At 29.4% G+C, this 57,671-nt stretch carries 53 protein-coding genes and 1 rRNA gene (1 of these 54 running past the window's edge); 29 read left to right on the top strand and 25 right to left on the bottom strand.

Features of this window, described 5'->3' with window-relative positions:
• The 5 genes from GOY08_RS09280 to GOY08_RS09260 form a co-directional block, all read right to left on the bottom strand.
• Window positions 1-218, bottom strand: partial view of a hypothetical protein gene (locus GOY08_RS09280; RefSeq protein WP_158998633.1) — the beginning only. Its footprint begins 328 nt before the window's first position; the window shows 218 of its 546 coding nt (coding positions 1-218); it begins with the start codon at window positions 216-218; its stop codon lies off the left edge, out of view.
• A gap of 7 nt (window positions 219-225) precedes the next feature.
• On the bottom strand, window positions 226-780 hold the full coding sequence (locus GOY08_RS09275; RefSeq protein ID WP_158998632.1) for a hypothetical protein: 555 nt from the start codon (window positions 778-780) through the stop codon (window positions 226-228).
• On the bottom strand, window positions 737-1,537 hold the full coding sequence (locus GOY08_RS09270; RefSeq protein WP_158998631.1) for a MotA/TolQ/ExbB proton channel family protein: 801 nt from the start codon (window positions 1,535-1,537) through the stop codon (window positions 737-739). The genes GOY08_RS09275 and GOY08_RS09270 overlap by 44 nt, the downstream gene beginning before the upstream one ends.
• A gap of 9 nt (window positions 1,538-1,546) precedes the next feature.
• The gene (locus tag GOY08_RS09265; protein ID WP_158998630.1) at window positions 1,547-1,855 is read right to left on the bottom strand and encodes a hypothetical protein; all 309 of its coding nucleotides are present in this window, start codon (window positions 1,853-1,855) and stop codon (window positions 1,547-1,549) included.
• A gap of 191 nt (window positions 1,856-2,046) precedes the next feature.
• Complete coding sequence (locus tag GOY08_RS09260) at window positions 2,047-2,307, bottom strand: hypothetical protein (protein ID WP_158998629.1); 261 nt, start codon at window positions 2,305-2,307, stop codon at window positions 2,047-2,049.
• A gap of 73 nt (window positions 2,308-2,380) precedes the next feature.
• Here GOY08_RS09260 and GOY08_RS09255 point away from each other — a divergent pair, with 73 nt between their 5' ends.
• The 6 genes from GOY08_RS09255 to GOY08_RS09230 all read left to right on the top strand — a co-directional run bounded on the left by GOY08_RS09255 (window position 2,381) and on the right by GOY08_RS09230 (window position 10,093).
• Entirely contained in the window at window positions 2,381-3,001 is a 621-nt protein-coding gene (locus tag GOY08_RS09255) for a 5-formyltetrahydrofolate cyclo-ligase (protein WP_158998628.1), read from the top strand.
• A gap of 355 nt (window positions 3,002-3,356) precedes the next feature.
• Entirely contained in the window at window positions 3,357-5,336 is a 1,980-nt protein-coding gene (locus GOY08_RS09250; protein WP_158998627.1) for a S8 family serine peptidase, read from the top strand.
• 54 nt (window positions 5,337-5,390) lie between these two features.
• Window positions 5,391-6,140 (top strand): hypothetical protein, encoded by a 750-nt coding sequence (locus GOY08_RS09245; RefSeq protein WP_158998626.1) that lies wholly within the window; start codon window positions 5,391-5,393, stop codon window positions 6,138-6,140.
• 46 nt (window positions 6,141-6,186) lie between these two features.
• Window positions 6,187-8,136 carry a S8 family serine peptidase gene (locus GOY08_RS09240; protein ID WP_158998625.1) on the top strand — a complete coding sequence of 650 codons (1,950 nt, stop codon included), beginning with the start codon at window positions 6,187-6,189 and terminating at the stop codon, window positions 8,134-8,136.
• A gap of 32 nt (window positions 8,137-8,168) precedes the next feature.
• Window positions 8,169-8,780: a hypothetical protein gene (locus GOY08_RS09235; RefSeq protein WP_158998624.1), complete on the top strand. Its 612-nt coding sequence runs from the start codon at window positions 8,169-8,171 to the stop codon at window positions 8,778-8,780.
• Between the two features lie 260 nt (window positions 8,781-9,040).
• Complete coding sequence (locus tag GOY08_RS09230) at window positions 9,041-10,093, top strand: hypothetical protein (protein ID WP_158998623.1); 1,053 nt, start codon at window positions 9,041-9,043, stop codon at window positions 10,091-10,093.
• Here the strand turns inward: GOY08_RS09230 and GOY08_RS09225 are convergent, their stop codons facing one another.
• From GOY08_RS09225 to GOY08_RS09205, 5 genes are read right to left on the bottom strand one after another with little or no spacing between them, the layout of a single operon-like run.
• A complete protein-coding gene (locus GOY08_RS09225) occupies window positions 10,094-10,567 on the bottom strand; it encodes an acyl-CoA thioesterase (RefSeq protein WP_158998622.1) in 474 nt (157 codons plus the stop codon). It lies immediately after the preceding gene.
• 43 nt (window positions 10,568-10,610) lie between these two features.
• Window positions 10,611-11,600 carry a GNAT family N-acetyltransferase gene (locus GOY08_RS09220; protein WP_158998621.1) on the bottom strand — a complete coding sequence of 330 codons (990 nt, stop codon included), beginning with the start codon at window positions 11,598-11,600 and terminating at the stop codon, window positions 10,611-10,613.
• Entirely contained in the window at window positions 11,587-12,534 is a 948-nt protein-coding gene (asd, locus tag GOY08_RS09215; RefSeq protein ID WP_158998620.1) for an archaetidylserine decarboxylase, read from the bottom strand. Before asd ends, GOY08_RS09220 begins: the two co-directional genes overlap by 14 nt.
• Window positions 12,535-12,564: 30 nt before the next feature.
• Complete coding sequence (locus GOY08_RS09210) at window positions 12,565-15,369, bottom strand: excinuclease ABC subunit UvrA (RefSeq protein ID WP_158998619.1); 2,805 nt, start codon at window positions 15,367-15,369, stop codon at window positions 12,565-12,567.
• A gap of 37 nt (window positions 15,370-15,406) precedes the next feature.
• Window positions 15,407-16,168, bottom strand: coding sequence for an ABC transporter ATP-binding protein (locus tag GOY08_RS09205; protein WP_158998618.1), 762 nt, complete (start codon window positions 16,166-16,168; stop codon window positions 15,407-15,409).
• Between the two features lie 115 nt (window positions 16,169-16,283).
• On the opposite strand from GOY08_RS09205, the gene GOY08_RS09200 reads away from it, so the two are divergent.
• Complete coding sequence (locus tag GOY08_RS09200) at window positions 16,284-17,180, top strand: hypothetical protein (RefSeq protein WP_158998617.1); 897 nt, start codon at window positions 16,284-16,286, stop codon at window positions 17,178-17,180.
• Here GOY08_RS09200 and GOY08_RS09195 read toward each other — a convergent pair whose 3' ends face one another.
• Window positions 17,181-18,104, bottom strand: coding sequence for an OmpA family protein (locus GOY08_RS09195; protein ID WP_158998616.1), 924 nt, complete (start codon window positions 18,102-18,104; stop codon window positions 17,181-17,183).
• A gap of 118 nt (window positions 18,105-18,222) precedes the next feature.
• Between GOY08_RS09195 and trmB the strand changes: the two genes are divergently transcribed.
• The 12 genes from trmB (at window position 18,223) to GOY08_RS09135 (ending at window position 29,673) form a co-directional block, all read left to right on the top strand.
• Entirely contained in the window at window positions 18,223-18,924 is a 702-nt protein-coding gene (gene trmB / locus GOY08_RS09190; RefSeq protein ID WP_158998615.1) for a tRNA (guanosine(46)-N7)-methyltransferase TrmB, read from the top strand.
• Window positions 18,925-18,938: 14 nt separating this feature from the next.
• Window positions 18,939-19,865, top strand: coding sequence for a cation diffusion facilitator family transporter (locus GOY08_RS09185; RefSeq protein WP_158998614.1), 927 nt, complete (start codon window positions 18,939-18,941; stop codon window positions 19,863-19,865).
• Window positions 19,862-20,986 (top strand): tRNA epoxyqueuosine(34) reductase QueG, encoded by a 1,125-nt coding sequence (gene queG / locus GOY08_RS09180; protein WP_158998613.1) that lies wholly within the window; start codon window positions 19,862-19,864, stop codon window positions 20,984-20,986. The genes GOY08_RS09185 and queG overlap by 4 nt, the downstream gene beginning before the upstream one ends.
• 28 nt (window positions 20,987-21,014) lie before the next feature.
• The gene (locus GOY08_RS09175; protein ID WP_158998612.1) at window positions 21,015-21,797 is read left to right on the top strand and encodes a hypothetical protein; all 783 of its coding nucleotides are present in this window, start codon (window positions 21,015-21,017) and stop codon (window positions 21,795-21,797) included.
• A 20-nt stretch (window positions 21,798-21,817) separates the two neighbouring features.
• Window positions 21,818-23,434 (top strand): acyl-CoA mutase large subunit family protein, encoded by a 1,617-nt coding sequence (locus GOY08_RS09170; RefSeq protein ID WP_158998611.1) that lies wholly within the window; start codon window positions 21,818-21,820, stop codon window positions 23,432-23,434.
• Window positions 23,431-23,931 carry a deoxycytidylate deaminase gene (locus GOY08_RS09165; protein WP_158998610.1) on the top strand — a complete coding sequence of 167 codons (501 nt, stop codon included), beginning with the start codon at window positions 23,431-23,433 and terminating at the stop codon, window positions 23,929-23,931. The genes GOY08_RS09170 and GOY08_RS09165 overlap by 4 nt, the downstream gene beginning before the upstream one ends.
• A gap of 134 nt (window positions 23,932-24,065) precedes the next feature.
• On the top strand, window positions 24,066-24,542 hold the full coding sequence (locus tag GOY08_RS09160) for a hypothetical protein (protein ID WP_158998609.1): 477 nt from the start codon (window positions 24,066-24,068) through the stop codon (window positions 24,540-24,542).
• A 151-nt stretch (window positions 24,543-24,693) separates the two neighbouring features.
• Window positions 24,694-24,981, top strand: coding sequence for a co-chaperone GroES (groES, locus tag GOY08_RS09155; protein WP_158998608.1), 288 nt, complete (start codon window positions 24,694-24,696; stop codon window positions 24,979-24,981).
• Between the two features lie 34 nt (window positions 24,982-25,015).
• Window positions 25,016-26,653: a chaperonin GroEL gene (gene groL / locus GOY08_RS09150; RefSeq protein WP_158998607.1), complete on the top strand. Its 1,638-nt coding sequence runs from the start codon at window positions 25,016-25,018 to the stop codon at window positions 26,651-26,653.
• Window positions 26,654-27,150: 497 nt separating this feature from the next.
• Window positions 27,151-27,294 (top strand): hypothetical protein, encoded by a 144-nt coding sequence (locus tag GOY08_RS09145; RefSeq protein ID WP_158998606.1) that lies wholly within the window; start codon window positions 27,151-27,153, stop codon window positions 27,292-27,294.
• A gap of 127 nt (window positions 27,295-27,421) precedes the next feature.
• Window positions 27,422-28,606: a cupin domain-containing protein gene (locus GOY08_RS09140; protein ID WP_158998605.1), complete on the top strand. Its 1,185-nt coding sequence runs from the start codon at window positions 27,422-27,424 to the stop codon at window positions 28,604-28,606.
• A complete protein-coding gene (locus GOY08_RS09135; protein ID WP_158998604.1) occupies window positions 28,603-29,673 on the top strand; it encodes a hypothetical protein in 1,071 nt (356 codons plus the stop codon). The genes GOY08_RS09140 and GOY08_RS09135 overlap by 4 nt, the downstream gene beginning before the upstream one ends.
• 111 nt (window positions 29,674-29,784) lie before the next feature.
• Here the strand turns inward: GOY08_RS09135 and GOY08_RS09130 are convergent, their stop codons facing one another.
• Together GOY08_RS09130 and GOY08_RS09125 are read right to left on the bottom strand one after the other, a co-directional pair.
• A complete protein-coding gene (locus tag GOY08_RS09130) occupies window positions 29,785-30,603 on the bottom strand; it encodes a hypothetical protein (RefSeq protein WP_158998603.1) in 819 nt (272 codons plus the stop codon).
• A gap of 278 nt (window positions 30,604-30,881) precedes the next feature.
• The gene (locus GOY08_RS09125; protein ID WP_158998602.1) at window positions 30,882-32,309 is read right to left on the bottom strand and encodes a PhoPQ-activated protein PqaA family protein; all 1,428 of its coding nucleotides are present in this window, start codon (window positions 32,307-32,309) and stop codon (window positions 30,882-30,884) included.
• A 342-nt stretch (window positions 32,310-32,651) separates the two neighbouring features.
• Between GOY08_RS09125 and GOY08_RS09120 the strand changes: the two genes are divergently transcribed.
• On the top strand, window positions 32,652-33,347 hold the full coding sequence (locus tag GOY08_RS09120; protein ID WP_158998601.1) for a hypothetical protein: 696 nt from the start codon (window positions 32,652-32,654) through the stop codon (window positions 33,345-33,347).
• Window positions 33,348-33,352: 5 nt separating this feature from the next.
• Here GOY08_RS09120 and msrB read toward each other — a convergent pair whose 3' ends face one another.
• Window positions 33,353-33,850 (bottom strand): peptide-methionine (R)-S-oxide reductase MsrB, encoded by a 498-nt coding sequence (msrB, locus tag GOY08_RS09115; RefSeq protein WP_158999062.1) that lies wholly within the window; start codon window positions 33,848-33,850, stop codon window positions 33,353-33,355.
• A gap of 290 nt (window positions 33,851-34,140) precedes the next feature.
• Between msrB and GOY08_RS09110 the strand changes: the two genes are divergently transcribed.
• The 3 genes from GOY08_RS09110 to GOY08_RS09100 are packed head-to-tail and all read left to right on the top strand — an operon-like array spanning window position 34,141 to window position 38,814.
• On the top strand, window positions 34,141-36,489 hold the full coding sequence (locus GOY08_RS09110) for an aminotransferase class V-fold PLP-dependent enzyme (RefSeq protein WP_158998600.1): 2,349 nt from the start codon (window positions 34,141-34,143) through the stop codon (window positions 36,487-36,489).
• 33 nt (window positions 36,490-36,522) lie between these two features.
• The gene (hutH, locus tag GOY08_RS09105) at window positions 36,523-38,034 is read left to right on the top strand and encodes a histidine ammonia-lyase (protein WP_158998599.1); all 1,512 of its coding nucleotides are present in this window, start codon (window positions 36,523-36,525) and stop codon (window positions 38,032-38,034) included.
• Between the two features lie 3 nt (window positions 38,035-38,037).
• Complete coding sequence (locus GOY08_RS09100; protein ID WP_158998598.1) at window positions 38,038-38,814, top strand: 4'-phosphopantetheinyl transferase family protein; 777 nt, start codon at window positions 38,038-38,040, stop codon at window positions 38,812-38,814.
• Here the strand turns inward: GOY08_RS09100 and GOY08_RS09095 are convergent.
• From GOY08_RS09095 to serS, 3 genes are all read right to left on the bottom strand, one after another.
• A complete protein-coding gene (locus GOY08_RS09095) occupies window positions 38,811-39,806 on the bottom strand; it encodes an ABC transporter substrate-binding protein (RefSeq protein WP_158998597.1) in 996 nt (331 codons plus the stop codon). The two genes, GOY08_RS09100 and GOY08_RS09095, sit on opposite strands and share 4 nt — an antisense overlap.
• Before the next feature lie 100 nt (window positions 39,807-39,906).
• Window positions 39,907-40,161 (bottom strand): hypothetical protein, encoded by a 255-nt coding sequence (locus tag GOY08_RS09090; RefSeq protein WP_158998596.1) that lies wholly within the window; start codon window positions 40,159-40,161, stop codon window positions 39,907-39,909.
• Window positions 40,162-40,179: 18 nt separating this feature from the next.
• Window positions 40,180-41,448, bottom strand: coding sequence for a serine--tRNA ligase (serS, locus tag GOY08_RS09085; RefSeq protein ID WP_158998595.1), 1,269 nt, complete (start codon window positions 41,446-41,448; stop codon window positions 40,180-40,182).
• A gap of 179 nt (window positions 41,449-41,627) precedes the next feature.
• On the opposite strand from serS, the gene GOY08_RS09080 reads away from it, so the two are divergent.
• Together GOY08_RS09080 and GOY08_RS09075 are read left to right on the top strand one after the other, a co-directional pair.
• On the top strand, window positions 41,628-42,269 hold the full coding sequence (locus GOY08_RS09080; protein ID WP_158998594.1) for a nucleotide exchange factor GrpE: 642 nt from the start codon (window positions 41,628-41,630) through the stop codon (window positions 42,267-42,269).
• Window positions 42,193-43,614: a hypothetical protein gene (locus GOY08_RS09075; protein WP_158998593.1), complete on the top strand. Its 1,422-nt coding sequence runs from the start codon at window positions 42,193-42,195 to the stop codon at window positions 43,612-43,614. The genes GOY08_RS09080 and GOY08_RS09075 overlap by 77 nt, the downstream gene beginning before the upstream one ends.
• A 4-nt stretch (window positions 43,615-43,618) precedes the next feature.
• Here the strand turns inward: GOY08_RS09075 and GOY08_RS09070 are convergent, their stop codons facing one another.
• Entirely contained in the window at window positions 43,619-45,688 is a 2,070-nt protein-coding gene (locus tag GOY08_RS09070; protein ID WP_158998592.1) for a leucine-rich repeat protein, read from the bottom strand.
• Between the two features lie 136 nt (window positions 45,689-45,824).
• Window positions 45,825-46,826: a UDP-glucose 4-epimerase GalE gene (gene galE / locus GOY08_RS09065; protein WP_158998591.1), complete on the bottom strand. Its 1,002-nt coding sequence runs from the start codon at window positions 46,824-46,826 to the stop codon at window positions 45,825-45,827.
• A gap of 183 nt (window positions 46,827-47,009) precedes the next feature.
• Between galE and GOY08_RS09060 the strand changes: the two genes are divergently transcribed.
• Genes GOY08_RS09060 through GOY08_RS09050 form a run of 3 tightly spaced genes read left to right on the top strand, consistent with a single transcriptional unit; the run spans window position 47,010 to window position 49,602 of the window.
• Window positions 47,010-47,912, top strand: a complete 903-nt coding sequence (locus GOY08_RS09060) for an Hsp33 family molecular chaperone HslO (protein WP_158998590.1) — start codon at window positions 47,010-47,012, stop codon at window positions 47,910-47,912.
• A gap of 1 nt (window position 47,913) precedes the next feature.
• Window positions 47,914-48,687 carry a DNA/RNA nuclease SfsA gene (gene sfsA / locus GOY08_RS09055; protein WP_158998589.1) on the top strand — a complete coding sequence of 258 codons (774 nt, stop codon included), beginning with the start codon at window positions 47,914-47,916 and terminating at the stop codon, window positions 48,685-48,687.
• A gap of 9 nt (window positions 48,688-48,696) precedes the next feature.
• A complete protein-coding gene (locus tag GOY08_RS09050) occupies window positions 48,697-49,602 on the top strand; it encodes a DMT family transporter (RefSeq protein ID WP_158998588.1) in 906 nt (301 codons plus the stop codon).
• Here GOY08_RS09050 and GOY08_RS09045 read toward each other — a convergent pair.
• From GOY08_RS09045 to guaB, 6 genes are all read right to left on the bottom strand, one after another.
• Window positions 49,599-50,357: a substrate-binding periplasmic protein gene (locus tag GOY08_RS09045; RefSeq protein WP_158998587.1), complete on the bottom strand. Its 759-nt coding sequence runs from the start codon at window positions 50,355-50,357 to the stop codon at window positions 49,599-49,601. The two genes, GOY08_RS09050 and GOY08_RS09045, sit on opposite strands and share 4 nt — an antisense overlap.
• Window positions 50,358-50,513: 156 nt before the next feature.
• A complete protein-coding gene (gene ahcY / locus GOY08_RS09040; protein WP_158998586.1) occupies window positions 50,514-51,806 on the bottom strand; it encodes an adenosylhomocysteinase in 1,293 nt (430 codons plus the stop codon).
• Between the two features lie 111 nt (window positions 51,807-51,917).
• Window positions 51,918-52,961 carry a glycosyltransferase family 9 protein gene (locus GOY08_RS09035; protein WP_158998585.1) on the bottom strand — a complete coding sequence of 348 codons (1,044 nt, stop codon included), beginning with the start codon at window positions 52,959-52,961 and terminating at the stop codon, window positions 51,918-51,920.
• 8 nt (window positions 52,962-52,969) lie between these two features.
• A complete protein-coding gene (locus GOY08_RS09030; RefSeq protein WP_158998584.1) occupies window positions 52,970-53,803 on the bottom strand; it encodes a glycosyltransferase family 2 protein in 834 nt (277 codons plus the stop codon).
• 19 nt (window positions 53,804-53,822) lie between these two features.
• Window positions 53,823-55,388: a glutamine-hydrolyzing GMP synthase gene (gene guaA, locus GOY08_RS09025; RefSeq protein WP_158998583.1), complete on the bottom strand. Its 1,566-nt coding sequence runs from the start codon at window positions 55,386-55,388 to the stop codon at window positions 53,823-53,825.
• A gap of 38 nt (window positions 55,389-55,426) precedes the next feature.
• Window positions 55,427-56,962, bottom strand: coding sequence for an IMP dehydrogenase (gene guaB, locus GOY08_RS09020; RefSeq protein WP_158998582.1), 1,536 nt, complete (start codon window positions 56,960-56,962; stop codon window positions 55,427-55,429).
• Between the two features lie 612 nt (window positions 56,963-57,574).
• On the opposite strand from guaB, the gene GOY08_RS09015 reads away from it, so the two are divergent.
• A 16S ribosomal RNA gene (locus tag GOY08_RS09015) occupies window positions 57,575-57,671 on the top strand; the annotation flags it as partial.

The following is a 57,671-nucleotide window of genomic DNA, read 5'->3' as shown; positions in this document are numbered from 1 at the left end:
TTTTTGATTTTATCAAGATTACTATAAGCTTTAGAAGCAGATTCAAAAAGAAAAAATTCTTCTCTTATTTTTAGAGCTATAATAAAAATTGTCCAGCTTATAAAAGCAGCTATAGCTAAAGAAAACAAAAATTGTCTTGACATTAATTTATAACTTATAACTGTTACAGCTCTTTCTTCTTTCCAAACACCAAATTTTTTTGTTGCTAAAGTAAACATTAATTCCTCAATTATCTTTAAACATATCTAATAAAACTATAGATGGTGAATTTTTCTTATTCGAATAGTTAGAGTTTAAATTTTGTTGTTCTATTACTTCGTAAATTGTTTGTAATAATTCAACCGTTTTATTATTTGAGAATTCAGAATCAAACATTACACCTACAACAGAACTTGGAAAAATTTTACTTTTGTATTTATATGATCCTATTTTAGTTAGAAAATCATATTTCCAGTCTTTTCCTAAAATTAATAAATCATTGTTAGGTTGAGGGGCTATGACACTTTTTAAAGTACCAAAAAGAACATTATCACGGATAAAAACAAAAATAGGTGAATCATTAGATAAATATGTTTCATTTGCAATTGCTTTTATACGATTATTTTCAGTATTTAAAGTGCGAAGATTATAAAAAACAATTTTTCTATCATGTGTTTTAATCAGTTCTACAATAGTAAATAAAAACCCAATACCAATCGTTGTAATGAGTGCGAACCCCCAATATGTCCAAGAAAAACTAGATAATTTCTTCTTCGTCAGGAACCTCTTGTAGACCCGCATCGGCACTATCATCTTTTTTCCCTTTCGAATCCATTCTTTCGTGTCCGCCATCACCATCTAAATTATTTCGAGAAAAATTTTCTGTTTCTTCTTGATTAGTTGCGACTGCAGCTCCGCCCGTAAACATTGGTTGCATTTCTGGAGATAAAATATTTAGAACAACACATAAGCTGTGTTCCATTTCTGCTTCCAGTCTCCAAGCAATGGCATCTAAAATTCCAAATGGAACCATGAGTAAAACTGCCGAAACTAATGATATAGCTAGAGGAAGTAGAGCATGTGAAAGCCCATTTGAAAAAGCAAAACTTTTTAATCCAAGTTCTAGCCCTTCAACCATTCTAAAAGAGCTCCAAATACCTTGAACTGCAGCAATAGCTCCAAGCAATACACTTGCTGCTGCTAAATTTGGGAGTTGACTGATTCTTCTTCTCACTCTGGGAAAAAAACGCAGACTTTCTTCTGATACAGTAGCTCTAACTCGCATTGGATCATTTTCGTAAGCATCAATAGCTTTAAGAGTCAGCATAGGTACAGCTGTTTTTGAGGTTGCCTTAGTAAAATTTCTTGCTCTTTCCATGTCATTTGCTGCAAGCATTTTTTTTATCGTTGTATTAAATTTTTCAAAGTTAATACGATAGACGAATTGAAGAATAATAAATTTTTCAAAAATAATAATGTAGCCAACTGAGACAAAAGCTAAAATGATAAAAGGAATAATTTCACCATTTCGGTACATTAAAAAAATATCATTTAACATATACCTTCCTTATTTATCAAATGGAAACTCCAGCATAAAATCATTTTCATTCATACCTGTTAACTCATTTGGTCTATCTAAAAGCTGAATAAGTTCTTTTTGTGGATTAAATCCTGAGTCAAATGAATCCGTGTCATAATTAAATTTTGGCAAAGGAATATCAGCTAAGCTCGCTGGTTCTGCTTCTCCATCAATGGTGATTGAATTTTTCTCTTGATTTACTTGTGAAATTGCTGGTGAGTTTAAATAAAGTAACAAAACGAATAGATTTAATGTCATTAACAATTTACATGTTTTTATTTGCACATTTAATTTCATAGTTTTTATCTTCAAAAAAATGTATTTAATTATTGAATTGTGGTGTAATTAATCAAGAATATCAATAATAAAGTAAACATTATTTTGACTAATAAAAAGAGAAAATTTTGCCTGTCGGAAATTTTTTTGGGGGATGTGATTAATTAAAAGGTAAGTAAAAGAAAGAGATATATTTAGATATGATGCAGAATTTATTCTTCTTCATCATATATGATAATATCTTCCCAAGAGAATCCATTGGCTACCATAACAATTTCATATTCTTTCCCATCTTTTTCAATAAAATTTTCAGTGAAAAGGCACTCTTTTCCATCAATAGTAATAAAGTTTGGGACTTCATCTTCATCACTATGTCCAGCATTACGATATAAGTCGTCAATTTTTTCTCTTTCAACAAGATAATACTCACCTTTAACTGGTGACATTTTTACAAGAGTTTCTGATAAAGCCATGGCTTATCTCCTTAGGGCAGGTTAACAAACGAAATATAGGTTATTCTAATTAAAAGGAGGCGACAAGACGAAAATGAGAAAATTAAAAGATATTCTAAATCATAAAGACAATAATTTGCCTATTCCAGAACAAAAAAAGTTATTAAGAAAAATATTGCTTTTAGAAAGAGAACAATTATTTCATGAAACAAACGATGTAAATTGGGGAGCTAAGCAATTTTTTAGGGCATTAGAATTACTTAAAATTCCTGAAAAACAATTAAAAGAGCAATTGATTGCAAAAAAACTCTTTTTAGCATGTTATTTTCCAATTCGATTTGAACTGGATATTGCTAGATTTTCTGAAGAATATTGGCTATTTCCAGCTGTTCAAGAAGGAAAAGGACTTCTTTGGTTTCAATATGGAGATGGGAAAGAAAACTATATCAAAAATAAATATGGAATTTTAGAAAAAAAGAAAGAACATTGTTTTGAATACAATAGCTCTATGCCGCCAATGCTTTGTTTTGTTCCTGGATTAGCTGCCTCAAAAGAAGGATATCGTTTAGGATATGGCGGGGGATACTACGATAGATTTTTAAAAACGAATCGAGACCAAATTACAGCAATATTTTGTCTTCCCTCGGAAAGATTTTTAATAGATGATCTTCCAAAAGAAAGTTCTGATGAAAAAGTAGACTTAATTGTATGGTAATATTTTTTAAAAAACTAAAAATTTAAAATTTTTATGAGAATTAAACTCTAAATTAAACATTTCTAAAATTGAATATCTAATTTTAAAAAAGAGCAAAAAAATAAATTTAACTTTTCTAAAAATGTTTTTCTTTTTTTTAAAATTAAATATCTAAAATATTCTTCTAAAATATAATATATTTAATCCACATTAATCTTTATTAAATAGCTTACCAAAAATTAAAAATAAAAATATGTAAAAAATTTAAATAAAAATAAGAAAAAGTTTGACAATTAAAAAACTTTTTTGTAGTTTGGCTATTCAGTCAATACAAATAATATTATTATAATAGATACTCAATAATGAGGTAATTTTTATGAGTTTAAATGGCAAATATCTTGCAATTTTTTCTGTTTCTGCTTTTGCCGTTTCTTTTCTTTCTTCATGCGGAAAATCCAATAATTCAGCAAGTAATGCTGATGATAAATATTTATCTACTGAAAATTCTAACATTTTAAATGCAGGTGACACAGAAAGACATTGTACAGATTTATCAGATACAGCTAAAAATCCATTAGGAAAATATCAATGGCACTTGAAGAATACTGGACAAAAAGCTTTTGCCAGTTCACCAGGAACACCTGGTGAAGATATAAATGTTGATTCTGTTTTGAAAGATGATTGTATCAGTGGCCAAGGAGTTAGTGTTGCGGTTGTAGATTCTGGATTACAAATTGCCCATCCATCTTTAAAGAAAAATGTTGAAAATAATACTAAAGCAAGATCAATTAACTTTAGAGATAACCGCTTACTTGCTAATGATCCTTCACCTGTAGCTGATGATGATGATGATCATGGAACAATGGTAAGTGGAATTATAGCTATGCGTAGTAACTTGGGTTTTGGTGGGTCAGGAGTAGCTCCAAGAGCAAAACTTGCGGGTTACAATATTATTCAGGCTGAAGCTGGAGTGCAACAATTTCAAAATTTTGTTGATTCATTAGGTGGCTCAGATGACTCAAAAGGGAATGATATTTTCAATATGAGTTATGGTGACAACAATATTGAACAAATATCTGCAGATGATCCTATCACTTTAGGAGCACTAACAGCTTATAAATATGGAACGAGACATTTAAGAGATGGCAAAGGTGCTTTATATGTCAAAGCAGCTGGAAATGGATTTACAAAATTAGGAAGAGATCCTGCAAGTGTTGCTTCATGTTCAATGGCTGTTAAGTTAAAAGTATCATGTCAAGATTCAAATATGAACACAGACAATTCCATACCAGAAGTTATTACAGTTGGTGCGTTAAACGCGAATGGTAAGAAAACAAGTTATTCAACAACTGGTTCGTCTCTATGGATAAGTGCGCCTGGAGGTGAATTTGGATTTGATAAAGAGTGGGTTGATGAAAATTACCATAGATTTGGAAAAAATGTTGATTGGAAAGCTTTAAGACCAACTCTAGGTGAACCAGCTATAGTAACAACTGATGTGATGGGATCTAGATATGGAATGAGCAAAATTGTTAATTCCGATAGTGAATTTAGCCTTGATGATGTTTTCAATATAAGAAATTCATTTAATGCAGGTACTGCTACTGATGAAGCAGGAAATCTTTTAAATCCAAATTTTGATTATACAAATACAATGAATGGTACTTCTTCTGCAACTCCTGTTACTTCTGGAAGTTTAGCTTTAATTCTTGAAGCAAATCCAAATTTAACCTGGCGAGATGTGAAATATATAATTGCTAAAACAGCGACAAAAGTTGATAAAGATTTTGCAGGAGTAAAAATTAAATTAGGTAATCAAGATGAATATCAAGTGGAAGATGGTTGGACAACAAATGCAGCTGGATTTCATTTTTCCAACTGGTACGGATTTGGAAGAATTAATGTAGCAGAAGCTGTGAAGTTGGCTAAATATTATAATGTTAACTTAGGTAATTATGTTGAATTACCATGGCATCCTGCTAGAGGTTTTGCAACTTCAATTAGTGTTCCTGTAGGAGTAAAAGGAATTGTATATAATATTCCAACCGTAAATAAACCAAATAACATTAAAATTGAATCAGTAAGAGCAGAAGTATCTATTGATAGTGATTACGTTGGTGATGTTGGCATTGAATTAACTTCACCAAGTGGAACAAAAAGTATTATCTGGCATGTTGGAAATGCGTTTGCTGGAAATGGAAATTTAGTAAAAATGCCTATTCAAAGTAATGCATTTTATGGAGAAAATAGTTCAGGTAATTGGACTGTAAAAATTATAAATGCTGGATTAAATGCTAAAAATGTTACTTTTAAAGGAATTCGTTTACAATTTTCAGGTTCAAAACAACCTTTGTAAAAGAATTAATATGATAATAGTTTGATTTAAAAATATAAATTTAAGGAAAATGTTATGAAATCTAAGTCATTCTTATTCTTTGCTGGTTTGGTGTTAGTTTATTCTGGTAATTCATATTCAATTGATAATTCTCAAAACTCTTTTTCAAGCGAAATATCAATAACAGATGCTGAAAAATCAAAAGAAATTGATGAGAAGAAATTTATTGAAAGTGTCAAGAAAAATTTAACGGTTGAAGAAAACTTTGTTCAAGGTGGTATGAATTATACAATATTTAAAGGCTTAAAAGCTTCAACGGGTAAAGAAGATCTCAGAGATTTTTCAAATGATGATAATGCTGGGAAAAATTCTTTAGACATAAATGTGAGTGCTCCAAAGACAGTTTTACTTGATAAAGGCGAGTTTAGGATATATTTTGAAGGAAATGATTCTAAAAAATCGAAACAAAAAGTTTCAGCTGACAGAAAAATATCATCTAAAAATGACAGTATTGATTCAAAAAGTAATGACAATTTTAAAGTTGCTTTTAATAACAAAACTAAAAAATTTGCAGTTATTACTGGAAATATAATTATTAAAATAGATCCTGAAGTGAGTAAAATAAAAGTTCCAAATGGAAATTATAAAATTATAAAATCATATAAAAATATGGGGCTATATGTAATTAAATATCCGGAAAATATTCAGATTAAAGAGGCGACAGATAAGTTAAAAGCCTTAAATCCAGCAAGTATTACTGTTGATGGTGAAAAGAAATCTTCTATTAATGTAGAAGTTTTAGAAAACTTTAAAAAGCCAATGTAGTTAATTTATAGATTATTTCTCTCATAATTAATTTTTTGGAGTAAAAATGCAAATTAGATTTAAAAATATCGCATTGTTTTCTGCTTTAGTTATATCTACATTGTCATCATGTAAAAAAAATACTGATTCCAAAAATATTAATAATGAAGGAGAAAATGCAAAATCAGATGAAGAATCTAATTCAGATGATGAATCTTTTGCTAATGAATCGAAGGATAAATTTTGTACTGATCTTTTAGATGATGCTAATAATCCTTTAGGAAAATATCAATGGCACTTATATAATACAGGAAAGACTGCTTTTACAACCGATTATCCAAAAGCAGGTGAAGATATAAATGTCTATTCTGTTTTGAAAGATCAATGTCTTAGTGGAAAAGGTATATATGTTGGTGTTGTGGATTCTGGGTTAGAAATTAAACATCCATCATTGTCTCCAAATATAGATAATATCATTAATAAATCAAAAACATGGTCGATTAATTTTAGAAATAATGGTTTTGCAAAAAATGATCCTTCACCAACACATGATGATGATAGAGATCATGGAACAATGGTTTCTGGAATTATTGCCATGCGAAGTAATTTAGGATTTGGAGGCTCTGGAGTTGCGCCAAGAGCTCAATTATCTGGCTACAATACTATTACTCGAGAAGGACAAACATTTCAAAATTTTATGGATTCTTTAGGGGCATCTGATGCATCTAAGGGAAATGATATATTTAGTATGAGTTTTGGTTCGAATAATTTAAGACAGCTAAAGGAAGATGAGCCTTCTATAAAAGCTTCAATAGAATCATTTAAATTTGGTACAAAATCGTTAAGAAATGGTAAAGGTGCGATATACGTTAAAGCTGCAGGAAATGGTTACAATAGTCTTGGATTGGGTTCTGAATTAAGTTGTGAATCTGCAAATAAATTTAAACTATCTTGCCAAAATTCTAATATGAATTTTGAATCAACAATGGCTGAAGTTATTACTGTAGCTGCATTAAATGCGCAAGGAAAAAAATCATCTTATTCAACAACAGGTTCTTCTTTATGGATTAGTGCTCCAGGTGGGGAATTTGGTAAAAATAAAGCTTGGATAGAAGAAAAATTAAAAAATATTAACGAAACAATAGATTGGTCAAAATATAAGCCAACACTTGGAGAACCAGCAATATTCACTACAGATGTGTCTGGAAAAGAATATGGTGCGAGTAAGGTAATTGATTATAAAAAGAAGGATCCTATCTTACAAATAGGAAATTCTTTTAATGCTTGTGATATTATTGAAAATAAAGATGGTAATTATACTAACTCGATGAATGGTACTTCATCTGCAACTCCTGTTACTTCTGGTAGTATAGCTTTAATTTTAGAAGCAAATCCAGACTTGACGTGGCGTGATGTTAAGTACATTTTAGCTAAAACTGCAACTCAAGTTGATAAAGAATTTAATGGCGTAAATATTCAATTAGAAAACGGGAATAATTATCAAGCGGAATTAGGTTGGATTACCAATAAAGCAGGCTTTCATTTTTCTAATTGGTATGGATTTGGTAGAATTAATGTTGCAGAAGCTGTGAATTTAGCAAAAAATTATAATAATTCTTTAGGAAAGTACGTTGAAAATGATTGGGTAAAGCCAATAGGATCTAATTTTAATGAATTAATAAATCCAGGTGATTTAAAAGGATTTACATCTGAAATTGAAGTTAATAAAGAAGATTCGTTAAAAATAGAGAGTTTACAAGTAAGAGTTTCTGTCAGTAGCAAATATATCGGTGATATTAGTATAGAACTAGTAAGCCCTAGTGGAACAAAAAATATTATTTGGAATGCTGCTAATGCATTTTCAAAAAATGGAAATATGACTGACATGCAACTTCAATCAAATGCTTTTTATGGTGAGGAAAGCGTTGGTAAATGGAAATTAAGAATAATTAATACTGGAATTCACAAATTAGATGCAATTTTTAAAGGATGGAAATTAAAAGTTTCTGGACATTGAAGTAATTTAGCTTGAAATATTATGGAGATTATATGAAACTCAAAACAATTTTAACCACTATAAGTTTTTTCTTACCTTTAACTGCGCAGATTTGTGGTTATGCAAGTGATAAGATTTTAGAAAATAAAAGTATTGAAAAAGATATGAATAATGAAAAGAATTTAGATAACGAGAAAGAAGTGTTAAAAAAATTTAATAAAGGCGAAAGCTTTGTTCAAGGCGGAATAAAATATACAGTCTATCCTGATTTAGTAGCCAATTATGGCAAAAATAAAATCAAGGATACAAATGGTAGTATTGATGAAAAAAGTAATTTAGTATTCGCAACAAAAAATTTCACAATCCATAAAATTAAACAAACTAATTCTGCTGAAAATTATAGCTATACAAATAGCATAGTTTATAATGACTCAAATGAAAATTTTGGGATCCTTAGCGGAGTTATTATTGTCAAAACAAAAAATAAATCAGAATTTTTAGATAAATCCTTTGAAGTTGTGAAAAGATACCCAAATATTGGGTATTATTTAATAAAAATTCCAAAAAAGCTAACAATCAGTAAAACTTTAAGCATACTTCAAAAACTAAATTATGTTTCTGAAGCTAGTGTTGAAGTAATAGAGAATTTTAAAGAAACTCTTTAGTTTTCAGAAATTAGTAATTTCTTAAATTTTTATGGTAATCTTTTTTTATTGCTTTTAATTTGAAAATTAATAATTTAATTTTTTTAATTATTTAAATTATATAAAATATAAAAAATTAAAAGTAAATATAAAATAATTTTAATAATAAATGACCTTGATCATAAATTTTTTTTGTTCTATGAAAACACCCAGCTGTAAAAGCTTGATTTTGCGCAAATGAAATAAAATCAATTTAAAAATTAAATAATAGAGGTTTTGTTATGAAAAAATATATTTATTTGTCTTTATTTTCTGTGCTGTCTATACCATTGGTTATGAGTTGTAAACGTGGTGGATCTGGAGATCAAAATAGCTATACAGAGACTTATGATCCTGTTTCAGTTGGCCAAGTTCATGCAGCTTTAAGTGTAGAAAATAAAATCAAAATTGCAGAGACTTATGATAAAATAAAGGCAAATAAGTTTGTATTAAAAGGTACTTATCATGGCTGTTTCGGTAAGGAGGAAAATGAAGAGTGGAACCTAGAAGATTCTAGTAATGAAAGATTATTAATAAAAAAAGCAGATGAAAATTGTAAACTAAAAATAAAAGGTTTTTCTGTTAAAGAGAATAATTCTGTAATTGCAGAGTATAGCGCTTCTAGTGAAACTTCAAAGTTAACACAAAAATATTCTGATAATCCTATTATTTTCAATTTAAAATCAGGTTACACAGGATTTACATCGACAATTTACTCTGTTGCTAATATTACACCTGAAAATTTTTCTACTAATCCAAAAATTTCAATTGTTATAAGTGAAATATTTACAGAAATAAGTAATTATGAAAAAGCATTTAATGACGTTGAGATTTTTGTGCCTTCATTTGATCACAGTAAAAATATTTTAATTAATTTAGGGTCAATATATTCTGTTAACAATAATGCTTTTGAAGTCCATCATGATAAATCTAATAATTATACTCTATATCGTGGTAGCTATGTTTTTGAAAATAAGGCTAATCCAGCACAAGAGTATTTAGTTGTTGATTCTTCTGTCTCATTAAAAACTTATGAAGAAGTTGATGCATATTTTAAAAGCATAAAATTAAACTCAGATCAAAATATAAATAAAAAGATAAAAACAATTAGTAATTCAAGTGTAAATGTTACTATTAGTGCGGATGAGATTAGAAGAAATGGCAAAATTCCACAATTATTCCCTGCAAGTAGAAGTGTCAGTTTCAAAGTTATTTTTGCTAAATCGCTAGAAGTAGCTCCAAATTTTTATAGCTATTCTATTTATACAAATTTTATAAAAAAAGTAGGTAACTAATTACTTCTTCCAAAGTTGTTCTCTTAATTTTTTCCTTTGCAGAGCGGAATCATACCGCTCTTTTTGTTTTTCAGCAGTAATTTTAAGTTGAGGTATTTCTACAGATTTTCCATTTTCATCGACTGCAACCATTGTGATATAACTTGAAAGTACGTGGTTAACGACTCTTGTTTTTGTGTCTTCAGAAACAACTTTAATCCCAACTTCCATTGATGATCTGCCAGTAAAATTTATAGAAGCTAAAAATGAAACAAGTTCACCCACATGAATAGGGTGCCGAAAAAAAACTTGATCAACTGAAAGAGTAACAACATAGTGGCCTGAATATCTAGATGCACATACATACGCAACTTGATCTAACAATTTTAATATAGCCCCACCATGTACTTTTCCGGAAAAGTTTACCATATCTGGAGTCATTAAAACAGTCATTTGAATAGAAGTTTCATTTTCTAAAGCATTAGATTCAAGCATATATTTCTCCATGAGAGCTTTATACGTTAATTTTAGTATGCTTTTAAGTTCCTTGTAAACTAGTAACAAAAAAACAATCATTACTGCATAAATTATTTAATAATTTTATGGGAAATTTTTTCTCATTTAATGATTTAATTGACATTAAAGGAAGGTTTATATAATTAAACATATCTTTAAAATCATTGTGAAAAGCACCAGGAAAAAATATAAGATCATTTTCATTATTTATTTTTAATATATATTGTATCAATTTTAAAATATTATTTCTATTATTATAATAATTAGCATGGACTACATTTCTAAAATCATCTCCTTTATTTAGAAAGCTCGTTGCAACAATTTTTTCGTTTATTTCAGCTGTAAATAAAAGCATATTTTTAATTTTTAAAATTTCTTTAAATTCCAGATATGAAAGAATGGATTCAGAATGTTTAGAATTTAAAATTATGAAATTCCAAATTTTAGCTTTTAAATTTTCTGAAAGTTGTTCTAAATTCGAGTAATTTTTATAAATAATATTATTTAAACTATTTAGAGATTTAATATGACTATTTAAATTTAAATAATTTTCATAGTAGTTTTTATTTTCAATTGATTTACTAATGGGAGCTAAGTAAGTTTTACCAATTGAGACAAAACCAATTTTTGCATATAGTTGATTATTATCAGCAAAAAGCAAGAGGAAGTCAGCATGATTTTCTCTTGCTTTATTTTCAGCAAGTTGAATAGTTTGAAGAGCTAAACCTTGGTTTCTAAAATTAGGGTGTGTGCAAACACTTCCAATACAATATGCACTTATTCTTTGTTCACTATTAAAAGTAAAAGAAAGAGGAAATAAAGAGCAAAAAGAAACATTATCTTTATTTTTTTTTAAAAGGAATAAAAAATCTTTATAAACTTCTTTAAAAACTTGAGGAAAATTATTTAAATAATTTTTTGATTGAAAGCAGGCATTAGTCAGTTCTAGTAGGTCTTGGAAGTTGATGTTAAATTCTCGCTGTGCTTGTACACTAACATCAACTTGCGACATTTCCTTTTCCTTCGGATAAGGTACCTATTTTTTCGCCCATTTGAACTAAAGTTTCATATCCTTCTTTTGATGAATGGATAAGGTCACTATCGAAATTCATTATTCCATGTTCAAAGAAGAAAATACAAGTACTACCGCCAAATTTAAAGAAACCTTTTTCATCGCCTTTTTCAACTTGCATTCCTGGTCGATATGTTTGGACGATTGTACCAACGAATAATGCCCCAACTTCAAGAAGGAGAACTTTTCCAAATTGATCTGAATCTAATTCACAAATTGTTCTTTTATTTAAGCAATAGACAGGAATTTTTTGTTCTAAGGCATAAGGATTTACAGAGTGTAACAGACCAGGAATTGTTTTAGTAACACCAGCTTTACCAGAAACAGGAAAGTGAAATCTGTGGTAATCAGCAGGACAGAGTCTTAATACTCCGCATGATCCATTTTTGTATCTCTCAGCTAGGCTTTCATTTCCATTGAATAAATCTAGTAGTTTTATTGGTGCCCATTTTAAATATGAAATTGTGGTTTCGTCTATTTTTGGAAAGACTAGCAATCTCCCATCACCAGGAGAATTTATTCCATTAGGAGTTCTATTTATTGGTCTAGCTCTTGGATGAAGTTTTCGTGCAAAAAAATCATTAAAAGAATTATATTCCGAGATATCTTTATCTGATTCACTTACATTAATTTCCATTGAATTAACAAATTCTTCGATTTTATGTTTACTTGCTCCTGAGTCATTATAAGCACCATAAATGTTACTTAACCATTTATTTGTGAGAAATTTTTCAGTAAAAACTGCACCAGCAGAACTGCCATAAAAAACCTTCATAGCGTCTTCCCCATAAATTTTTTCTATGAACTTTTCACCATTTCCACGTTTAACAACTTCAATTTGTTTCGTAGTATTTCCCAAAATTGATTTTAACATTTCTGTCATCCCTGAATAGATTCTAATAAATTAATTGAATACCAACTCTTTACTATTAGTTTTCAACAAGTATCTTTCTACAATTTTACCGCCTTCAACTCCACTACCTGGTCCTAATTTTATAAGATGGCGAGCCTGTGTTTGAAATAGTTCATGATGTTCAACAACAACAAATGTATGCCCCTCACTACAAAGTTGCAATATTGATTGTAAAAGATTTCCGACATCTTTTTCCGATAAACCTCGAGTGGGTTCATCAAGTATACAAAATATTTTTTTTGATGATTTAGTTAATGCTGCGCAAAGACGTAATCTTTGAGCCTCACCTCCCGACATAGATGTAGTTGGAAGTCCTAAAGGAATATGTCCTAGACCGAGTTGGCAACATAAAGTTAAACTTTTTCCAAAACCTGGATATTTTCCAAGTAAATTTTTACATTCATGTAAAGTTGTTGTTAGCCATTCATTTATATTTTTTCCTTGCCATTTTATTTTTAGAACATCGGTTCTATATCTTGTGCCATCACAATCGGGACAAATTTTTTCTACTTCTCCAAGAAAAAATAAATCTTCTTGTATAACTCCTTTACCAGTGCAGTTTTCGCAAGCGCCAGCGCCATTAAAAGAAAAATCAGATAAAGTAAAATTATTTAATTTTGCATCTTTTGATTGGGCAAAGTTTTTTCTGATTAAATCCATTAAACCTAAAATTGTTGCAGGTACACTGGTAGAAGTTCGATGTAAAGCTTTTTGTTCAACACTTACAATTTCATAATTATCAATAAAATTTTTTGGTACTTTAATTTGATCCCATAAACCAATTTTTGTGTCTAAATCAATTGTAGAATTAAAGGATACATTAAAATTATATAATTTTTCTAATGCAGCATCTATACCATATTGTAACAAAGTGGTTTTTCCAGCTCCACTTGGTCCAGTAATTACGTTTAACTTCTGGAGAAAGATTTCAATATTTAAATTTAAACAATTTAGTGCTGAAAAATTCTTTAAATAAACAGAATTATTTTGTGAATAAATTTTTTCATTGTCTAATATTTCACGTTCAAAATTGTTTTCTAGATTGGTAAAAAATGAGTGCGGGATACCTTTATTTAGTTTCAATAAATATCCCCCATCCTCACCTCCATTTGGACCTAATTCATAAATAATATCTGCGGCGCATATTAATTCTTTATCATGTTCTACCATGATAATTGTATTTCCTAAGTCTCTTAATTCTTGTAAACAACTTATTAAATTAGGCATTTCTGCTTTTCCTAGGCCTATGCTAGGTTCATCTAAAACATATAGAGCGTCCGTCAGTCCGTTACCTATTACGCGAGTTAAAAGTACTCTTTGATATTCTCCTCCAGAAAGAGTTTTACATCTTCTAAAGAGTTGAGTAGAGCTTAATCCTAATCGATTTAATAAATTTACCTTTTTAAATACTTCATCATAAATATAAGATATTTGTTGTAAAATTTGAGTATATTTTTGTTCTGATTTAATTTGTATAAGCCAATTTAAAACTTGTTTTACTTCTAATTGAAATATTTCATGAAAGGCTTTTCCAAAACAAATAGCGTTTCTTCCTGCGAAGCCAATCCTAGCTCCTTCGCAGTCTGGACATAATATGTATTTTCTATATTTTGCGAGAAGGATTCTTGAAGTACTTTTATATTTTTCTTCTTCAAGTATTTCAAAAAAATCAGAAATTGAGATAAATTTATTATTAACTTTTTTATTGCTGTTTGAATTAGATTTTTGCCAAATTAATTTTTTTTGACTATCAGTTAAATTATTGTAAGAAGTATTAATATTGATATCGGTTTTTTTACAAAATTTTAATAACTCATCTTGAAGCCAGGAAAATGTATCAGAAGTCCAAGGTTTAATAGCACCTTCTGATAAAGATAATTCTTTGTTTGGTATAATTTTATTTTCATCTAAAACGGGAATATTGCCAAGACCTTGGCATTTTTTACATGCTCCTAAAACAGATTGCCAATCTAAATCACTTTGTTGAATTATTGAAGTTTGCTTATCACATTTTTTACAAAAAGGTTGGACATGAAATTTTTTACGATTATTTAATGTTAAATCATCTTCTAGAAGAAGAAGATTTATATAGTAAAATTTTGGTGAAAATTTTACTTGGGACCAAATTGTTTCAATTCTATTTTCTAACTCATTTAAGCTAGTATCTTTATATATTCTGTCCAATATAATATCTATTTGATTAGGATAAGTTTTGTTTATATTTGCAAATTCTTCAAGATCAACCATTTTATTATTTACTATAATTCTTGAATACCCTTCTATTATTAAATCTTCAATTGATTTTTTACTTAGAATTTCATATGGAACAGTTAGTAAAAATGAAGATTTTTTATTTTTAATAGAGTTTATGTATTGTAATAAATCTTTTGCCTGTTCTATAGAAACAGGAGAACCGCACTCAATGCAAGAAGGATCCATTAGTGAAATAAAGAGGGCACGAAAAGGTTCAGACAAGTCACATGCAGATGCTACCACACTTCTTGGGTCACTTGATTTATTGCTTTGCTTTAAAGCTATTGCTGCTGGAATATTATTAATTTCTTGGAATTCCCCTTGAGGTAATCCTTGCAGAAATTGTCTTTCATACGTACCTAATGTTTCTAAAAAACGTCTTTGTGATTCTGAATAAATAGTATCAAAAGCAAGACTGCTTTTACCACTGCCAGATACACCAGTTATCGCAATCCATTTTTTCAACGGAATATCTATGTCAATATTCTTTAAATTGTGAGTTTTTATTCCTCTACATTTTAATATACTATTATCAATATCCATATCAGTGCATCTTTTCATATGAAGACAATTATAACCTTTAAGAGATATTATAATCGTGTTTTCTAATACTTAAAAAATTGGTTATCCAAGGATCATTTAACGCAAGCAATTCTTCTTTTGTTCCTTTACCAACAATTCTACCATCTTTTAAAATAGCGACATTGCTAGCAAAACGAAAAGCAACATCAATATTGGATGTCACACTCACCATTGTTGTTCCAATACTGTTCCCAATATTGTGAATCATGTCTATGACGATTGTTGTTGTAACGGGGTCTAATCCTGCAGTTGGCTCATCAAGTAATGCGAGTTCGGGGTTTGTTATAAGTGCTCGAATAAATCCTACTCTTCTGCGCATACCGCCAGATAACTCGCTCGGCAATTTATCAGCTGCATGTGCAAGAAGAACTTGAGATAAGAAAAGTTTTGCCTTTTCTTCCTGCTCGGATTTAGAGAAATGAGTCATATTTTCCATGGCAAATAAAATGTTTTCTTTAACAGTCATAAAATCAAACAAGGCACCTTGTTGAAAAGCCATTCCCATTTTTTTAAATAGTTCAGATTTTTCCTCATCTTTTAAGTTATTTATAGTTTTACCTAATACTTGCACACTTCCAGATTGCGGTTTAATGATACCTAAGATAACCTTAAGAAGAGTGCTTTTCCCCGAACCACCAGGACCTAGGATGGTTAATGAGTCACCTTTTTGGATATTGAGGTTTAACTCTTGAAGAATAGGTTTATTAGGTAAAAAAGCATGATGTACGTTATGCAAAGAAACTATGTCAGAAGCCTGCACTCATCCTCCTATTATCAAAGTGAACTTGAGTTTAGGTTGAATTTTATTTCTTTGCAATATTAATATTGTGAAACATTTATATATATGTAAGTGTTTTTAATAAAGAGAACATTGAATGAAAAGTTTTATTTCAGTATTTTTAAAAATATCAAAATTTTTTTCTATTTTTTTTATCCTGGTATTTCTCAATTGTTTTGCTAATGAAGATGATGAAAAAATTAATGAGAAAAAGTCTTTAGTTAATTTAGGTAATAGTGAGAGTTTTTTTTCTCAGAAAAAAAATAAGTCTGAAATTTGTAGTTTTCTTAACAATAAATTAGTTACTTATGTTGATTTAATATATATCGTTAAAGATTGTAAATTATCATTATTAAAAGACGCTGAAGTATCAAATCAATTAATTCAAGATCAAAGAAAAAAAATTATCGCTCTTCCTGTGCATGTATATGCAATGCTTGAAATTGGTAAAGATTATAATTCTGATGATTATTACAGAGATTATTTAGCAAAAAATGCAGATTCTTTTCATATATTGTGCAATAAGTATGAAAAAGAAATTTTAACTTCTAATAATGAACAATTTTTTTACATTGAAGAATGTAAAAAAAGAGAATTTAATAAATTTAGTGATATAGAATTGTTTTTATCAAAAAGTAAACCAATTTATTCTGTAGATCAAAAAGTTTTAAACAGATTTAAACAAGGTAGTCCTATACAAGTTAATAAAAAAATAGATAATACTATTATTAAAGTTCCAGAAGAAGAGCAAATAGCTGATTTACCATCGGCCAAAGTTTTATGTGCTAAACTAGAAAGAAAGGTTGTAGCATTTCATGAGGGCTTTTTCTTTGTGCAAGATTGTAAGTTATTAACAATTTCTGATTTTAATATTGAAATTCAAAGAAAGGCTGATGAACTAGGAGGAATTAAAGAACTCACTGTAAAACAAGCTATTGGTTTGCCACAAATAGGGATAATAAAAAGTTCTGAGGTATTAAAAAAAATGCGTTAATCAGAAATTTGCAGGGAGCATTCTTATTATTATGCCACTTGTGATATTGTTATTTGGCCAACCTTTGATTGGTTGTAATCCACTTTGAAGCCAGTCATTTCCATATCCTATTGTGACTATTTGATTGCTTTCAATATTGTATAAATTTGCTAAATATTTTGAAACTGATTGAGCTCTTATTAAACTTTCAATTCTTAATTGCTCTCTATTTCCACTTGTGAGAATAAATGATTCAATCAAAATTCTGCCATTTAATTTTTTGAATTGGCTAAATTTTTCTTTTAAAATATCTTCTCCTTGTTTTGAAATTTCATATGAATATTGGTTTAAATCGCTACTAATAAAAAGATCTTGAAAAGGAATTTCCACTCTTGGGCTAATTGCAATTTTTCTATTGATATGCTTTTCTACTGGAAAGATAGCATCTCCTACCATAGGTTTCCAATATATATTACCTGAAGATATAAATTCAGCCGGAATTTTACCAAATTGTGTTTCGACGTCAGAAAAGCCTGAAATAAGAGCTTCGACAATGTTACCGTTTATTCCTGTTACATTTCCTTTTCCTACAAATACCCATTTTCCTGGTGGTAAACAACGCATTACTTGAACTTCTCCACCAACCGTAGGGCGTAAATATGCTGGGATTTCTTGTTCAGTATAAAAGTTCCAACCAATTTTATATTCACTATTTCCGATTAACTTTTCGACTATAGACAATTTTATTTGTTGTGGGTCAATTTCTTTTGGAGTGCATTCTTCGTTTGCGTAGGATTTATGTGTATAATATTCTCTTCTTGATAAAGGAGAATAAGGAAAAGCTTCAGGAAACTTGTAAGCAAAACTCATCGCATGTAGCATTAATGAATATAAGGCTACTAAGATTCTTAAGTATTGCAATTTTTTTTCATGCACGAATTGCATATATTTCCTTTCAAACCAAATTTTGGCTTGATTCCTTTCAAGCTTTTCGGCAACCTGCGGGTGCCGGAATGGGTAAGTTTTTTATGAGTCAAAAAGTTGAAATTAAAAAGGCATGAAAATGAGAAAAGTTGGCACTATTATTGACAATTTGCGGAGCGGTGAAAAGGCTCCGAATAGGCACGAAAACCCTTATCTAACAGAGGCTTTACAGCTATCAGAGTATTTACTTACTCAAGCAGAATTACAAAAAGTATTTCCAAACATATTTAAAGATATGCAAAAGCCTATAGTTGTCGAAGTAGGCTGTTACATGGGGAAAAATGTAATAGAACTAGCGCAAGGAAATAATAATATGAATTTTCTTGGGATAGATATTACATATAAGCGAGTAGTAAAATCTGCACGTAAGCTCAAACGGTTTGATATAAATAACGGAAAAATAGCAATTTGTGATGCAAGATACTTAATGAATGATCTCTTACCTGATCAATTTCTAGATGGAATTTGCGTTTTTTTTCCTGATCCTTGGCCAAAAGATCGGCATGAAAAAAATAGATTACTTAATCAACAGTTTATTCAGGTAGTGTATCAAAAGCTGAAACCTAATGGATTTTTTTGGTTTAAATCTGATCATCTAGTATATTTTACTCAAACTAATGATTTGTTACTAAAATCCGGGTTTGTCGCAGATGATTTTGATAACAATCAGCCTAGACCTCAGCCTGACAATATAATTGGGGGGCCTTATGAGACTGCTTTTCAAAAATTATTTATCAATAAAGGAATTCCATTTTATCAGCGTGTTTACTTAAAAATATAATAAGGACTCACAAAATGTTGAAGAATAACATTCTAGATAAAGGAGATTTAAAATCAAAGTTAGCACAAAGAACAGCTTTAATTGCGGCTCTTTGTGCAGCGGGTTTAGCTCTCGGTAAATTTTCTTTGTTTCTTTTATCAGGTTCTCTAGTAGTTGCTTTATCAGCTTGGGATAGTGCTATAGATATGCTTGTAAGTTTAATCAATAGAAAAATTGTTGCTTACTCAAGACTAGATGCTGATGATAATCATCCATATGGTCATGGGAGAGTAGAAAGTATAGCTGCACTTGGTCAAGGTTGCTTAATAACTGGGGGTGCTATAGGTATTATGGCTTCCAGTGGCAGACAAATTTATGATTATTTTTTTGAAAATATTAAAATACATTTTCATGCAAGTTGGAACCAAGTTATCTTTTTTGGTTTTGCAGCAGCGGTAAGTCTTTTTGTAACAAAATTATTAAAAAATAATGGAAAAAAATTAAATAGTCCTGCACTATTAGCTGATTCTGAACATTACAAAGTTGATTTAGTTACAAATCTAGCGAGTGGTTTAGCTATTATTTTTGTTATCTTAATAGGTAATTCTATATTAGATCCAATAATAGCATTTGTTTTTTCAATTTATATAATTTTTGGAGCTTTCGGTTTAATAAAAACCAGTATAAATGAATTAATGGATCATGATATTCTTGATGAAGTTAAGTTAAAAGCAAAAGAAATAATTAAAAAAACAGACAATAGAATTGAAGATATTCATAGATTCAGAGGAAGAAAAAGTGGTCACAAGTACTTCTTTGATTTTCATGTTACTCTTCCTGATGACTTATCATTTCATGAAGTCCATTTAATAATCGAAAAAATCGAAAAATCTCTCGAAGAATCTTTTGAAAGCGATGTTATTGTTCACGCTGATCCTAGTAGTGTTAGAATAAAAATATGAAAATAAAAAAAAATATTCAAGAATATTTTATTGAAAAAAAAATTGTTGCTTCAGCTTTATTTTCATTTGAAGACTTAAATAATAATCTTGATAAAGACAAAAAATTCTTTGAGTTTTGGTTAAATTCAGGCGCTCATGCAGATATGCATTTTCTGCAAAAGAATATACAGGTTAGAAAAGATCCTAATTTTGTTCTTGATAATTGTAAAACAGCATTAATATTTTTATTTCCTTATGCATATGGGCACAGAATTAGAGGAAAAATTGAAGATGAAAAATTAGATATTTTTAAATTTAATGATGATTCTATCTATAATAAGAAGTTAATTTCACGTTATGTATATGGAAAAGATTATCATAAAATATTAAAGAAGAAATTAAATGAAATTGCAAAAAATTTACAACTTTTTCTTGACTTAAAATTTAACTTTAGACCTGTTATTGATTCTATTCCTTTTTTTGATAGAGCACACGCAAGAGAGGCTGGCTTGGGTTTTATAGGTAAAAACACAATGTTAATCAGACCAGGGATGGGAAGTTTCTTTTTTATTGCAACATTACTAACAGACATACCAACACATGTATTGGCTGAAAGTGAAGATAAAAAATTGAATCCTATTATGAACTTAACTTGCGGAGAATGTACAAAGTGTTTAGATTCATGTCCAACTCAGGCACTTTTGCCTGATTTCTTTTTGGATGCAAAACGTTGTTTATCATATTTGTCGATAGAACACAGAGATACAGTGCCCCAAGAATATCTTCCTTACTTTAAGGATACAATTTATGGGTGTGATATTTGTCAAGAAGTCTGTCCATATAATTTTGTTACATCTGGGTTTCCTATCCTCAAAGAATTTTCTCAAGTGCATAGTCCTTTTTTAATGATTACTGCAAAAGAGGTTGCCTTGATGGATGAAAATCAATATGAAAAATGGTTTGGTGGAACAGCTGCAACACGCGCTAAATATTCTGGGTTAGTTAGAAATGCTTTATATCATCTTTATGCTACTTCTGATTCTGATTTAAGGAATATTTTATCTATGTTGGCAAAATCTGAAAATGAATTAATCCTTAAAACAGTTAGACAAATAGAAGGATTAATAATAAGTAGTAAATAGATAATTTGTTTATTTAGAAGGAACAAAAATGTATTTAAAAAATCTTATTTTAAGATTATTTGTGTTAAAAATATTTGTTACGTTTTTTTATGGCTGCCAATCATCAAAACTATTAAATGAAGGTATTCAAGAGGGATATGAAGCTATAAATCCAGCATCCATTATTGCTGTTCCAACATTTGTCTTACCCGATCCTTCAAAAATGGCTGTAATTGATCCTGCAATCATAAATACACACCAATTTATTCCTAAACTTGAAGCTAAAGTAATGGAAGCTTTTAAAGATCAACCAAATATAAATGGTTATTCTTTTACTGTTGTTAATAATGTTATTGTTAAAGAAAATTTAGATATATTGAAGAATATGAATCAAAGATTGATTGTTATTTCAAGTCGTTTTTCTTCAAGAGAATCAGTTGTTAGATCCATAATAACATCTTCATGTTTGAGTAGGAAAAATTTTGTAGAATTTTATTCCTATTGTGTTGCACCTGACAATGCATGGATATCTGAGCTAAATAAGTTAGCTTTAAAAGTATTAAATGCAGATACAGCTTTGCTTGTAATTTTGAAACATTTAGATTCTAATTCAGATAATGATATTTACACTCTAAATGGTGGAATTTCTCTTTTATTAGTTGATACGAATAATGGGAAATTAATTTGGGGTAAAGATAAATTTGTTACCTTAAAAAATCCGCCCGAGAAAAAATATTTTCCTTCGGTGGATGAATTATTAAATTCAATATTTAATGAAGATTTTTGGGATGGATTTCCTGGAAGAATACAAAAAACTAAGCCTAAGGTTTAAAATATTATTGGAGGATGTTGATGTCCAAGGAGAAAAAAAATTTATTACGAAAGTCAGATTTTTTAACAGCCTCTAGTGCTAATATTGAAGAAATATATTATCCATTACCTAATAATACAAAAGAGGAATATAAAGAAAAATTAGGTTCTCCTGGAGAGTTTCCTTTCACTAGAGGAATTCACAGCAAGATGTATAGAAGCAATTTGTGGACTATGCGTCAATATGCTGGGTTTGCTACTGCTGAAGAAAGCAATAAACGGTATAAGTATTTATTAGCACAGGGGCAGACTGGCTTAAGTGTTGCTTTTGATCTGCCAACACAAATTGGTTATGACTCCGATTGTCCAGAAGCGGCAGGAGAAGTTGGAAAAGTTGGTGTGGCGATAGATACCTTAGCGGATATGGAAATATTATTTGCTGATATTCCATTAGATCAAATTTCAACTTCTATGACAATAAATGCCTCTGCTGCTGTTTTGTTAGCACTTTATATTGCTGTTGCAGAAAAACAAGGTATTAAAAGTGATAAATTAAGAGGAACTATTCAAAATGATATATTAAAAGAATATATATCAAGAGGAACTTATATATACCCCCCAACTCAATCAATGCGAATAATTACTGATATCTTTTCTTACTGTAAGGAATCAGTTCCTTTATGGAATACTATCTCCATTAGCGGATATCACATACGTGAAGCTGGAAGTACTGCATCTGAAGAAGTTGGATTTACATTAGCTGATGGCATTGCATATGTTGAGGCAGCAATAAACTCTGGTTTAGATGTAGATGAATTTGCTCCAAGATTATCTTTCTTTTTCAATAGTTTTACTGATTTATTTGAAGAAGTGGGAAAATTTAGAGCTGCTAGAAGAATTTGGGCAAAAATTATGCGGGAAAGATTTCAAGCAAAGAACCCTAAAAGTTGGATGTTACGTTTTCATACTCAGACAGCAGGATCTACTCTAACAGCACAACAACCAGATAATAATATCGTAAGGGTAACAATACAAGCGTTAGCAGCTGTATTAGGTGGGACACAAAGTTTACATACAAATTCAAAAGATGAAGCATTAGCTTTACCAACAGAAGAATCAGCTAGAATTGCCTTAAGAACACAGCAAATTATTGCTTATGAAAGTGGTGTGGCGGAAACAGTGGATCCTTTGGCTGGTAGTTATTATGTTGAAGCAACAACTGATAGAATTGAAAAAGAAGCTCTTGATATCATCAAAAGAATTGATGAAATTGGTGGTATGGTAAAAGCAATTGAACAGGGTTTTGTCCAAGCTTCAATTCAAAAATCAGCATATAAATATCAACAAGACATTGAAAACCAAAGTAGAGTTATTGTTGGAGTCAATAAGTTTATTATTGAAGAAAAACCAGTGGAAAATCTCTTAAAAATAGATGATAGCGTGGAAAGAAATCAAGTTTCAAGACTAAAAAAAATAAAAAACTCTCGCGATCAGGTTGCCGTAAAAGAAGCATTAATTAAGTTAAAAAGAGCTGCACAGGGTACAGAAAATCTAATGCCATTTATTCTAAATGCTGTAAAAGTTTATGCAAGTATTGGTGAAATTTGTAATATTCTTCGCGAAGTATTTGGTGAATATAAGGAAAATATTATATTATGAGTAGTAAAGTTATTTTCTCTAAAGAAGAAAAAAAACATTATCCAGTTTTGAAAATAGATTATTCAAATAGAAAGAATATTCTTCGTCCATCATGGGACAATTATTTTATTGGTATTGCCGAAGCTGTTTCAAGAAGAAGTCATGATGGTGAAACTCAAGTAGGAGTAGTCATTGTAGATGAAAATAAAAGGATTTTAGCTACTGGTTATAATGGGTTCCCCCCAGGAAGTGATGATAAGAATCTCCCAAATCTTCGCCCAGATAAATATCCATTTATTGTACATGCAGAAATGAATGCCATTGCAGCCTCTCGGCAGGACTTACGAAATTCTTCTTTGTATTGTACTTTTAGTCCTTGTAGAGATTGCGCAAAGGCTATTATCACTGCCGGAATAAAAAGTGTTGTATTTCGGACTGCTTATAAAAATGAAGATTATGATTTTGTTATGAATTTTCTACGTTCCTGTGGTTTATCTGTGCGCCAGGCAGAGGAATAGTGTCCAAATTTTAGATCATTGCCTTCAGCAAAATTCTAGGGTAATGAGAAGCGTGCGGTGCACTTTTGTTAATATTTGTGGTGTAATAATTCATGATAAAACCTCTGCTCTGTTTGCTCTTGATAAGTGTTTTAATGAAAAATTGTTTCACTTATGCTTTAGAGAATCCAAGTTTTGTTCTTATAAATACTAGATCGAATGGAAACGATAACTCAGATTATAGATTACCAAGAGAAGAATTGCCGAAAAATTTTGAAAACTTTGATAAAATTTTAAAGGAATACAAAGGCAGTTATCAACCTTTGCAGTTGTTATTTATAGAAGAGCAACATATTTTTATCCCCAAAATGCTTATCAAATGTGAAGATAAGCTCTATTTCTTAACTGCAAATAAAAAGCTACAAAAATTAGGAAATGCAATTGACTTGCTTGCACCCATACTCGAACAATTTAAAAACTCGGTTGTAAAAGGTAATCTTATTGCTGCTTACTGGAAGAGTAAAGATTCACCTGTTGCTTTGATAAAAGATGAAAAAGGAATTCTTTATTCAGTAAATAAGGAATCTCGCCATGATATTTCTATTGCAACTCTAGGTTTAAGCTCCAGATAGTTCATTCCTTTTTTTAGATAAAAATAAAGTCTTGACACTTTCAAAGTGCTGTTTACTTTCCAGGTAAGGTTTTCGGGGGCAAACAGACCCTCAATATTCTAGTTCTTATTTATATGTGGTTTTCATCCACTCTTCTTTTTGGAGGTTCAATATGAAGATTCGTCCACTTTCAGATCGTATCTTGGTTAAGCGCGTTGCGGAAGAGACTAAAACTGCTGGCGGAATTCTTATTCCAGACAATGCAAAAGAAAAGCCAGTGGAAGCAACTGTTGTCGCAGTTGGTAATGGAAAAGTCCTAGCTGATGGGCAAGTGCGCCAAATAGACATCAAAGTTGGTGACAGAGTTTTATTTAGTAAGTACAGCGGTACTGAAATTAAAGTTGATGGTGAAGAACACCTTATTTTGCGTGAAGATGATGTTCTTGGCGTCATTGGTTAATTTTTAAATTAATTTGTAATATTAGGAGTTTAATATGTCAGTAAAAATGATCAATTTCGGTGAAGATGCACGTAAAAAAATTCTTGTTGGTGTAAATACTCTAGCTGATGCAGTGAAAGTTACAATGGGACCTAGAGGTCGTAATGTTGCTATTGATAAGTCTTTCGGCTCACCAAATGTAACGAAAGACGGCGTTACTGTAGCAAAAGAAATTGAATTAGAAGATAAATTTGAAAACATGGGCGCGCAAATGGTGAAAGAAGTTGCTTCTAAAACCTCAGATGTCGCTGGTGATGGTACAACAACTGCTACTGTATTGGCTCAAGCAATTTACCGTGAAGGTGTAAAATTAGTAGCAGCTGGTCACAATCCTATGGATTTAAAACGTGGTATTGATAAAGCTGTACTTGAAGTAACAGCTGAATTGAAAAAAATTAGTAAACCTATTTCTAGTCATAATGAAATTGCGCAAGTAGGTACAATTTCTGCAAACTCTGACACTACTATTGGCAACATTATTGCTGAAGCTATGCAAGAAGTTGGTAAGCAAGGTGTTATCCAGATTGAAGAAGCTAAAGGCATGGAAACAACTCTTGATGTTGTTAAGGGAATGCAATTTGATCGTGGGTACCTTTCAAATTATTTTGTAAATGATGCAGAAAGAATGGAAGTAAACTACGAAGATGCCTACGTTCTTATTTTTGATAAAAAACTTTCTTCTTTAAAAGATTTAGTTCCAATTCTAGAGAAAGTTGTACGTACTGGTAAACCGCTTTTAATTATTGCTGAAGATGTTGAAGGCGAAGCTCTAGCGGCTTTAGTTTTAAATCGTTTACGCGCAAATCTTAAAATTGTAGCTGTTAAAGCTCCAGGATTTGGTGACCGTCGTAAAGCAATGCTTGAAGACATTGCTATTTTAACTGGTGGCGTTGTCATTTCAGAAGAACTTGGAATGAAGTTAGAAACAACTACAATTGAACAACTTGGTGTTGCTAAACGTATCCGTTGCGACAAAGATAATACTACAATTATTGATGGCCAAGGCGATAAAACTCAAGTTGAAGCCAGAGTAAAACAAATTCAAAAGCAAATGGCTGATACAACATCAGATTATGATCGCGAAAAACTTCAAGAGCGTCTAGCAAAATTATCTGGTGGCGTTGCGGTAATCCGTGTTGGAGCTGCTACAGAAGCAGAAATGAAAGAAAAGAAAGCTCGTGTTGAAGATGCTTTACATGCAACTCGCGCAGCGGTTGAAGAAGGTATTGTTCCAGGGGGCGGTGTTGCTCTTATTCGCGCACAAAAGGTATTAGAAGCTCTACGTTCTAAAGTAATTAACGATGAACGTTTTGGTATTGATATTATTTCTCGTGCTACAGAAGAGCCACTTCGTCAAATTGTTGCTAATGGTGGTTATGAACCGTCAGTAGTTTTAAATAAAGTACGTGAAAACACTACTGTTAACTTTGGCTTTAATGCAAAAGAAGAACGTTATGAAGATATGGTTGCGGTTGGTATCATTGATCCAACTAAAGTAACACGTTCTGCTTTACAAAATGCTGCTTCAGTTGCTTCTTTATTATTAACTACTGAATGCATGATTGCTGAAAAACCAAAAGAAGAAAAAGCTCCTGCAATGCCTGCAGGCGGTGGCTACCCAGGAATGATGTAATAAAAGATAACAAATAATATCTTTAAAACCTATTTTTAGTAATAAAAATAGGTTTTTTTTAATAAAAGAACAATTTTTCACTTAAGCATTTTGCCTTAGATAATCTTATTTTTTCGAGTGTGAAAGAATTTAAATTAGAATACTTTATTCAATATTTTTGCTTAGAGTGTTGAAGATAAAAAATCTTTCAGTTCTTTTTTGAAAATTAAATCAAGTAATATTAATAGAGGTAGATATTAGTCGATAAAATAATCTATTTTATATTTTGTAATTAATTTTAAAATTGCTATCTTAAAATTTCCATTTTTTTGCAGTAATTAAGCTTTAAGTAGAGAGCCAAAATTAAAAATATTTCAGAATTTAATATAATTTTATTCTTACTAAATTTTTTATCATTAGGTTTGCTGATTTTAATTTTTTATTGTACAATTTTCTTATTGCAAAAATATTTTCATTTTCTGTCGTTAGTTCTCAACTTTTTTATAAGGAAGTAAACAATGGATAATTCTACTTTATTACAACACGTACTTGCTGCTGCAACTAAACCAGAACCTAAAACAATCAAAATTACAGTAGAGACAATAAAAACTCTTGAATCTACTATGTTACCTAACCAAGAAGTTGATCAAAAAGATGTTTAAGAAATACTTCCTAGCTTAAATCTAACTTGCCCTTTTCTGATTGGGTTTTTCCCCCTATTAAGTTACTGGGCATGATTCTCTCTTTTCTAATTTAATAATAACCTTTCTTATATTCAGGATGAACTGCATGTTCGATCTAGAAACGCTTCTTTCACCAATTACACTTGAAAATTTTTTTAAAGAGTTTTGGACTACTAAAGGTTTGGTACTTCGTGCACAAAACCCAGACCGTTTTCGTTCACTATTTTCATGGGATGATCTTAATTATCTTCTCAATTTTCATAAACTCCGCTTTCGCGATGATATTCGATTCGCAGCTCAAGGAAAAAAAAGACTTCTTGATGTTCCAGACACTCCGAGTGATTGGATCAAACACTGTCAGGAAGGCTATACGATGATCATCAGTCAATTACACGCAAGATTGCCAATAATTGCTTCACTAGCATCTAAAATAGAACAAGAAATAGGACATCGGACACAAGTAAATATGTATTGTTCTTGGCCTAATCAACAGGGTTTTGATTCTCATCATGATGATCATGAAGTCTTTATTTTGCAAATTGAAGGAACAAAAAAATGGTATGTTTCTAAAGGAACATATCCATATCCGTTGGATAAATATGGCAGACATTCAGTCGATACAGGGGAGCCTGAAGGAGCTCCCTATATAGAGACAGTACTGAACCGTGGAGATATTCTTTATATTCCGCGTGGTCATTGGCATCATGCTGTTGCTTGTCATGAACCCTCGTTGCACTTAACTGTTGGAATAACCTGTCGTACTGGTTTGTTCTGGTTAAAGTGGTTGGCTGATGAACTCATAAATGATCCACAGTGGAGAAAAAATTTACCTCCAGTTATTCATGGAGATAAAAAAGAACTTGCGAGTTATATTCGAAATCTTTTTAAGCAACTTGCTACTTTATCCACCGATGAACAACTTGTGCAAGCTTATCTTACAAATCATCAAGTTTCTCAGAGTTCTCGTAATCGAGAAGTTAGCTTGCCAAGCCAGTCAGGTTTTTATTCATCAATTGAAAAACAGAATACGAAACTAAGAAGGCCTAAATATCAAGCAGTCCAAATTGAATATGATTCACAACTAGGACAACATCGAATAACGGACGGAAGCAAAAAAATTTCCTTAGAAGGTGTTCCTGCAAAATTAATTGAAAATTTATTTAGTTCTGAATTTTTTACTCTTGCTGAAGCCGCAAGTTGGGCGCCTCATCTTGATATTGATAATGAAATAGCACCACTTCTGCGTCGGCTAGTAGAAGAAGGAATTTTTGTTGAGTGTTCAAATTTATGAAAATAGGATTAATTGAATTACAAATGCATTGCGAGGTTCTTGATAGCTTAATTCGACAATTAATTGATCTCAATCAAGAATTGATCGTATATACTAATTCATTTTGTCGTGAATCTGCTTCACTCGAAATATCTGATAAAGTGCAGTGGGTGTTGCAACCACTCAATTTCTCACAAATAGATTTTATTGAAAAATCTAAAGCATCTATTCATTCAAATGAACATGTTTTTATTATAACTCCGATTGATGCTTTGTGTGCGCTTTTATCTGAAGATAAACAGGGAGGCCCTATTTATCATTGCTTAGTGCACAATTTAAACACTTTTAGTTTTCCTGATGATAGTCGTCCCAGTGCAAATATTGCACGTTTAGTAAATCGTGGGGCTGCTAATATCATACTTCTTGATCGCTCGGACTATCAGTTGGATTCAAATAACTATAACCGTTCTCTTTATTTAGCCTACCCTCAATACAGATCAAAAATGTTTTTGCGGGAAGAAGTGCATTGTTGTATTCCAGGAAGAGTTTATGAGGGAAGGAACTATGAAGAAGTCTTAGTTGCTTTAACTCTAGCTTCAAAAAATTTAATTCGGCCTCTGCGGGTTGAATTTCTTGGAGAGAATACTTCAGAAAAACTCCAATCATACTTAAAAAATATAGGTTGGAAAATTCCACCTATGGTAGAAATTATTGAGCATAAGGCTTATATTCCCCAAGATAAATTTGATAAAACTCTATTTGAAACAGATTTTCTTTTATTACCAATTGCTGAATCCATTGTGCGTAATGGAGTAGTTGAAGTGCGTGGAAAAAGTTGCATAACAGGTAATGTTAATGATTTAGTGCGTTTTAGCCTGCCTGCGATTTTTCCTAACTATTATCCATTAAGTAACAATTTAAAAAATCTTGTAGAATTATATGACTCAACAGAATCAATGGCAGAACTTATCGTTGAATGGGTAAATTCAAGAGAATTTAATCATAAGAAACAAAATGCCGCACCAAATTTAGAAGCATTTCGTGAAGAATGTCAAATGGTTTTAAAATCAATTTTGCAAATAAATTAAAATTGAAATTTTTTAATCTTATTATTCATTTTTAAAAATTATTTAAATTTAGTTTATTTTAATAAAATGTAATAATATTTAATAAATTCTATCAGGTAAATAATTATTTAATTACCTGATAGAATTAAATGCCATATCTGCTTCATCGTCTAATTTTCTAGCGAGATCTTCTGCCTCATAGTATCTTTTTCTTAATTCAAAAAATTCACTTTTATTTTTTTTATCAGCATTTGCATATAATTTATAAGCTTTATCAACTAATTTATAAGCCGCATCAGCTTTTTTTCTTAGTTCTCTGGCATAATCAGCTTTGGAATTATTACTATAAATTGCAGCTGCAGATTTTGCATTTTCGGCAAATTTATAGGGAGGTGCGGCATTATATGTTGCATAATAAGCATTTTTCATAAGGATAAGTAAATTATAATTGATATAATATTTAACATATAGATCAACTCTAGTTGGATTTTCAGTGATCTCTTTTTTAATTTCGTTTATCTTACTTGTCATCAAGTTAATTTCTTCACCAATTCCTAAGTTTAAATTTTTAATTTCATTAAGTTGAAATATATCAAATCTTCCATTTTTAATATCACTTCTTATGTAGTGCTTAATAATTTCTTCATAATATTTAACTTTGTTTAAATTTTCGGTTTCTAAAAATGCTTTATTGTAAGATATTGCAATTTTTTTTCGAAATTCTTTAGATTTTTCCATTTCAAAATAATATATTTGATTATTATCACTAGAATATTCCTCTTTTAAAGTATCCTGAGTTTCATTTTTAGCTAAATTGTTAATTTTTGAATCTCTTAAATGTTCAGTATTGTTGTTTAAAATTATATTTCTATTGTATAATTTAGATTCTGTTGCAAATATTGGTGTAAAAGCTAAAGAACTAAAAATTATAAATAAATTTTTACTAATCATAAATTCTCCTAATAAAATTTCGTTTGTTTTTAAAAACAATAAAAACAATTTTTCTTTAATTTTTATATTTAAAAAAAGCAATATTATCTAGAATTTTAAAAATATTATTAGTAATTTAATATGAATATAAAAAGTATATAAATTTTTTAGCAAATATTCACAAGTTATACTTATTTTGTAATAATAATATTAGTGAAAAATGTTTAAAAATAATTTAACTAATATGAATATTTATTCTTTTTAAATATCTTTAAGTTATCTATCCAAAAAATTTTATTCTATTGTAATGGAAGCGAACTGCAATATTTGCTTTTATCATTTATAATATTAGAAGGATACTCTTTTTTGGGTAAAACAATATTTGGAGTTGTTTGAATAAAGTTATTGTTATGAATGATTTCAATGAAAGAAGCCTTCCAGCCTAATTTAGGTTTTTTTAAATATATAGAAATATATCTAGCATTGTTTTTTATGTGCAAGCTTTTTTCTTTATATTCAATTCCACAGGAGAATCGAAAATCTCTCTCTTGAGTATTTGTAGCTTCCCAAAGAGTAATTTTTTTAATATTTTTATTGAGTTTAATAACAATTCTGACATTTTCTCCGAATTTATCCTCATAAAATTTAAAATTTAATTTATTTATAGAAATATCTGAATTGATTAATTTGGCATATTGAGTAATTGCATCTTCAATAATACTCTTTTTTATGAAATGACTTGAATTAGGAATATAGCGAAAAATGTTTTCTCCAGGAATATCTTTATAACTATCATATATTGAATCTGGTAGGAAAAAATCATCTCCACTTGAGCTAATAATATATTTTGGAATTTCTAATCTTTTTTGTTTTACTGAATTTTTGTATGCAAGAGGGTCTTCAATTTGAATTAATGAATTAAAATTATCATTTTCTAAAAACTTATATAAGTTAATTTTATAGTAGGGATACAATGCAATAGGCCAGTGATTAGCATAAACTTTATTTAATTTCATAAATTGACTTTTCATATTGTAAATATCAATCACTATAGGTACTATAGCTTTTATTCTCTCATCAGAAATAGTTGCAAGCCAAGCAGCCCAGCCTCTTTTTGAAGCACCTGATAATATGAAACCACTGACATTATAATCTTTTGGTTGTAACTCAGTTTGAATCAAATCTAATGCGCGAACAATACTTACTGCCATAGGCAAATGGAGAGGCAATGTTTTATTCTCTATTGGATCATCAAGAAACATTTTCCAAGTATGTGCAACTAAATCATCTTCAAATAAATTAGCAATATTAGGAAAATTAATTGGTTGATTAGGAACCATAGTGAGTCTTGCAACAATTGAAGATGTATTTTTAGAAATATTTTCGAAAAATTCTTCATCTTTTTTATTCTTTATATCTGAATCTACGTAGACAATAGGTGTGGTATTTTTTAAATAAGATTTTGGAATAAAAATTTTTAAATTGTGCTTCCATTCTGAGTTTGGATAGCTTTCATTGATTGGATACTTTTGTGAGGTAAATTCATATTCAATAATTTCAATATCATCATTTAAATTTTCTGTACTAATTTTAGAGTAATTTAGTGAATATTTTGATGTTAACTGTTTTATACAATCAAAAGAATCAAGTTCTTTTGGGCAATAATCTTTTGCAATAGATTCTTTAGATAGCAACGTATGGAAAAGAATTATAAGTAAATATTTCATCCCTATCTTCATAATAGAATTAGCTCCTTATGATATTTTTCATTTAATATGTGGGAGGCATAACGAATTGTTACGAACTTTGAAAACTTACTTTGTAATAACAAAAATATCAATATAATTTTTAAAAATATTGAATTATAAAAGAAACGAAATTGTGAAACTAGTTTTAATAAATTAAATTTATATAGAATATTAAAATAATAATTATAGTAAAATTTTGAATCAATTTAAAAATGATCAATATCTTATCAATATCAATTAAATTCTTGACCTAGTACTAATTTAGTGAGACATGTCACTTTAAATTAAATATAAAATTTATTTCAATAATAAGGAATTATCATGCTTAATAATATAGTAAAAATTTCATTATCTTTTTTACTTTCAGGAAATATTTATGCTAGTATAAAGCATATTAATGGAAGCTTCTTTGATGATAATGGGGTAAAAATATTTTATCCATGTACGGGTGGAGGAGAGCCTTTAATAATCTATGGAAGTGCAAGTTCAACAATTGACTTAATAAGTTCCAAAAATAAAATTAAACCTATTTATATTAAAGAAGGTTTTAAATCAGAAAATCTTGAAGTCTCATTTTCAGCACAAAGCGATGAAACATCAAGCCAATTTTTAGTAATAAAAAGTGAAAATCCAGCGACATCAGGCCAATATGTAAGGTTTAACTTAGCAAAGATCAATGGAGATAAATTTTATGTGAATACTACTAATATAGCTTCAGTAGCAACAGAAAATGATAGTAAAATTGTAACGAACTATAATATTAATGTAGATAATTCGCTTACTATTTCAAGAATTTTGCCAATTAAAATGTATTCATTTCAACAAGATATTGGTGTGAATGTATTTAGAAATTTGAGTAACTTAGAAGTTCAGCAATTTGTTTGGGATCAAACTTTGCCTTGGACAGATTATTCTCATCCTAACTTATCTTCTATAATAAAGTTAAATTTTAAAGCAAAAGCAACAAGTGAAATTTCAACTTTCAATGGCTATGGGTACTGGGTTTGTGGAAATTGAAAATTTTATTTATTTTCTTTTTTGTGTTTCTTAAATAAGGAAAGATATTGTCCATATCCTTCCTTTTCAAGATTTGCTACAGGAATAAATTTTAATGCTGCTGAATTAATACAGTATCTTTTTTTCGTTGGCCCCGGGCCGTCATCAAAAACATGACCTAAATGTGAATTTCCAATTTTTGATTTGACTTCAGTTCTTGTTTCATGAACTAAAGATTTATCTTCTTTAAATTGCAAAAATTTATTATCTATTGGTTTAGTAAAGCTAGGCCATCCCGTGCCTGAATCATATTTATCTAGAGAGCTAAATAAAGGCTCTCCTGTGACAACATCTACATAAATTCCATCTTCCTTGTTGTTCCAAAATTCATTTTTAAATGGAGCCTCTGTCCCATTATTTTGAGTTACTTCTTTTTGAATAGGTGAAAGTTCTTTTATTTTTTTGCTTTTATCGACATTTTCATATTTTGAATCTGTTTTATCCGCCATAGCATACCCAACCATTAAAAAGAAAGCTAAAAAAGAAAAAATTATTCTTCGATAATCTATCATTTTTTTAATTCCTATAGTTCATAATAATTTTTTATTATAGCATTATTATGTAAGAATTTAATATCAAAAAAATGACTTTTATGTATTTTTTATTAAAAGGAAAAAAATAAAATTTTTGGGCTATAAAAATTTTTTTAAAAAGATAAATAAAAATTATTTTTTAAATAACAATTTTAAATAGTAATATTCTTTTATATGTGATAATTAGAAAAGACAAGATTAAAAATTGAAATGGAGGCATAATGAACAAAGAAAAAAATAATGGCAATTCAAAAGTATATTTTGATTGTAATGCTACAGCTCCAATTTTAAAAGAAGCTTGTCAAGCTGCTCTTTGGTCAATGGAAAGAGTATATGCAAATCCCAGTAGCTCACATATAGCTGGCGCAGAAGCAAAATTAATTTTGGAAGAATCGCGAATTCAAGCAAGCAAATTGTTGAATGTTAAACCTACAGAAATTTATTTTACTAGTGGAGCAACAGAAGCAATTCAAATATCAGTACTTTCTGTTTTGAATTGGATAAAAGATCAAATAAAAGATGAACCTTCTTTTCTAAATAAAAAAATATTAATTTCAAAAACAGAACATAAAGCTGTATATAATTCAATAATACATTGGAAGAAAATATTAGGTGTAAATCTTGAGGTTGTTCAAATCGGTGTGAATAGTAAGGGGCATATAAGTCTAGATGAAATACAAGAGCATATAAATGATACTGTTTTTTTATGTACTATGGCAGTAAATAATGAAACTGGATTAATAACAAATTTAAAAGAGATTGAAAAAGTAATAAGAAGTTCTGCTAGTAAAGTATTTTGGTTAGTAGATTGTGTTCAAGCGCTTGGAAAAATTTCATTAAATTTTAATGACTTAAGTGTTGATTATGCCACTTTTAGTGGCCATAAGGTGCATGCTCCAAAAGGAATTGGATTTTTATATTTGAGAGAAAAAGCTCCACAATGTTCATTAATTGTTGGTGGTGGACAGGAAAGAGGGATTCGAGCAGGGACAGAAAACCATCCAGGTATTGCTGCTATTGGTGTTATTTTAGAGAAATTAAATAAAATAAAAGATGGATGTTTAGACGCAAATTTTAAAACTAATCAAGAATTATTTCACTTTAGAAGTTTACTATTAAATTCTTTAGTAGAAGCTTTTCCCGCAATAGAAATAAATACTGATTTAGAAAATTCTGTGGCCACAACTTTGAACTTTTCTGTATATGGATTTACTTCAAAAGAATTAATGCGAGTATTCGATGCTGCTGGAGTAAGTTTAAGCGGAGGTTCTGCTTGTAATTCGAAATCCCTTGACTACAGTCATGTTTTAGAAGCAATGAATTTACCTGAGTGGAGAAAAGCCTCAGCTATAAGACTTTCTTTTGGATTAACTACATCGCAAGAAGAAATTTTTCTTGGAATAAAAAATATTCAAGCTGCTGGAAAGGCATTAAAAAACTCATGTCTTAATTTAGCATGCAAAATAATTGATGATTCCATTGATAATAATTCCGAAGATTCTCTAATTCATGGCATAACTCAACTAGAATATGATTCTTCAAATACTTGGTTAATTTCTGATATAAATACAAGATTTTGTGTTATTATTGATCCAACATTTGAAAGTATTGACAGATTAATAAGTCTTATAAAATGTAAAAATTTAAATATTCAAGCAGTTTTAGATACCCATTCACATGCTGATCACGTTTCTGCAAGATCGTGTTTATTAGAAAAGCTTTTATTAAAAAATGATGCATGTGATGAATTAGGGTGGAACTCTGAATCGAATATTTTAAATTTTAATTCAAGTACTTGGGAAATTGAACGACTTGAAACACCTGGACATACTTTGGATAGTGTAAGTTATTTTTTAAAAAATAAATCTTCATTGGATGAAAAAATTGAATGTGTTTTTATAGGTGATACTGTTTTGATAGGAGGTTTAGGTAGAACTGATTTTAGTATTAGTGATAGTAAATTATTTTATGATACAATTAAAAATCTTGATAAAAAATTGCATGATAATACTATTCTTTGTCCTGCGCATGATTATAGCCAATCTATTGTAACAACATGGGGAACAGAAAAAAGAAATAATATTTTATTAAAGAAATTATTTGATCCATTGAATTGTATGAGTGAAAAAGAATTTTTTGCAGAAAAAAAACTGATAGATTCTCAATTACTTGAAACAAACTTGCAAGGAAAATTAGTTTGTGGAACAATTAGTAATTCTGTATTAACAGATAAAAGTTTACCAACAATATCAATTGAAGATTTAGATGCAAGTGTTTTTGAAATTATAGATATTAGAGAAAATGCAGAGTCAATTCTTTTTAAAAACTGGAATGTTTTAAATTTTATAAATCCGCCCAAAAATATTCCTCTCACTAAAATAGTAAATTTCTTTAATTACTTAATTAATGAAGAAAATAAAAATAAACCTATTGCTTTACTATGTTCTACAGGAAATCGTTCATTAGCAATTGCAAAAAGCTTGAGAAGAATTGGGATAAAAAATGTTTGGAGTATTAGTGGCGGATTAGCTTTATCGCAACTAAAATATGACAATTTATATAATTTTTAATAATACAGCGGATAAAGAAGTAATGAGGCATCTATGAATAATTTAGAAAATTTTTTAATAGAACCAGGTAAATTATGTATCTCAAATTTAAAGAATATTTATTTTGGGAAATATGAAAGTTATGTTCTTTGTAACGAAACAAAAAGAACTATGCAGCAATCAGTTGATAATGTAAAAAAATTGCTAAGTAATGAAAATGTTAAAAGCGTGTATGGTGTCAACACTGGATTTGGTAAATTAGCATCTACCAGAATAGAGTTACAAGATCTAACAACATTACAGCACAACTTAATAAAATCGCATTGTACTGGAGTTGGAGAATTTTTTGATGATTCATTTGTGAGATTAATTGCGATCCTAAAAGTTGCTAGTCTTGCGCGAGGATATTCTGGTATTCGATTCGAAGTTTTGAACTCACTTCTAACATTAATCAATAAAGAATACTATCCATGTATTCCAATTAAAGGTTCTGTTGGAGCTTCTGGCGATTTAGCTCCTTTAGCCCATTTGGTAGCACCGTTAATTGGAATAGGGACTGTTAGAAAAAATGGGAAAATAATTTCTGCAATTCAAGCATTAGATGAATGCAAACTTGATAAGCTAGAAATGCAACCATTAGAAGGACTATCATTACTAAATGGAACTCAAGTCTCAACTGCGATTGCATTAGTTTCTTTATTTAAATTACAAACAGTTATGTCAGCGTGTTTAGAAGCTAGTGCTTTTTCACTCATAGCCATTGAAGGCAACACTCAACCTTTTGATAAGAGGATTCACGAATTAAGAGGTCATCATGGGCAAATGCATGTTGCTGAAAAAATGCGAAATCTGCTTTTAGAAGGAATTGGAAATGATTATTTAAATAAATCGGGAAGAATACAGGACCCTTATTCATTTAGATGTCTTCCACAAGTATTAGGGGCTTGTTTTGAGCAAATTAGCTCGATTGAGAAAACCTTAGAAATAGAAGCAAATGCAGTTACAAATAATCCAATTTCACTTTTTGAGACAAATGAGTTTCTTTCTGGTGGAAATTTTCATGCAGAACCAGTTGCAATTGCAGCTGATATTTTAGCAATTATATCTACAGAAATTGCCTCACTATCTGAAAGAAGGATTTCTATTTTGTTGGATTCAAATTTAAGTGGACTCCCTCCTTTTTTAGTTAATAATAGTGGATTAAATTCAGGATTTATGATAGCTCAAGTAACTGCTGCGGCATTGGTTAGTGAAAATAAATCAAAATCATTTCCATGTTCAGTAGATAGTATTCCAACTTCTGCTAATCAGGAAGATCATGTAAGTATGGCAACTCATGCTGCATACAGACTTTTAGAAATGACTGAAAATACTGCTTATGTCGTAGCAATTGAGTTTTTAGCTGCATTACAAGCATGTGATTTAAGAAAAATTAAAGGTTTTTCTGGTAAACTTTTGCATGTTTATAAAGAGTTAAGAGCAAAGATTGAATTTTATGAAAATGATAGATTTTTTTCTGATGATATTAAAATTGCTAAAGAATACATTTTTGAAAATTACAGGTAAAATGTGAGTTTCTCTTCTCCTGCTAGAATATATACTATAAAAATCCCTTTTTTAAAAGATAATCCTTTTCGTAAAAATTGTGATATTGAATTTAATAAATTTATGTATAATATTATATATAAAAATAATTTTAATGAATATATTACTGATGATAATGTTATAAAATCTGAAAAATTTTTATTTTTTAATGATTCAATTAGATATTTAATGACAAGAGTTTTTATTAAAAAAATACTATCTAAGGAATTAAATTTAAGTCATGATTTAATTCAATTTTCTTATGGTAAATATAAAAAACCATTTTTAAATTTAAATAATTTTAAAAAAAATATCTATTTTAATGTATCTCATTCTAGAGAATATATAGCAATAGCAACGTCTTTTATTGGTGAAATTGGGATAGATATTGAATATAAAGATTTTTCAATTAATTTTGATTTAATGAAATCACAATTTTTTTCTGATTTTGAGGAAAAATATTTTAACCAGTTAGAAAAAGAAAATGACAAAGTAAACTACTTTTATCGAATTTGGTCATTGAAAGAAGCTATTTTAAAAGGAATTGGAGTTGGGCTTTTTTATTCACCAAATTTATTAAGCGTTTTGAGTAGTAATTCCTTGCAAACAAAAATAATAAATTTATCTGCTTGTGATCAAGAAGAGAATTTTTCTAGCTGGATTAACTACATAATAGATTTTAATGATTCATATGCCTTGGCCTTTTCTCACAAAGGTGAGCTGCAAAAATATGAAACAATTTATTTGGATTATTCAAATTAATCAACAAATTTACTATCTTTTTTAATATCATTAGGAATATTTATATTAAATTTTTTAACTTCCTGTTTACTAAAAAGATATACCCCTTCTTGCAAATAAATAGGGAAAAGTGAGCTTGGCAGAAGATTTGGACTAGCTAGAAGTTTTTCTGCTACTTCAGCTGCTGCTTTTCCTTGAGTATATCCAGTCAAAACTAGGCCTCCTAGTGCTTTATTTTTGCCCACTGCAAAATCCCAAAATGCAAACAATGGTAGTTTTGAGTTTTGAGAGGTCCAAGTAATAGTTTTTTCAGCATCCACATTTTTGCCTTTTTCATCAGTGATACTTTGATAAAGACCTGTGATAATTGCATCATATTTTTTTGGTGCATCGATAACATGTTTTTGCCATTCATTAAAAGTTTTATTTAAAAATATATCATAATTTATTCCACTAAAAACAACAGAAGGTTTACTTGAGAAAAAATCTTCATGAACTATTTCAGATGTTCTATCGCTATCAAACATAATGAGAACATTTTTTGCATTTGGAATAATTTCTTTTATGAATAGGGCAGATCTTCGCATTAAAGGTCTTTCTAAAATTCCAGTAAAATATTTAGGGTCATTTTCAAAATATACTCTGGGATTATTGTTGATTCCTAAATATACGGAACGAATTTTATTACTTTCTAGATGTGGTCCGACAAATTTTAGTGCAGCATCATCGCCAAGTATAACTAAAACTGGTTTTATTTGTTGAATTAATTCCCAAGCTTTTAGTCCCATTTTTTCATGGTCTGATTTTGGAATTCTTTTAGTATCCATTTCAAAAAAAGTGAGCTTATATTTTTTCCCAAGCCTTTCTGATAAAGCTTTGGAGTAATCAGCATCCCACTTGAAACTTTTACTGTAGCTTTCGATAATAACAATATCTTTGGAAGACGAAAAAGCATTTATAAAAGTAATAATACCAAACAAAGCTATACAGAATTTAATAAAGATATTTTTCATGTAAAACTCCAATTTAAATTAATATAATTTTATGTTTTTAAATTGATCTTTTACAAGAAAATTAGACTTGCCAAAATTTTGGCTTATATACATTCTGAAATTATTTTATATGGATCTCAAAATTTTTGAAATCTTTTTCTTCTACGAAATATTTGGGTTTCAAATTTGAAATAACGAGTTCTAAATCATTTTTTAAACCAACACACCAAACAAACGCTTGTGTATCTTTACTTACCACTCCAGTTTGCTTTATTATAACTTTTTTTACAGAAATAAATTCATGCAAATGTTTTTCAAAGTGTTTAGCTGTTCCTAATGCAGAAGCACCATAATAATCCCAAATACAAGCAAGCATAATACTTTCTCCCAAATATTATCCTATATATTCTGCGCCATTCATATATTTTTGCAGAGCTTTGGGAATTTTTATTCTACCATCAGGGGTTTGATGATTTTCAATTAGAGGGATAAGAACTCTTGGAGTTGCCACAGCTGTATTATTTAAAGTAAAACAAAACTGAGTTTTGCCATTAGAGTCTTTTGTTCTAATTTTCAAACGCCTTGCTTGAAAATCATAAAAACTTGAGCAACTATGTGTTTCGCCATAATTATTGCGACTTGGCATCCAGGTTTCTACATCATTTTTTTTCACCTGGCCTTGTCCTAAATCTCCAGTACAAACTTGCACAACTCTATAAGGTAGCTCAAGTAACTGAAGAAGGTCTTCAGCATTTTTTAACAATTCGGCATGCAATTTATCACTTTTTTCTATATTTGGTTCACAAATGATCACCTGTTCGATTTTTTGAAACTGATGAACTCGATAAAGACCTTTTGTGTCTTTCCCTGCCGCTCCGGCTTCCCTTCTAAAACAGGTAGACCAAGCGCAATATTTTACTGGTAGACTTGGTTCATCCAAAATTTCATTCTGATGATAACTTGCTAAGGGGACTTCAGAAGTACCAACAAGCCACATATCATCTTTTTCTACAAAATAAGCTTGATCAGCACCTCCAGGAAGATAACCCGTTCCTTCCATAGCAGAGGTTCTTACAAGTACTGGGACTGATAATTGTTTGTATCCTCTAGATTTTAATAAATCTAATGCTAATGAATGAACCGCTCTTTCAAGCTCAGCTCCTGCACCAAGTAAAAAATAACTTCTACTTCCAGCTATATTTGCCCCCCGTTCAAAATCAATAATTCCTAGAGATTTTCCAAGTTCGATATGGTCTTTTATTTGAAATGAAAACTGAGGAATGCTACCTACTTTTCTAATTTCAACGTTATCAACATCTGAAGCGCCTAGTGGGGTATCTGAAGAAGGAATACTTGGAATAGTTAGCAAAAGCTTTTCAAAATCAGCTTCTATTTCTCTTAAATTCTTCTCAGCTTCTTCCAGCAAAGGACTCATTTTTCTCATTTCAGCTACTAGAGCTTCTCTTTCTTCTTTGCTTTTTGCCTTTTTAACAGCATCTGATCCGGTATTTCTTTTACTTCTTAATTCTTCAGTTTCTTTAATTAATTGAAGCCTTTTCTCATATAACTCTTTGAAATAGTTTGGATTAAAATCAAAGCGTTTATTTTTTGCTGCAATAGCGATCTCTTCTAAATTGTCTCTAATAAATTTTGGATCAAGCATAATAAGCCTTTCTTGTAGTAAAGCCTTTACGCTGCTCATTCTTATAAAGAGGTAAAGACTTTTCAAGTGCCAAATGCTTATATTCAAAATTTTTATTGTTGACCACTGCTTTTCGGTGTTTAAACTCTTAACGATCACAGTTTAGATCGTGAAAGATAATCTAGATGAGGGAATAAAATATGTTAAAACACAATAAAATAAGTTACACGGCTGAAGAAGTTCAATCTGGAGAAACAACTTCTGATTCTCATAAAAATGACCAAAATGACCAAAATGACCAAAATGAAGAAAATGCTTCAGAAGTATTAGGTGAAGAAGCAGAAAAAATCGCAGCTTTGGAAGCTGAATGTGCATCTACTCAGGCTAAACTAGCTGAAACTCATGATAGAATGCTTCGCATTGCAGCTGATTTCGAAAATACAAGAAAACGTATGGAGAAAGAAAAGCAAGATACTAGGCTTTATGCAATCCAAGAATTTGCAAAAGATCTCCTTCCTGTCATTGACGCCTTTGATAAGGCAATGTCTGCCATTGAAAATTCTCAAATAAACTTTGAAACTGAAGAAGGGAAAAAGGTAGCAGGAATAGTAGAGGGCGTTCAGCTTGTTTCAAAAGTATTTCAAGATACAGTTAAAAAGCATGGAATTGAAAAATTGCCAGGTAAAAATGCTCCGTTTAACCCTGCATATCATAACGCAATCGCAAAAGTGGTAGACTCAACATATGCTCAGGAAACTGTGATTGATGAATTTATGGCTGGCTATAAAATTGGTGATAGAATCTTACGTACGGCAATGGTCAGAGTTGGTGCTCCTGACTAGTAATGCATTTTTTGTTTCTTTTTTGCTTTTCCCAATTTTTGTTTTTGCTCAAGTCTCATCTTTTGAAAAAGCTGAGACTTTTTTTTATAATAAAGATTTTCAACAAGCTACTTTGTTTTATAAAAATGTTATTTCAAATGATTATTCGCCTAGAAAAGAAATAGCACTTTCAAAATGTAGAATGGCATTAATAAATAATAATAATTCTAATATAGATTTAAATTTAAAATATTTGGAAGAAGCATTATCTGAAGATCTTCTTCCTTCTGCTATGAATTCAGTTTGTTCATATGCTCTACTGCAATTATATTATATTAAAAGTGATTTTAAAAATGCTTTAGTCTTGATAAAAAAAATTGGTATACCAAGTTTACAACCACAATATTTAGCAAAATATTTAGCAATATCTTCAGAAATATCAAGAATTTCATTAAATAAAGAACAGGAAAAAAAATTCTTGAACCAATTACAAGTATTAATGAAAAAAAATAATTTTCAAGAAATAAATATTTTAAATAATTCAAATAGAAGTATTAAAATAGAAGATATTGAATCTAGACTATCTGTTTTAAATTTTGATAGTAATATTGAAGATGAATTTCAAAGTAGTTTTATTGAAAATGTTTTGCTTGCTAAAATAAAAGATGGAGATTTACCTGTTGCTCTTGAATTATTAGAGAAAAATATTATAGCAAATAAAGATAGTTTATTAGTAAATTTTGGATTAAATATATCAAATGATAAAATTAGAACTAGGATAATAAAATTAATTAGCGATGATCCATTAGAAATGAGAGTAGGGATAATTTTACCATTAAGTAAAAATAGGCAAGAAAGTAATCAAAATATTTTACGCTCTGTTTCAAGTTTCTTAGCATCTCCAGCTGTAATTGGGGTAAAATATAATATCTTTATAACTGAAGCAAATCTTGATGAAGGAAGTCTATCTGAAGCGGCTGAAAAATTAATTTTTAATGATTTAGTTCATTCAATAATAGTTCCAGATGGTTTTAAAAATAAAAATGATTTAAATTATTTAGCAAATATTTTTTCAATACCAGTTATATATACTGAAAAAAACTTATCATTTTCATCTAGTAATAGTAATTTTAATAGTATAAAATTTATTTCACAAACTGGTAAGTTTAGGGACTATTTTGAAGATATAATAAAACCAAAAGATAGTGATTTTAATTTAGAAGAAAAAATCTTTGATGCTTTAATAATTTTAAGAAATATTCATTATCTTGCTAATACCTCGCAGAATTTTGAACTAGATAAAATAATTCATTCTGGGCATTGGAAAGTGGAAGGTATTTCAACATATGAAGGAAAGGTAAATTGATAAGTTAATCAGTACAAGAAAAATAATATTTTTCGAAGTTAACATTATTTCTGCAGTTTCCGCCAAATGCATTTTTTAAATTATACTTTAGCAAGAAAGCTTTATTTTTTAGATTAAGAATAACCAATTTGGGTAAATAATTTTCATTAAATACATTAAATTCAAGATTTTTTAAATTTGTATTATGCATTAGTAACTCAGTTAAGTTTTTTAAATTATAAAATGCTAAATGATCTAATTTTACTATTGGGTTATTATTAAGATTTAGATGTACAATAGTATCGGAATAGTAAAATGCATAGCTTGGTAAATAGTTTATCTTATTAAATGAAAGGTCTATTTTATTTAGGTTTGGATTACGATAAAAAAAATTACTATTTACTTCATTTATTTCATTATGAGAAAGATCTAACTTAACTAGCGAATTTAAGTCATGTAAATTTTTTACTTTAATTATTTTATTTCTTGATAGATTAAGATACTTTAGATTTAGCATAGAAGGATTTATAAAAGATAGATCATTAATTTTATTATTACTTAAATTTATCTCAACAATATTTATTAAATCATCAAAAGTTTTTTCATTTATTGTTTCAATATTCGAATTTAAAATACTTAACTTTTTTAAATTATTTAAATTTTTTAAAGAAAGATTAGATAAAACTAGATTTTTATTATTTTTTATTTCAATCTCTTCAATATTATTTAAGTTATTAAAAGAATTTTTTTCAATATACTGTATACCATTATTATCAAAAGATAATTTTTTTAGCTTAAGATTTTTGAAGCTATCTTCTTTTAATGAGTGTATATATGTATCAATAAATGAAATACTTTCTAAATTAATAAGAGTATATAAGAGGTTTAAATCATCATTTTTAAAATTTCTAAAATCTAAAGATCCTCTAAAAATAGTTAATTTTTTAATATCTGATTTTTGAGTGAAGTTTTCAAGAAATTTAAAATTTACTTTAGAAAACTGTTGGTTATTTATAAATAACTCTTTAGAAAATTTGTTGTAGCTATATAATGGATTGTGTTCAGATTTTATATCACAATTTTTTTTATAAAGAATTTCATAATTTTTTAAAGAGTAAAGATTACATAAAAATTGAAATTTTCTATCCTTACTATACTCCTTGTAAAATAATTCAGGATTGTATTCAAGTCTAATGTCTTTAATGTTTTTTAGTCCATGGAAAGCAAAATCTTCAATAACAGATATTTTATTTCCAACTAAGTTAATAGTTTCTATATTTTCTAGTTTGCTAAAATACTCATTTTTTATAATTGGAAGAATATTGCTTGAATAAACTATCTCTTTTATATATTTTCCATCAGGAAATAAAAAAGCATTTTTATTTAATTGATCAATTCTAAAACCCTCTATAATTATTTTTTCAGCATTTGGGAAAATACTTGTGTTATATATAGAACTTAAATCTAAGAATTCAGTATAAACTATAGAATTAGGGGAAGGTTTTAAATGTATAATTTTTGCACTTTTATTCTCTATTTCTGAAATTAAAATAGCAGTCCTATGTGAAGATAATTGATAGGTAGAATTTTTTGCAATTTCTATCCAACGATTAAAAGGATAATTAAACTGAATTTTAAAAAAATATTGATTATTTTCATTGCTTACTGAAAATTTACAAGTTAATACGCCAGATAATTTTTTAGGGTAATTTATTAATTTAAAATTTCTATCATTCTCTATAAATTTAATTTTTTTACAAGATTCTTCTTCTATATATGAATTATTATCGTTTTTGATGTTTTTAATATTAAATTCTTTAAGATTGCTATTAGTTGAATTTAAAATTGAAGGGGTGATTAAAAATTCTGAATAATCTGCAATATTATCTGATATACCAGCGTTATTTTCAGATTTATTTGGAATAAAAAGTGTTTCCTCATTGTTTAAATTTAATAAGTATACTAGTCCATTGTTTGGAAGAAATAATTCTTTATAATCGCTATTTATTTTTAATCTCTCCGTTGCTTGTAATTGATTAGTAATTAAAAACAAAAGAAAAATTGCTAATATTTTTTTATAACTAATTTTATTCATGAAAAATCCTTTTTTCGATTGTAGTTAAGTAATATTTAATAAATATCATAAAAAACTACAGTTAATTAGGATATTTTTTTATCAGTAATTAAATTTTTATTCTATATTATTTTAAAGAATTTTGATTTTTTATATTTTAGGAAAATAATTTAAGGTATTTTTCGTTCCATCTTAAAGAATCTTTAATTGCATCTTCAATACTTAATGAAGTTTTCCAATTTAATAATTCATTAGCTTTATCACAACTAGCAAATGCGCCTGCAACATCTCCAGGTCTTGGCAATGTTTCTATTGTGTTTATCTTTGCTTGATAAACATTTTCAAATGCTTTTAATAACTCTTTAACTGTTACACCTTTTCCAGAGCCAATATTAATTACCTGAAAGTTATTCTTTGATTGAGAAAATATTTTAGAGAAATTTTCTACCGCTCTAACATGTGCTAGTGCTAAATCCCATACATGAATGTAATCTCTTATTCCACTCCCATCGCGTGTTGGCCAATTCGTTCCTGTTATTTGAAAAACCTGATTTCTACCTGTGGCTGTTTCTATTAGCTTGGCTAAAACATGGCTAGGATTTTTAATGTGCATTCCGGATCTTAAATTTGGGTCTGCTCCAATTGGATTAAAATATCTTAAAGAAATTGCTTTAAAATCTGGATAGGCATGGCTAAAATCATTTAAAATTATCTCCATCATATATTTAGTTTTTGCATATGGACTTAAAGGATTTAGTGGGGAATTTTCTTCTGCTTTAAATCCACTCACTGTGTCATAGATAGAAGCAGAACTACTAAAAACAATATTATTGCATTTTAAGTCGCTTAATATTTTAAATAATTCATTCGATTTTCCTACATTTTCTTTATAATATTCATAAGGATTTTTTACACTTTCAGGTACAATAATTAATGCCGCACAGTGAATAGTATGGCTTATTTCTGGATGTTCAGAAAATATTTTTTTGAGAGTTGATTTATCAGTAATATCAGCGTGATAAAAGACTCTATTTGTGACAAACTCTTTTTTACCAGTGACTAGTGAATCCAAGATAATTGGAGTGTGTCCATGATCTTCAAGAGCTGAGCAAATGGTGCTCCCAATGTACCCAGCTCCACCAGTAACAAGTACCTTCATAAGGGGCTCGCTTTCAAATGGTTAAAATATTTATAACTAATTGAAAATATAGAAAATATTTACTGATAAAGAAAACATCTTCATATTCAATAATTTGTCGCAATCTTTCAGATTCTGTTATATGTGAAAATATCTGAAAAAAGAGTAACTTTACTCTTTTTAGCATATATAGGGGTTCTTTTTATGTTTCAAGACTATCTTTTTTTTGGAGTTGATACAAAAGTTCATTACAGTTACAGAATGCTGCACTTGAGCCACTTAGTTGAAGAAGCCAAACAATTACATAATCTCAATACAAATAGAGCTCTTCTATTATCAGATGCCCTGTTAGGAAGTGTTCTTTTATCCTCTATTTTGGATTATGAAGAACGAGTTAATTTACGTTTTCATTGCAATAGTGATTTTACTATTGGTACGGAAACATCTTATCAGGCAGAAACAAGAGGGTATATAGAATGTAATGAAAATTCTGAGGTTGTTAAGCAATTAGACCTTGGAAATAATATCATTCCAGAATACCAAGTGCGATCTATGCGTTCTCAAAGAAAAAAACCAAATTTATTTGAAGGTCTAACCGTTTCAAAATCAGATTCTATCGAAAAAGCTTTAAATGAACATTTGGCAACAAGTTATCAAATGAATACTTATCTTAAAATAAGTAGTTGGATTTCTCCTGAAAATGGGAAAATAAATGCTTTTGGGGTTATCTACCAAGAATTGCCTGATATTCCTGAAGAAGTATCAATCAAATTAAAAAATCATATTGATTCTTTACCATCTATGAAAGAATTATTTTTGATAGATAGTGATGCTGATATTCTATCTAAAAAACTAATACCCGATGCAACAAAAGCAGTAAAAAGTATTAATCCAAAGTTTGTATGTTCATGCTCTCAAGAAAGAGTAGAAAATGTAATAGTTACTTTACCACTGAATGAACTTTCTGATATTTTAAATAAAGCAGAAGATTTAGAAATGAAATGTCATTATTGCAATAAAAATTACATTGTTTCTATGCAAACTATATCACAAATATATGCAAGTCGTAATCAGGTAAATTCTACTAATTCTAATGAAATGAATTAATATGGAAATATTAAGTTACCAAAATTCGTTAGAGGAAGTGAGCTTTTTATCTAGATATAAGCGTTTTTTTGTTGATGTAAAAGATTCTGATGGTAATTTAAAGACCGTTCATTGTGCTAATAGTGGGAGTATGAAGAGTTGCTTAATAGAAAACTCTAAAGCCTATATCTTAGACTCAAAAAATTCAGAAAGAAAACTTCAATATTCTTTAGAGCTCCTATACTTAGAAGACGGATTTGCATGTTTGAATACATCTAGAGCTAATCATTTTATCAATGAATTATTTTCTAAAATAATAGCAAATGAAAAAAACGAAGATATTGTGAAAGCAGGATTTCCATATGATTTATTTTGCCAATGGGATAATTTTAAAAAAGAAGTAAAATTTAATTCTAAAACAAGATTTGATTTTTGTTTATCGGCAATGGAACAAAAAAGAAAATGTTGGATAGAAGTTAAAAGTGTAAGTCTTAAATTATCTGAAGATACTTGGGCCTTTCCAGACGCTGTAACCGAAAGAGGACAAAAACATTTGCAAGAATTAATGTTGGCAAAAAGTAATGGTGACGATTCTTGGTTATTTTTTGTTTTAATGCGCGGATCTTTAATAGAACCTGTCATATTGAAAAATGGTTTTCGGATTGCACATGAAATCGATCCTAAATATTCTAAATTATTAACTCATGCAAAAAAAATTGGTGTAAAAATAGCTTTAATTATTCCAGGTATATCGCCTTCAGGATTTTCATTAAGAAAGTTCTATCTTTTAGATTAAAGGATATTAATGATTTCTTCTTTGAATAAAAATTCTTTATATGCAATATTGTTATTATTTTGTTTGGGTTTTACGTGGGGTACTAGTTTCTCCATAGCAAAATTTGCTATGGAAAGTGGGATTACCCCCTTGGGTTATTCATTCTGGCAAAGTTTGGGTCCTGCTATCATTGTTTTGATTTTTGCATTGATACAAAATAGAAAACTTCCTCCTTTAAATTCAAAACATATCGTATTTTATTTTATTTGTGGTTTACTTGGAATTGCATTACCAAATTTAACTATGTATTTCTCTGCTTCACACGTTCCTTCTGGTATCCTTGGATTAATAGTAAATACTTCACCTATAATTACTTATATTTTGTCTTTGCTTTTTTTAATTGAAAAATTTTCTTGGCAAAGATCCAGTGGTATTTTACTTGGTTTTTTAGGAATTTTCATTCTTTTTTTTCCTAAACTATCAAATTATTCTGAATATAAGTGGATGCTATTTTCTTTATTTACTCCTTTTTTTCTAGCTTCTTGTACTATATATATGGTTAAATATCGTCCTAGTAAAACATCATCTATAGAATTATCATCAGGGATGTTATTTGCTTCAACCTTACTTATATTGCCTCTAGTTATATTTTCTAATGCATTTCATCCAATAAGTTTTCCTTTGAACACACCTGATCTTTTTATCATTATAGAAATAATTTTATCTAGTATTGGATATATATTATTCTTTGAATTATTGCGAATAGCAGGGCCAGTCTTTTATAGCCTGGTTGGTTGTATAGTTGCATTAGCTGGACTATTTTGGGGATATATTATATTTAATGAAAATATAAAACCTATTGAGTGGCTCTCTGTTTTATTAATATTATCAGCAATCATTCTAGTTACAAAAAAGAAGATAAATGATCAAAGCTAATCAGTTTTTATATTGTAGTTATTGTAAATTTTTTTAATTGTACAATCTGTTCTCATTTTATTTAAAATAAAATTCAATTTGTCTTTATATTCTAATTTAGCAGATTTTTTCGACATAGCATAAAATATTTCTTCAATTTCTTCATGTTTGTAATTTGCTATTTCATATTCATTAAAATTAATTTTTTTAAAATACTTTTTTAGAGAAAGTAAATCTCTTATAGCCATTACTTTAAATCTTTTATTAGCAAACATTAAACTCATATTTTCATCATCTTTATAATATAATTTTTCAATTTTTTCATTATTATTAAAATTTTCGAAGTAAAAAGTTCCCCTTTTTACAGCAATTTGATATTTTAACAAATCTTCATACTTTGAAATTAGATTTTTATTTCCTTTTGGGACAATGAAATTTACAATCTTTTTATATGATAAAATTGGCCCTAAAAAATAAACGAAATTTTTTCTTTCCGTAGTTAAAGACAGTCTAGGGCAAAGATCTACTTTCCCATTTTCTAGATCAATTAAAGTTCTTGTAAAAGGAGCTTCTATTAGTTCAATTTTTACATCAATAGATTTTCCTGCTTCCTTAATAATATCAATTAATGGACCAGTTATAGTATTATTCTCAATAGATATTTCAGGATAACGATCTCTAACATGCATTGTAAGTGTAGCACTAGAAGCAAATACTGAATTATTATATATTATGGTGAAAAATATAAATAAATAAATAGAAAAGATAAATTTCATATTTCAATCTTTATCAAATAATTATTCTTCTAAAATATAATCTTGATTATATAGCAAATATATTTTTATAAAGTCATACTTTTGTCGTCTATTAATTTTTATTTATGCAAATTTTAAATATTAATTTAAATAAGAATAAACTATCGCTAAAAAAACTTAATAGCGATAGTTTTCTGGTTTATATGGACCATCAATAGAGATATTTAGATATTCAGCTTGCTTATTTGATAATCGAGTAAGATTTGCCCCTAATTTTTCTAAATGTAAACGAGCGACTTCCTCATCAAGTTTTTTTGGAAGAGTATAGACACCTACTTTATAATTGCTAGTATTTTGCCACAATTCTAATTGAGCTAATACCTGGTTAGTAAAACTATTACTCATTACAAAAGCTGGATGACCTGTTGCGCAACCTAAATTTGCTAATCGTCCTTCGGCTAAAAGTATGATTTCATGTCCATCTGGAAATCGATATTTATCAACTTGAGGCTTAATATTTATATGTTGAATTCCTTTGTATGCTTTAAGTCCAGCTACATCAATTTCAATATCAAAATGTCCAATATTGAGAACTAAAGCTTGATCACGCATTTGAGCCATATGATTTGCTGTAATAATGTCACAACAGCCTGTTGCAGTTACAAAAATATGAACATCTTTTATAACATCTTCTATTCGAACTACTTGATAACCTTCCATAGCTGCTTGAAGAGCATTTATAGGATCAACTTCAGTAATCAATACGCGGGCACCGTGTGAGCGCATCGAATGTGCACTGCCTTTTCCAACATCACCATATCCTGCAACTAAAACGGTTTTACCAGCTATCATAATATCTGTTGCACGTTTTATACCGTCTGGAAGAGATTCTCTACAACCATATAAGTTGTCAAATTTACTTTTCGTGACGCTATCATTTACATTAATAGCTGGAATTTTTAGTTCACCTTTTTGAGCCATTAGATAAAGATGATGAACTCCAGTTGTTGTTTCTTCTGAAACACCCTTAATGTCTTTTAATAAATGTGGAAATCTTTTATGGACAAGGCTTGTTAAATCGCCACCATCATCTAATAAAAGATTTGGACCTTGGTTATTTGCAAATTTTAAAGTTTGTTCTATACACCAAATATATTCTTCTTCAGTTTCACCCTTCCAAGCAAATACAGGAATACCTTTTGCTGCTATTGCGGCAGCAGCCGCATCAACAGTTGAAAATATATTGCAACTAGACCAACGAACTTCAGCTCCTAATAGTGTTAAAGTTTCTATTAAAACTGCTGTTTCAACAGTCATATGCAAACTTCCGGCAATTCTAGCGCCTTTTAAAGGCTTAGATTGTGAATATCTTTCTCTGAGTGTCATTAAACCAGGCATTTCTTTTTCTGCTAGTTCTATTTGTTTTCTACCTAAATCTGCAAGAGAAATATCTTTAATTTTATAATCCATTTTTTAACTCCAGATAATGAGAAAGTCTAAGAATTTTTAATTTAAGTATAAAAATTAAGAACAATTTATACTCAATAATATTATACTACGGAAAGGTTTTGCTTAAGGCAACTATTCTAGATTTTTTCTCCAAGTTGAAATAATATCTATTACATTATTTGGTAATATAGTATTCATGCAATCACAGCTTTGAGTTACTAAACAAGGATTTTGACAATATTCATTATTGTTACTATTTTTACCAACAATAAAATTTGCATTAATACCAACTGGTGCCCATCGTTTTGGTGCCATAGACTTTATTGGTGGATATAAGCCAATTGTTTTTTTACCAAGAGCTGAAGCAATGTGCAATGGACCTGTACTATTTGCAATAAGACCATCACATAAGTTAACAAAAGAAATAAATTCTGTTAAATCAAATTTTCCAGCAATACTTTTACTAGCATTACAATATGGCATGATTTCGTTTTCAATAAATGCTTGCTCTTCTTTACTACCAGAAAAAAATATTTGATATTCTTTACCAGACAATGAGTTTGCTAAATCTATAAAATTTTTTTTTGCCCACTCTCTGGCACTTCCTTTTGATTTAGGATGTAAAATTAGATTAAATTTAGACGAATCAATTAAATTTACAGCACTGCTTTTTAGTACTTTAAATTTAGATAAACCATAGTATTTAGGCAGATCAGTAAGGGTAAATTTTTTATAAATATTTATTGAAGATAACAAAACTGTGTTTAGTTGGGATTCATGAAGTTCAGAGTTTTTTCTTGTTAAGTTAACTTTTTTATTACAATAAATCCAATGAAAAATTCTTCTATTAGTGCCAATTCTATTTCTAACTTTAGCAGTATAAGCCGCTTTAGCGATCTCTCTATTTGGAAATACATGTAAAATTGTATCAATATTATTTTCTTTGAATTCAGATACTAAATTCTTTGTATCATTAAATAAGTCCCAGTTTAAAAATTGATCAATATGTTTACAGGCTGAAATAATTGGTTCAGTATATTTTTTTCCAAGAAAAAAAATTTTTACATCTGGGAAATATTCTTTTATTATTCCTGCCAAAGGCAATGTAAGAACAACATCGCCTATATTGTCTGTTCTACTGATTACAACATTTTTAATAAGCTTAGTTTCATCCATGAACCATCCTAATTCAGATTTTTTTTATCATATAAATCAACATATTTATATTTTCTCATAAAAAAATAGTTAGAGTATTTAATAAAATTTGAAAATGCAGCGCCAATGCAAATTATTAATCCAATTCTTCCATCTAAAAATCCTTTTTTTAAAAAATAAAATCTAAAAAAAGTCCATATTGGTTGCAATATTATTTGAGGTAAAAATGCAATTTTTTTCTTCCGCATAATTTCTTTTGCGCCAGCTAAACCATATCTGTTCATTTTATCAAAATATTGGTAAAGAGATGTATATGAATAATGCAAAAGATCTGTCTTAAAATGCTCTACCGTATATCCAGGTTTAGGAATAACTCCTTCATGAAGAATATTTTGACTTAGATAAGCTCTTCTTTTATGAAAAAAACGAATTACTCTTCCAGGATACCAGCCAGAATGTTTAACCCAATGGCCTAAAAAAAATGTTTTTCTAGGAAAATCAATCGCTGCAGTTTCATGAAATGTCCCAGAATGTATTCTAGTGATCCACTCATTAGCTAGTGATTCAGGAACTTCTTCGTCAGCATCAATCCATAAAATCCAATCATGGCTGGCATGATCAATTCCAATTTGTTTATTTTCTACAAAACCAAACCACTGAGTAGAAATTACCGTTACATTACTAAATGAATTAGCAATATCGACAGTTTTATCAGTACTTCCTGAATCAACAATAATAATTTCTTCTACAAACTTTAATGAATTAATGCATCGAGCAATATTTTTTTCTTCATTTAAAGTAATGATCACTGCAGTTAATTTTTCAATTTCTGGAACAAAATTAGCAATATCGTAAATATTCATAAAAATTTCTTTGCTTAAACTATTCCCACTCAATTGTTGCCGGTGGTTTTGTACTTATATCATAAACAACTCTGTTAATACCTTTTACTTCATTAATAATTCTAGATGAAACATGGGCGAGGAAATCATAAGGTAATTTACTCCAGTCTGCTGTCATCCCATCTGTAGCACTAACGCATCTAATGGCTGCAACATTTTCATATGTTCGTCCATCACCCATTACGCCAACTGAATTTACAGGTAATAATACAACGAAAGCTTGCCAAGTAGAATGATATAAATCGTTCTTTTTTAGTTCTTGAATAAAGATGGCATCGGCTTCTCTTAAAATATTCAATTTTTCTTTTGTCACTTCACCCAGTACTCTTATACCTAAGCCAGGTCCTGGAAAAGGATGTCTTTGTAGCATGTCATTTGGTATTTTTAATTCTGCACCTAATCTTCTAACTTCGTCTTTGAAAAGTTCTCGTAAAGGCTCAATTAATTTAAATTTCATTTTTTCAGGTAAACCACCTACATTGTGGTGTGTTTTTATTGTAACACTTGTCCCATGCAATGAAATGGATTCTATGACATCGGGATACAAAGTTCCTTGAACTAAAAATTTAGCATTTGGAATATCTTTAGTTTCAGATTCAAAAACATCTATAAAAGTATTTCCTATTATTTTACGCTTAGTTTCTGGATCTGATACTCCAGCTAATCTTGTTAAGAATAAATCTGATGCATCAACTCCTTTTACATTTAAATTTAAATCTTTTTGGAATCTCTCTAAAACTTCTTCGTATTCATTTTTTCTTAAAAGACCATTATTTATAAATAAACACAATAATCTATTTCCAACAGCTTTTTGTGTTAAAACTGCCGCAACGCAAGAATCAACACCACCGCTTAAAGCGCATATAACTTGAGTATCTGAACCTTCTTCATCAACTTTTTCACGAATGAGTTCAACGGCTCTTTCAATTTGTAAATTACTATTCCATACTTTTTTATCACCACAAATTTCTTCAACAAAATATTTAATGATTTCTTTTCCATATTTTGAATGTTCTACCTCAGGATGAAATTGAACACCAAATATGGGTAAATTTTTATGATGAAATGAGGAAACAACATTATTTCTCGTTTTAGAATCTATTTCAAGTTTGTTTGAAAGTTTTGTTATTTCATCACCATGACTCATCCAAACAATATTTTCTTCTATATTTTTAACAGAAAATAGAGGATTATTCTTCTCAATATTTCCTGAAATTAATATTTTTTCAAAGCCATATTCTCTATTTTTAGCTGGTGATACAATCCCACCTAGCATGAAATTAATTAATTGAAGTCCATAGCAAATTCCTAAAATTGGCACACCAATTTTTTCAATATCTAAATTAATTTTAGGAGAGTTTTCTTCATAAACGCTATGAGGGCCCCCGGAAAAAATGATTCCAGACAATAAATTTTGTTTTTGTAATTCAGCAATTCTTGCTTCCGCTTTGCTAAAGGGAACGATCTCAGAATAAACTGATATTTCTCTAATTCTTCTTGCAACTAGTTGAGTAAATTGTGAGCCGAAATCAACGACGAGTATCATATTTATTCCTTTATTTACTATTTTATTTAATTTTTAAATTAACTTCTGCTCAAACTATAATTTGGTGCTTCTTCTGTAATATTTACGTCGTGAACATGGCTTTCACGAAGACCAGCTGCAGTAATTTTTACAAATTGAGCTTTTTGGTGGAGTTCATCAAGATTTTTTGCCCCTACGTAACCCATTCCCGCTCTAACACCACCAACTAATTGATGAAGTACTTCATTCAAGGAACCTTTGTATGGTACTTGACCTTCAATGCCCTCTGGTACAAGTTTGTTATTATCACTTTGGGTGCCTTGAAAATATCGGTCTTTTGAGCCTTGCTTCATTGCTCCTAAAGAACCCATACCTCTATATTTTTTATAAACCTTACCTTGAAAGCTTATTCTTTCTCCTGGTGCTTCTTCAGTTCCGGCTAAAAGACCACCAAGCATTACTGTATGAGCGCCTGCTGCAAGTGCTTTCACAATATCTCCGCTAAATTTAATTCCACCATCAGCGATTATTTTTACGTTTGTTCCTTGTAGTGCTTCTGAAACATTCATAATAGCGCTTATTTGTGGCACACCAATTCCTGCAACGATTCGTGTTGTACAAATAGAACCAGGTCCTATTCCAACTTTAACACAATCAGCTCCAGCATCTGCTAATGCTTTTGCAGCATCTCCAGTTGCGATATTTCCTGCAACTATTGAAAATTTCGATCCATACTGTTTTCTTACATTTGCTACAGTTGAAATAACACCTTTACTATGACCGTGAGCTGTATCTATGACTAAGACATCAATTCCTGCTTCGACTAAAATTGGAATTCTTTGTTCCAAATCAAAAGGAGTAACACCTACTGCTGCACCCACCAACAGTCTCCCTGAAGAGTCTTTGCTCGCCATTGGGTATCTGATAGCGTTTTCAATATCTCTGCGTGTAATTAAACCCACTAATTTATCGTGTTCATCTACAACTGGAAGTTTTTTAATTCTATGCTTTTGAAGAAGTGATTTTACACTTTCAAATAAATTTTGGTCAAAAGGTGCATCTTTACTTTTTTTAGTCATAACTATAAGTTTTGAACGTTCTGTCATGATATCTTTTACATATTTTGTTTCATCAGTTTCAAAGCGTAGATCTCTTCCAGTAACAATTCCCAAAAGTCTTTCACTTTCAACTACAGGAAGACCTGAGATTTTTCTTTGTTGCATAATCAGTTTAGCTTTTTGAATAGTATCAAAGGGAGAAATTGTTATAGGATTTGCTACTACTCCACTTTCTGATCTTTTAACAAGTCGTACTTCTTCGGCTTGAGCATCTGGTGTTAAATTTTTATGAATAATTCCCAGACCACCTAATCTTGCCATGCATGAAGCCAGTTCGTGTTCTGTAACTGTATCCATGGCAGCTGAAATAATTGGGCTTTGAAGTTTTATAGTACTTGAAATATAGCTACTTACATTTGCTTCATGAGGCAAAGTTTCTGAATAACTTGGTAGCAGCAGGACATCATCAAAAGTTAAGGCGTCATAGACTACCTTTTTGCTAAATAGAGATTTATCTTTATTAAATTCAATGGTCATCTTGTTTACTCCATTATTCTTGACTTATAGTCGCTAATCAAAACTAGTGACGATGCTTTATCAAAATAAATTTTGTATATCTAGTAAATAAAAAAATCTGGTCAAAATTGTTTAAAAATTGTTCTATTTATTTAAAGAAGATTGTGATGATAAAATTTCTATTAGGAAAATAGAATACATATAGAAATATAAAATTTTTGAAAATTGATTAAAAATATAGCACCAATATTTTCTAATCTACTAAAACTCAATCAAATCTCAAATAAATAAAAAAATGTTAGAGTGGATAAATTACAAAGAAGTATTTTCTAATAATTTCAATAGTTTAATAAAGGTAAAAAAATTATTAAAATTTTTTTTAAGAAAGATTTGACAACTCAAACTGGGTTGTGTAGCTAGATGTTCTCGCCGCTAAAAAGCTCTGACTCGAAAGAGGAAGAGAAAAGGCGAAAGTTATTTGACAAGAGAAGAGAGCAGAAACAGAGTGCGGGAGCGTTGTGTTTCGTATCGAAAGAGACGAGGCACAAGGTTCCTTCATAAAAGAAAGAACCGTCAAGGTAGAGTAAAACTACCATAAAAAGTAAAAGCGAGCTCCGTAAGGAGTAAGAAATAAGAGCTAAGAGTTTGATCCTGGCTCAGAACGAACGCTGGCGGCGTGCCTAACACATGCAAGTCGAACGGGTGTAGCAATACATTAGTGGCGCACGGG

This window comes from Pigmentibacter ruber (assembly GCF_009792895.1).
Classification (GTDB): Bacteria; Bdellovibrionota_B; Oligoflexia; order Silvanigrellales; family Silvanigrellaceae; genus Silvanigrella; species Silvanigrella rubra.
This window is presented reverse-complemented; position numbering and strand designations above follow the sequence as displayed.

Excerpts from the sequence above, each read along its gene's own strand:
- GOY08_RS09220 (WP_158998621.1), bottom strand. The coding sequence starts at position 11,600 with ATGTCGCAAGTTGATGTTAGTGTACAAGCACAGCGAGAATTTAACATC.
- GOY08_RS09120 (WP_158998601.1), top strand. The coding sequence starts at position 32,652 with ATGCTTAATAATATAGTAAAAATTTCATTATCTTTTTTACTTTCAGGA.
- GOY08_RS09170 (WP_158998611.1), top strand. The coding sequence starts at position 21,818 with ATGTCCAAGGAGAAAAAAAATTTATTACGAAAGTCAGATTTTTTAACA.
- galE (WP_158998591.1), bottom strand. The coding sequence starts at position 46,826 with ATGAAGGTACTTGTTACTGGTGGAGCTGGGTACATTGGGAGCACCATT.
- GOY08_RS09240 (WP_158998625.1), top strand. The coding sequence starts at position 6,187 with ATGCAAATTAGATTTAAAAATATCGCATTGTTTTCTGCTTTAGTTATA.
- guaA (WP_158998583.1), bottom strand. The coding sequence starts at position 55,388 with ATGATACTCGTCGTTGATTTCGGCTCACAATTTACTCAACTAGTTGCA.
- GOY08_RS09075 (WP_158998593.1), top strand. The coding sequence starts at position 42,193 with ATGAATTTATGGCTGGCTATAAAATTGGTGATAGAATCTTACGTACGG.
- GOY08_RS09225 (WP_158998622.1), bottom strand. The coding sequence starts at position 10,567 with ATGCTTGAATCTAATGCTTTAGAAAATGAAACTTCTATTCAAATGACT.
- GOY08_RS09250 (WP_158998627.1), top strand. The coding sequence starts at position 3,357 with ATGAGTTTAAATGGCAAATATCTTGCAATTTTTTCTGTTTCTGCTTTT.
- GOY08_RS09080 (WP_158998594.1), top strand. The coding sequence starts at position 41,628 with ATGTTAAAACACAATAAAATAAGTTACACGGCTGAAGAAGTTCAATCT.
- GOY08_RS09235 (WP_158998624.1), top strand. The coding sequence starts at position 8,169 with ATGAAACTCAAAACAATTTTAACCACTATAAGTTTTTTCTTACCTTTA.
- GOY08_RS09275 (WP_158998632.1), bottom strand. The coding sequence starts at position 780 with ATGCGGGTCTACAAGAGGTTCCTGACGAAGAAGAAATTATCTAGTTTT.
- GOY08_RS09195 (WP_158998616.1), bottom strand. The coding sequence starts at position 18,104 with ATGCAATTCGTGCATGAAAAAAAATTGCAATACTTAAGAATCTTAGTA.
- GOY08_RS09260 (WP_158998629.1), bottom strand. The coding sequence starts at position 2,307 with ATGGCTTTATCAGAAACTCTTGTAAAAATGTCACCAGTTAAAGGTGAG.
- guaB (WP_158998582.1), bottom strand. The coding sequence starts at position 56,962 with ATGACCATTGAATTTAATAAAGATAAATCTCTATTTAGCAAAAAGGTA.
- GOY08_RS09165 (WP_158998610.1), top strand. The coding sequence starts at position 23,431 with ATGAGTAGTAAAGTTATTTTCTCTAAAGAAGAAAAAAAACATTATCCA.
- hutH (WP_158998599.1), top strand. The coding sequence starts at position 36,523 with ATGAATAATTTAGAAAATTTTTTAATAGAACCAGGTAAATTATGTATC.
- ahcY (WP_158998586.1), bottom strand. The coding sequence starts at position 51,806 with ATGGATTATAAAATTAAAGATATTTCTCTTGCAGATTTAGGTAGAAAA.
- sfsA (WP_158998589.1), top strand. The coding sequence starts at position 47,914 with ATGGAAATATTAAGTTACCAAAATTCGTTAGAGGAAGTGAGCTTTTTA.
- GOY08_RS09200 (WP_158998617.1), top strand. The coding sequence starts at position 16,284 with ATGAAAAGTTTTATTTCAGTATTTTTAAAAATATCAAAATTTTTTTCT.
- GOY08_RS09125 (WP_158998602.1), bottom strand. The coding sequence starts at position 32,309 with ATGAAATATTTACTTATAATTCTTTTCCATACGTTGCTATCTAAAGAA.
- GOY08_RS09210 (WP_158998619.1), bottom strand. The coding sequence starts at position 15,369 with ATGGATATTGATAATAGTATATTAAAATGTAGAGGAATAAAAACTCAC.
- GOY08_RS09135 (WP_158998604.1), top strand. The coding sequence starts at position 28,603 with ATGAAAATAGGATTAATTGAATTACAAATGCATTGCGAGGTTCTTGAT.
- GOY08_RS09160 (WP_158998609.1), top strand. The coding sequence starts at position 24,066 with ATGAAAAATTGTTTCACTTATGCTTTAGAGAATCCAAGTTTTGTTCTT.
- msrB (WP_158999062.1), bottom strand. The coding sequence starts at position 33,850 with ATGGTTGGGTATGCTATGGCGGATAAAACAGATTCAAAATATGAAAAT.
- GOY08_RS09110 (WP_158998600.1), top strand. The coding sequence starts at position 34,141 with ATGAACAAAGAAAAAAATAATGGCAATTCAAAAGTATATTTTGATTGT.
- GOY08_RS09140 (WP_158998605.1), top strand. The coding sequence starts at position 27,422 with ATGTTCGATCTAGAAACGCTTCTTTCACCAATTACACTTGAAAATTTT.
- GOY08_RS09060 (WP_158998590.1), top strand. The coding sequence starts at position 47,010 with ATGTTTCAAGACTATCTTTTTTTTGGAGTTGATACAAAAGTTCATTAC.
- GOY08_RS09030 (WP_158998584.1), bottom strand. The coding sequence starts at position 53,803 with ATGAATATTTACGATATTGCTAATTTTGTTCCAGAAATTGAAAAATTA.
- GOY08_RS09035 (WP_158998585.1), bottom strand. The coding sequence starts at position 52,961 with ATGGATGAAACTAAGCTTATTAAAAATGTTGTAATCAGTAGAACAGAC.
- GOY08_RS09090 (WP_158998596.1), bottom strand. The coding sequence starts at position 40,161 with ATGCTTGCTTGTATTTGGGATTATTATGGTGCTTCTGCATTAGGAACA.
- GOY08_RS09070 (WP_158998592.1), bottom strand. The coding sequence starts at position 45,688 with ATGAATAAAATTAGTTATAAAAAAATATTAGCAATTTTTCTTTTGTTT.
- GOY08_RS09270 (WP_158998631.1), bottom strand. The coding sequence starts at position 1,537 with ATGTTAAATGATATTTTTTTAATGTACCGAAATGGTGAAATTATTCCT.
- asd (WP_158998620.1), bottom strand. The coding sequence starts at position 12,534 with ATGTTAAAATCAATTTTGGGAAATACTACGAAACAAATTGAAGTTGTT.
- queG (WP_158998613.1), top strand. The coding sequence starts at position 19,862 with ATGAAAATAAAAAAAAATATTCAAGAATATTTTATTGAAAAAAAAATT.
- serS (WP_158998595.1), bottom strand. The coding sequence starts at position 41,448 with ATGCTTGATCCAAAATTTATTAGAGACAATTTAGAAGAGATCGCTATT.
- GOY08_RS09185 (WP_158998614.1), top strand. The coding sequence starts at position 18,939 with ATGTTGAAGAATAACATTCTAGATAAAGGAGATTTAAAATCAAAGTTA.
- GOY08_RS09095 (WP_158998597.1), bottom strand. The coding sequence starts at position 39,806 with ATGAAAAATATCTTTATTAAATTCTGTATAGCTTTGTTTGGTATTATT.
- GOY08_RS09130 (WP_158998603.1), bottom strand. The coding sequence starts at position 30,603 with ATGATTAGTAAAAATTTATTTATAATTTTTAGTTCTTTAGCTTTTACA.
- groES (WP_158998608.1), top strand. The coding sequence starts at position 24,694 with ATGAAGATTCGTCCACTTTCAGATCGTATCTTGGTTAAGCGCGTTGCG.
- trmB (WP_158998615.1), top strand. The coding sequence starts at position 18,223 with ATGAGAAAAGTTGGCACTATTATTGACAATTTGCGGAGCGGTGAAAAG.
- GOY08_RS09145 (WP_158998606.1), top strand. The coding sequence starts at position 27,151 with ATGGATAATTCTACTTTATTACAACACGTACTTGCTGCTGCAACTAAA.
- GOY08_RS09255 (WP_158998628.1), top strand. The coding sequence starts at position 2,381 with ATGAGAAAATTAAAAGATATTCTAAATCATAAAGACAATAATTTGCCT.
- GOY08_RS09050 (WP_158998588.1), top strand. The coding sequence starts at position 48,697 with ATGATTTCTTCTTTGAATAAAAATTCTTTATATGCAATATTGTTATTA.
- GOY08_RS09265 (WP_158998630.1), bottom strand. The coding sequence starts at position 1,855 with ATGAAATTAAATGTGCAAATAAAAACATGTAAATTGTTAATGACATTA.
- groL (WP_158998607.1), top strand. The coding sequence starts at position 25,016 with ATGTCAGTAAAAATGATCAATTTCGGTGAAGATGCACGTAAAAAAATT.
- GOY08_RS09230 (WP_158998623.1), top strand. The coding sequence starts at position 9,041 with ATGAAAAAATATATTTATTTGTCTTTATTTTCTGTGCTGTCTATACCA.
- GOY08_RS09245 (WP_158998626.1), top strand. The coding sequence starts at position 5,391 with ATGAAATCTAAGTCATTCTTATTCTTTGCTGGTTTGGTGTTAGTTTAT.
- GOY08_RS09045 (WP_158998587.1), bottom strand. The coding sequence starts at position 50,357 with ATGAAATTTATCTTTTCTATTTATTTATTTATATTTTTCACCATAATA.
- GOY08_RS09175 (WP_158998612.1), top strand. The coding sequence starts at position 21,015 with ATGTATTTAAAAAATCTTATTTTAAGATTATTTGTGTTAAAAATATTT.